The following is a 57,671-nucleotide window of genomic DNA, read 5'->3' as shown; positions in this document are numbered from 1 at the left end:
TTATCAGGATTTCTTTCTAATAATTCGTAATCTCCCTTAAATAATTCTGGGTATTTACTATCTAAAACAACTTTCTGACCTCTGTCTGTATTAAGATAACCAGTAGTGTAAGGACTTCCAGTTGAACGATATACATTAACAATATTATCTGCATCTAATAGATTGTCAATCCACAAATATGGGGTAATAAGTATATTGCCGAATAATTTGAAAGTCTTTTCAACTTTCATATCGATTCGGAACATTCCCGGGCCGTATTTTGAATTAACATATCCCTTGGTGTCACCATAATTTGTCTCACTACCGGAAATATCTTGTACTTCAAGTGGTGTATACGGTCTACCGCTCGCAAATGAGATTAAGAAATTCATTCCTGTACGCTCAAAGAAACCAAGTTTTCCTTCGGGAATAAAAATATCAAGATTTACAGTTCCTGTATGCCGCTGATCAAAATCCAAAGGTGCAATAACTTTTGGAATCGAATTATCAACATTTCTGAAAGTAGCAACATAAGAAGAACTTGTAGAAGAACCTGTTCCTTCTGCAATTTGATAAGTATAGTTGACGGATAAGGCAACAAATTGGATCCTTGCAACATCAAGAGCAATAGTCAGTCCTTTGATAGTACCAAAATCTGTATTAGTTGGCCCGAAGTACGTGCTTTGCTGATCTAATCCTGTATAAAATACAGTAGTTGACCAGTTGATCAATCCTTTGGTATTCTTATAGAAGGCGCTCAGACTCAATGCAGCTAAATTATTTCCGAATATTTGTCTGAATCCGACTTCATATTGAGTAGTAACTTCACTCCCAATCTGACCGGTTCTTACTAATCTGCCGCCTTCACCGCTTTGAATTGCTTCATAATGGCGGGTCCACACAAACATATCGGAAAGATTAGGTGTTTGCACAAATTTTCCATATTGTGCATGGAACACAGTGGAAGTTGTTACTGGGAAACCAATGCCAAGCCGTGGACTGAAAAACATCTCTGGTTTCTTTGGTTCAAAATCAGCTGGATCAATGATTTGATCATTTCCAAACCTGAATGGGCGCTCAGGATCGCGTATAACATCAGTTTTAGAATCGAGATAATCAAAACGTAATCCAAGATTGATGACTATATCTGATAATTCAAATCTATCCTGCAAGTAACCATAGAATACAATCGGTTTTCTTGGGGCAATAAAGCTGTCTGCAAGAGCTTCAGAATCCCCGCCATAGATATCATACCCCCAGTAAAAAGGTATTCTATCAGAATAACGTTTAAATTTTGACGGCGGAGCAGTACCACGAATGTCTCTAGCAATGGCAGTAGGTCCTATTGAATAACGATGGAGTTCAAGAACTTGTAATCCTGCACCTAATTCAAAAAGATGATTTTGATACTGTGTTGTCAAATCAAAGTCAAATTGAAGCGTTTGATTGTAATTTTTGCTGTAGGAATTATTTGTGAATCCTTCATCCAAAAATAGACCTAAAGAATCATTATCAAGCAAGAATCCTTGCAAAAATCCATGAAGTTTCAGATATGGATTATAGAGTGTATCTCCATATTTTGCAAGATCTTGTTTGAAAATGGGATCCATCTGCTCATCCTTGAAAAGTTTATATCCGAAATTTAGATTCCAGAATGTGCTGACACCAATATTCTGACTGATTCGTGCAGCATAAGAGTGATTCTCACGATGATATAATGGATTCCTATGTGAATTATTTTTAATAAAATCGTAAACAAACAATTTACGGTCTTCAATATTAACATTGGCACTCATTCTCAATGTTACGAAACCTAAATCATGGAAAGTTTTTCCGGTTAGTTTCCAGGAACCACGGTCATTGTTTGGTTTTGTCTCCAGAATAGTTGTACCGGTGCTGAATGTCGGATTTTTCATTATTACTTTTGCACCACCTGGAATTTCCATTCCGGCTGTCCAAGGAACTTCTGAACCATCGGGCATAACAACTGTTAATGTGCCGCCGGTTCTGACCGGGGATTTTATTTCAATCGGAACCGCGGGCGGATCTTGATCTAAGAACCAACCTCTTTCCGCTGAAAGGAAAAATGTATGTTTTGAGTTCTTCGGAATGAACGGACCACTCAAATTCAGAGTATATAAATTGTATCCGTAAGGATCTGTGAATGAGCTGCTTATAACATCTCCGAATACGGCATAGCTGCCTGATCCGGATTTAGTTGTAACGTTAATAATACCTGATTGTGCTTGACCATATTTTGCTTCGAATCCACCAATTTGGAACGAAAGCTGTTCGATTGCCGAATTTGAAACTTGGTTATAGTTGGCGCCCCAGTATGCATCGTTTTGGCTAACGCCATCTACGATGTATAGAACTTCGCCGCCTCTGCCGCCTTTAACGTTAATGGTAGCATTACCGTCAACACCGCCGGAGCCTTCAGTCATAACAACACCAGCTTGAAGCGCAGCAATTTTTTGCACGCCTCGAACAGGAAGTCTTGCAATTTCATCTTTATCTACTACTTTGACGGTATTCGTTGCTTTTTGCTCAAAGAAGGTCCTTTGAGATGTAACCGTGATCTCTTTTAATTCGGCAGTTGCTTCTGCGAGATCAACATCTAATTCTTTTGTAATACCGGCAACAACACGAACACCCCGAACTGTTTCAGTTGCATATCCAACGAAACTGATTCGGACATCGTATGTACCAGGAACTATATTGAGAATAAAATATTCCCCTCTAACATTGGTGGCGGCACCAAGTTCCGTCCCAACGAGGAGAATATTCGCACCAGGAAGTGGATCACCAGTACGAGCATCGGTGACCTTACCGGCTAACTTTCCAGTAACAGTTTGTGCAAATGAATTGCTCACCATTAACATGGAAAACGCCAATAATACGTATAGAATTTTTTTCATTTATTTCTCCCTCTCTATTGTTTTACTTATAGGAGTTATCGCCACGTAAATTAATATTTCTATTAAAGAAGTAAAGGGGAGAATATTTCTCTATTCTCCCCAGTACCTGAAAATCAAAATTACTTGTTAAAGTTCTTACTTAACAAGCATCATTTTCTTTGTTGAAGTGAAGTTACCTGCGGTAATTGTGTAGAGGTACATACCTGACGGCATATCCTTGCCACTGAATTGTGCAGTATGCGTTCCAGCATTCTGGACTTCATTAATTAAAGTTGTAACTTCTCTTCCGAGGACGTCGAACACTTTCAACGTTACTAACCCATTCTCAGGAATGGTGTAGCGAATTGTTGTGGATGGGTTGAATGGGTTCGGGAAGTTTTGTTCGAGATCAAAGCTTCCAACTACTCCTGGATTGTCATCAACTGAGGTAATGGTAAATGTATTACCACTGAGATACCAGAGTTCTGCCTCACCTAAGTCATTGGTATCACCAGAACCGAAAATAGTGTACATAGCGTCTGCTCTGAATGTGTTTGTACCGGTTTCTTGGAATCCCCAAGCAGACATTTGAGAATATTTTTCATGAACTGCAGGCGTCATGGTAATGTTGTTGACTGTTTTTGCAGTTCCCCATACACCAGCCATGAAAACATCATACAATGTATCTGTTGCTGTTGGAGTGTCGCAGAATTTAAGAACGCCAATTGTTCCATTCCAGTTTGTTGCAAATTCAATCTCATTAAGAGTTGAAAGTCCGCCTGGTAATGAACGTGAAGTTCTGTTTACTTTGCTGACTAATTCACCTGTAAAGCTTGCTCCATCACCATGAATTACATATACGCCGGTATTGCTTGCTGCACCAGTGTTTACTGTATCGACAAAGGTACCTGCAAAATAGAGATGACCGTTTCCGCCAACGATAGCATCGACTTCATAGTTGAGTGCATGTACTTTACCGCTTAATGCGGTTAAGGTGAATGGATTTACCCATGTCCAGTTTGCATCCCATGTGTCACCATCATTTGTCGTTTTCTTATATCCAAAAGTGTAGAATGCTTGGCCTGGTTTGTGCCCTTCGACCATAATATAACCGATACCATTTTTGTTAATGAATCCCTTGGTACCATTCCAAGTATCATCATTAAAATCTTTGGTATAGGAAAGTGCTGATTTAGTCCAAGTCATTCCCTGGTCGGTTGATTTCCAGAGATATTGGTTGATTGTATCTGCACCGGAAACAACATAGTCAATTAGAGGTAAATTCGCGAACACATGTCCTCTTGTATTAACAAATGTTTCATCACCAGGATAATAAGTACTGTCAATTTTTTGAGTGAACGAACTCTGTCCAACTGTAGGATCGCTTGCAAATTGATACCAGAACCAGCTTGCACTTAGTTCAGCCCAACTACCGACTACTGCCTGTGCACCAGGTGTGATATCTTTTGTTGGATTCGACAGTGAAATATTTGGATGACGACCAACATTCCATGGCGCTAAGTTCATTGGTCCGATTTGTGGAGTCCAGTTTGCACCACCATCGTCGGATGCTTGGTAAACAATTCTACCGCTGCCCGCACCGGTTCTATCAACTCTATGGATAATAGCGATCAAACCGGAGAAAGGATCGGTGATAATCTGGTTAGTATAGGATGCTTGTGTTGTATAAGCATTCCACATTTTGCCAGCTAACACCGCTGTTACTGCATGTGGTAGAACCGGATTTGACCCTGGGAAATTTTTATCCAAGGTTAAGTTTTCGAACACCGGTTTTGGTGCTTTATCGAATACCTGCTGTGTTGCTGATTGAGCAAACACCAGCGAAGTGGTAAATAGAAGCATCAATAAAAAAGTGGAAGTTTTTTTAAGCATTGCGCTCTCCTTCTTTATGTTTGAGGTGTTGTTAATTAATTGTGAAGATATTTTCTTCTTCTTATTTATTTCTATTTATGCAACCCTTCATTTTAATACATAATAATATTTGTAGGTTTTTTTGTCAAGTGTTTTTTGCGATTTTTTGCAAATAAACTCATTTCGAAAAACTCTGTCAAGAGCAATAAAAATGAGAGATTTTCCGACACGACAACAGCCAATGTATGCTGTTAATTACTTAATGCATCTTCAATTTTTGTTACTAAATTTCCTTTTGGCACTGCACCGATTAATGATGAATGTACCTGCCCGCCTTTGAAGATCATCAAAGTTGGAATACTTCTAATCCCATATTCCATTGCAACTTTTTGATTTGCATCAACATCGACTTTAGCAAATTTAAATTTCCCGTCGTATTTTTTTGCAAGTTCTTCAACAACAGGTGCAATTAGTCTACAGGGTCCGCACCAGATTGCCCAGAAGTCAACAAGCACCGGCAAATTCGATTCAAGAACTTCGCTCTTAAAACTGTCATCAGTAACTTCAATAGGTTTCATTAATTAATCTCCAATTTTTCTTAGAATAAATATATTAACTTTCTTTACTTGTACAAAATTAGATGAATCGATATCTGAATAGATTCAGTTAAATTTATTCAGTAATTGGATTCACTTCAAAACTTTAGACGACTCCATTTCTCTTAATTAAATCTCGAGCAATAATTCCTTTTTGGATTTCATTCGTACCTTCGAAAATTTTATTAATCCTCGCATCACGATAAAATCGTTCGATGTGCAATTCACGTGAATACCCCATTCCCCCATGAATTTGTACGGCTAAATCAGAGACTTGACATAGTGCTTCTGAGCAATAGTATTTAACTATCGCAGCTTGACGGGAAATATTTTTCTTTAAATCGTAATCGGTAGCAGTACGATAAACAATTGATTCCATATTATAAATCATGATTGCCATATCTGCTAACATGAATTGAATTGCTTGAAAGTTGCTGATAGATTGATCGAATTGAACTCGCTCTTTTGCATATCTTGTTGAATCTTCTAAAAGCTGTTTTGCAGCTCCAACACAGCACGCACCCAATCCTAAACGACCAGCATCGAGTGTTTTCATTGCGAGCAAAAATCCACGTCCATCTTGCCCAATTAAATTTTCTTTTGGTACACGAACATTATCGAAAGTAATTGCATTGGTTGTGCTTCCTTTGATTCCCATTTTCTTTTCTGCTGGGCCTGCAGAAAACCCCGGCCATTTAGTTTCGACAACAAATGCACTTACCCCACGATCAGTTCGCGCAAAAACAGTTACAATGTCAGCAAGAGAGCCGTTTGTGATCCAAAGTTTTTCACCATTCAAAATCCATTCATTCCCGTCTAAATGAGCACGAGTTTTAACGTTGAATGAATCCGAGCCAGCTTGTGTTTCTGTCAAACAAAATGCGCCGATGTATTCGCCTTGTGCAAGCGGAGCAACATACTTCTTTTTTAGCTCTTCAGTACCACCAAGATAGATGGCATTTGTTCCGATTGATTGATGTGCTCCGATAAACGTTGCGGTTGAGAGACATGCTCGAGAAATCTCTTCCTGCTGGATGCAATAACCAACTTCACCGAATCCACCACCACCGTACTCAGTCGGGAAAGCAGTACCAAGCAGCCCAAGTTCAGCAATTTTTTTAATCAGCTCCTGCGGGATTTTTTCATCTTCATCAATTTTATTTGCGATCGGTTTGATTTCCTTATTTGTGAAATCACGAACCATTTCCCGAAGCATGTTTTGTTCTTCAGTAAATTTCATTTCAAACATTTATTATTATCCTCTCATCAAGATTCAAGTTTTTCTATTTATTTGTCTTCTCGCCAGTATAATTCACAATATATTCCGCACCATCCACACCAATAACATTTCCAGAAATCCAACTACAGTTCGAGTGACAGAGAGAAACAATTGCATGCGCAACGTCTTCCGGCGTAGTTAATCTCCCAAATGGATTTTTTGTTTTTGCTACATCTATCATTTGTTTTGCACCAGGAATTTTATGAAGTGCCGGAGTATCAGTGACACCTGCTAGTATTGCATTTGCTGTGATACCCATCGGAGCAAGTTCTACAGACAATTGCCGTATATGAGCTTCGAGCGCGGCTTTAGCTGCAGAGACTGCGCCATAATTATTGATTACAGTGTGCGAACCAGCACTCGTTAACCCAAAGATCCTCCCCCCTTCTCCTAAGAGATTCCTAAAGACGAGTCCCTGTGTCCAATACACAAGCGAGTTTGCCATAACATCCATTGTCATTTCCATCTGAGCTTGCGAAATCGCATCGGTTGATTGCTTTGCAATGAAAGGTTTCAATGTACCAAATGCGAGAGAGTGAATTAGAACTTTCACTTTTCCTTTTTCTTTCGAGAATCTCTCCTTCATCTCATCAAGAATTTCATTTCTTTTAATTGCATCCGCAGCATTGATATTAAAAAATACAGCTTGATTTCCTGTCCTTTCAATTTTCTTAATTATCTGTTGAACTTTCGGCATAGTTATTTGCCTGTCCAAATGAATGCCGAAAATGTTGTATCCATTCTTTGCCAATTCTATGGCCGCAGCTCCACCAAATCCACTCGATGCACCAAGAATTAGTGCCCAATTCTTTTCCATATGTCTCCTTTTGTTTCGTTCATTATCAGAAAAAGTTTGCTCAACTTAAAAAACCAAAATGGATAAATCAACCAGCAAGATTTTTTCGCTTAATTTTCATAGTTCACTAAACAATTGGAATCTATTTAGAAATAATTAAAATACTTTCAGCCGGAAAGATTTTTGTTAATTCGTTCAGAATTCCATTGCTCATTGAAATTAAATGATTTTTCAAAACAAATCTTTCACTCTTTCCATCTTTTGCAATTGCATTCAAAAACACCGGCAATCCGCCTTTATGTTTTATTAAAAGTTCTTTAAGTTTTGCGAGTGATGATTTAGATGTGTTATCAATTTCAATATCAATCACAACTCCCGAAGAAAGTCGTTTAACCGCCTCATCAACAGGAATCACTTCATTTACTCGAACCTGGATTGAGTCGCCTCTTTTTTCTGCGATACCGCGCAATATAACAGTACTGTATTCTTTAAGAAGGTGTTGATAGAGTTTATACTGTTCGTCAAACAAAATTCCCTCACTCTCCCCCGTCAAGTCCTGTATCTTTATTTTGGCAAGTGTTTTTGTTTCCTTATAAATCCGTGTGGTGATTTCAAGTAGAACTACACAAACTGTTACAGCTCGGTCGCGTTCATCGTAATGCTCAACCTCACCAAGAAAAATATTACTGAAAGATCGAACATATAAATCTTGGTCAGTCAAAGGGTGTCCTGAAATATAAAAACCTAAAACTTCTCTTTCTTTTCTTAATCTTTCTGGACGAGACCATGTCTGCACATTTGGAAGTTTCGGCTCATGATTAGTATCACCGTTAATTGCGGGAGAATCAAAAATTGATGCTTGTCCGATCCGATCTCTTTCTTGTTTTTTTTGTCCATAATTCAATGCAACATCGACCCCATGAAAAAGCTGAGAACGATGTCTATGCAATCGATCAAAAGCTCCAGCAAGAATCAATCCTTCAAGTGCACGTTTATTAACTATGCGCGTATCAGTCCGGCTGCAAAAATCGAAAATGCTCGTAAAAGGTTTTTCAAGCCGAGCTTTCACAATATCTTCCACTGCTGAAACACCGACATTCTTAATTGCAGCCAATCCGAACCGAATCGCACCATCTTCTATTGTGAAGTCAACATGAGATTCATTCACATCCGGCGGGAGAACCTGTATATGCATTTTGCTGCATTCATTTAGAAACGGAGAAATTTCATCCTGCTTTGTTAAGTTAGCGCACATGTTTGCAGCTAAAAACTCAACCGGGTAACGAGCTTTTAAATATGCAGTCTGAAATGCAAGAATTGAATAAGCAACACTATGACTCTTATTGAATCCGTAATCCTTGAATTTTTTTATTTCATTAAAAATCTCTTCAACGATTTTTCTATCAAGTCCATTCTTCACTCCCTCTTCAATAAACTCCATTTCAAGAGCGATCATAAATTTTTCATCTTTCTTACCCATAGCTCGACGCATCAAATCAGCTTTTGCGAGTGAATAACCAACGATTTCATTTGCAATCCGGATTACTTGCTCCTGATATACAATAATTCCGTAAGTCTCCTTTAATATCGGTTCGAGAGATGGATGAATGTATCTGATCTGTTTACGTCCATACTTTCTATCAATAAATTCATCAATGTATTGCATTGGGCCAGGCCGATTCAGTGCATTCATTGCAGATAGTTCTGAAATCGAAGTTGGTTTCAACCGCTTCAAGTATTCTTGTGTATGCTGCTTATCAAACTGAAATACACCGACTGTTTTTCCTTTCCCAAACAGTTCGAAAGTTTTAGGATCGTCAAGAGGAATTTTTTCTATATCAATATCAACATTATAAATTTCTTTGATGAACTTTAATGACTTTTGGATGATCGTTAATGTACGCAGACCAAGAATGTCCATTTTTATCAGACCGACTTCTTCGAGGTCTTTCATATCGTATTGTGTAACGATTGAATTATCATTTGTTTTAAATAGTGGAGAATATTCTTGAATTGGACCAGGAGCAATCACTACTCCTGCAGCATGAACCGATGCATTTCGATTTAAATTTTCAAGTACGGTTGAGTATTCTATCAGTTTTTTAATTTGTTCATCCTTAGGACGCTTTAAAAAACTTAATTCCGGAACTTCTTTTATTGCCTGATTAATCGATAAAACTTTTCCAAATACCGATGGAATGTTTTTAGTTATCTCACGAACCTCCGGAATCGGAAGATTAAGAACACGACCGACATCATTTATAATCTGTCTTGATGACAATCTGTTAAAGGTTATAATCTGCGCGACATTTTCTGCGCCATATTTTTCTCGAACGTACTGAATTATTTCTTCCCGGCCATCGTCAGCAAAATCACAATCTATATCGGGCATTGAGACACGATCAGGATTCAAAAATCTCTCGAAGAGTAATCCATATTCGAGTGGATTAACATTTGTAATATCAAGCGCATAAGAAACTAAACTGCCGGCAGCCGAGCCACGTCCAGGACCGACAGCAATACTTTTGCTTTTTGCCGCACGGATAAAATCCTGCACAATAAGAAAATAACCTGAGTAGCCCATCTGTTTGATTACAGATAGCTCATATTCCAAACGCAGCTTTAAATCATCTGAGATTTTCTCAACTTTATTTTTAAGCCCTTCATAAGACAGTTGAGTGAGATAACTGTCAAGAGAATCTGTTTCTGCATCTTCTGGGATTGGGAATCTCGGAAAAAAGTTTTCACCAAGTTTAAGTTCAAGGTTACATTTTTCAGCAACTTCGAGAGTATTTTCAATTGCATCTGGAAAATCACGGAACAGTAAAGCCATCTCTTCCGAATTTTTGAAATAGATTTGATCTGTTCCATAGCGAAGAGTTTCGTAATCAACTTCGCCGCGCGATTCAGATATTTTCATCAGTACATTGTGAGGAATTGCGTGATTCGGTTTTATATAATGACAGTCGTTCGTCGCGATCAGTTTTGCATCAATTTCTTTCGCAATTTTCGGAACTCCCTGCATGATGTATTCGTCCACATCCATGCTGTGATTTTGTAACTCGAGATAAAAATCATCGCCGAAAATTTCTTTGTATTTAATCGCAATTCTTTTTGCACGATCATAATCGTTGTTAACAAGTGGATGCGCTACAACACCAGCAGCACATGCTGAAAGACAAATCAATCCTTCCGAATATTTTTTAATTATATCGATATCAATTCGCGGACGGAAATAGTATCCCTCTGTGAATCCAAGCGTTGAAAGAATTCCAAGATTTTTAAATCCTTGCGCATTTTTTGCGATGAGGACCAAATGATTATAATGCTTCGCACGTTTCTTTCCACTCGCGGTCATTACTGTCGGGACTGCCGGTCGAGAAAATCTATCGCCCTCGATTGTGACATATGCTTCCATACCGATGATCGGCTTTATTCCGTTCGCTTTCGCTTCCTTATAGAATTCAATCGCACCAAAAAGAACTCCGTGATCTGTCAAAGCAACGGCTCTCATTTTATTATCGACAGTGGCACGGACTAGATCGGAAATTCGGCAGGCACCATCTTGAAGACTGAAATCAGAATGGTTATGAAGATGTACAAACTCTGGCAACTAAAACTCCTTACTTAAACAAATAAAATCATTACGCTGAACTTTGATCGCGCTTGGCAATTCGTTCACGTACAAACAATAAAATTATAGAAGTTGTTGGAACTGCAATCAACATTCCAACAAGTCCCAAGAAATAAGAAAACACAAATAGAGACAAAATCAACATCGCCGGGTGCATTCCAATCTGTGAACCAACAATTTTCGGGTAAAAGATACTACTCTCAAGTAAATTTTCTCCGAAGTAAAGTACTGGGATAAGAAGCAAACTCAACGGAGCTAATCCGCTGAATAGTGCAACAATGAATCCAATTGAAAAACTTATCAGCACTCCAAAATATGGTATGAAACAAAACACTCCGGAAAGGATTCCGAGCACAAACGAATACCGGACACCTATTATAGATAGGAAAGTTGTGATAACAGCAGCATTGATTAAACAGACAATAAGAGCACCTCGCAGATAGCTTCCGACTATTTTGTTGATTTTCGAAGCAAACTCTTCCATTGATTGATGAAATCTTTTTGGAAAAAGATTTTTAAAATTCTCGAGAATGAAATCGAAATCTTTCAAGATGTAGAAAGTCAAGATCGGAATTATAAAAAGATTAACAAGCTGATTGAGCACTGTTCCAATACTTCCGAAGATGTTGAGGAATCCATTTAAAATAGAAGTAAGGATTTGTTCAATCTTAGCAGAAATATTACTTATTATATAAGTTTCGATAGATTCTTTTGGGAATCCAAGTTTTTCAAGAAATACCAATAAATTATTTTGAATCCAAGATTGAAAGTTATTCGCAAATTGCGGTGCTGCTGAAATTAAGTTTGTGATCTGACCAAAGAAAGGAGGTACAACAAATGCGATTACCATTCCAATAAATATAGAGACACCAATCATTATAATTGCAGCACTCAAAGTTCTTGAAATATTTTTTTTCTGAAGCTTATCAAGAACCGGATCGAGAATGTATGCAAGTAAGAATGCAATGATGAACGGTGCGAGTATCTTTCCCAGCTCATCGAACATCCAGATGAAGAACAGAAGCAGCGAAGACCACAGCAGCGAGCTTGCGAATTTGTTTGATCTCAGCGGGAATAAAATTATCAGTAGAATTAAAAAGACAATGATCGGCGAAATGATGCTGCTGACGCTATAGATCAATACACCGAATACAACCAGCGAAGCAATCATCAGAAGCAAAAAATTGAAATCAAATAATTTTTCTTTAATGTCTTTCATTTAACAAACTTGTGTATAATTTTTCTACTCCGTATTCGGCAGTCAGCTTTCAGAACTCCGCACTCTGCACTCCGCATTTCGCATTCTGCACTCCGCATTTCCTCACCTAACTCCCGAGTGGCCAAAACCTCCGCCGCTGCGATGAGTATTGTTCAATTCTTCCGATTCGATGAGTTCCGCTTTTTCAACTTTGGAAATTATCATCTGAGCGATTCTGTCGCCGCGGTTTACAACAAAGTCTTCCTTGCCTAAATTGGATAAAATTATTTTTACTTCGCCGCGGTAATCTGCATCGATTGTTCCAGGCGAATTTAAAATTGTAATAAAATTTTTTGCTGCAAGTCCACTGCGAGGACGAATTTGCGCTTCATAACCGGAAGGAATTTCCATCGCAAAATCAGTCGGGATTAATTTTGTTTCGAATGAACTAAGTGTGACTGATGTGTCCACCGCTGCACGTACATCCATCCCAGATGAGTCGTCGGTAGCATAAGCTGGAAGTGGAACGTCAAGGAATTTTTTCGAAAGTCGTTTTATCTTGATATTAATTTTATCTCTCATCTGCGGGAATTATTGTACTCCAATTTAAACGATTCAAAGAAAAAATCAAACAGGTAATAATTTGCCTCAAACAAAAATTTTTTATTACCTTTGACAAAACGAAAGTATAAAATGAAATATTTGCTCATCACTCTATCAGCTTCAATTTTATTTTTCGGCTGCATCAAGCATAATGTTTCTCTTCTCATAAAAGAAAAGGTAGAAAAAGACATTCAGAATCTTGCTCTTGAATACGAAGGAATCATTGGAGCAGCAGCAAAAAATTTCAATACAGGTGAAACTATTTTTGTCAACGCCGATTCTCTATTCCCAACAGCGAGCGTGATTAAGCTTCCTATCTTGGTTGAGCTTTTCTCTCAAGCAAAAAGCAAAAAAATTGATTTGCAAAAGTTTGTTACAATTTTAGATTCAGTTAAAGTTGGCGGGGCAGGTGTACTTCAAAATTTTGACGGCGATACAAAAATTAAATTGATAGACGCCGCGACTCTAATGATCATACTTTCAGATAATACTGCAACGAATATTGTAATTGATCAACTCGGTAATGACCATGAGGACAAGTTAAACGCTGTAAATAACCGAATGACTTCCCTTGGATTGAACAGCACAAAACTGTTAAACAAAGTATTTTCTTTCGCGACAAAAAAGAAAACGTACGAATCGATAAGATTCGGACTCGGTTATTCTTCACCAAACGAGATGATCAATTTACTTGAAAAAATTTACAAGCGTGAAGTTATAGATTCAACTTACTCTGAGAAAATAATCTCGATTATGAAAAACCAAAACGACGATTCGATGATCAGAAGATTTCTTCCTTCTGGAGAAAATATACAAGTTGCAAATAAAACCGGTGCAGTAGATCAAAGCAGAATTGATGTAGGAATTATTTTTTCTCCAAAAGCAGACATAGGAATCGCAATCTTCGCCGATCAAAGCAAAGACACACAATGGACACATGACAACAAAGCCCAAAATGCTGTCGCTAAAACAGCAAAAATGATTTACAATTATTTCACAAGAGGGGAACTAGAATATTGAAATGAATAACAGGTAATTACAATCTAAATTAGCTAACTGAAGTTACGCAAACCAGTCATTCTGAATCCGTCAACTGACGGATGAAGAATCTAATGCTGCAATTTTCAGATTTTTTTAGATGTTTCGTCCCGATTACTCGGGATTCAACATGACAAAAAGTCCATTCTGCGCAACTTCAGTTAGATAAATAACTTTTTAAAACTTTTAACATCCACCAAGCCGAATAAATAGATCAACAGAACAAAAGAGCAAACAGATAGAATTTTGAGGGGGGTCTCATTTACATCAATCAACTCTCTCACAACTATGTAGCCTCCATAAGACAAGAATAGTGCAAATGCTGTAAGAATAATTTTTTTAAACTCGTAATGTATTCTATAATACTTCTGCGAAATAAAAAATATTAAAATTGTCATCACGAGTAAGCTAAGCAGAGTTGCATAAGCCGCACCGAGCATTCCCCAAATTGGGATCAAAACAAAATTTGCCGTGACGTTAACAACAGCTCCAATTCCGGTAACCAATGGCATGAACTTAGTTTTCTTTTCAATCTGAATTCCGGCAAGAAAGTTGACATAAAGCCCATTAAATAAATACGCCATCAATATTATCGGAACGATGTACAATCCGCCCCAAAAATTTTGTCCGATAATGTATTTTCCAAGAATACTGATTTTAACAAAGTCTTCGATAAACAGACTAAGCACGATGAAAATCAGCGATGCAGCCAGAGTAAAATATGTTAGGACTTTTCCGAACAGAATTTTTGCATCATCACGGTAAGCGTTTTTCAAGTAAAATGGCTGCCAGGCGTATTGAAACATGGAAACAAAGAGCATCATAAAAATTCCCAGTTTGTAGTTAGCCTGATAAACTCCTACAGTTGATGCATCGGTTAATGCTAACATAACAGGCCGATCAATTACGCGAGTGATCATTGATGCAAGTCCAGCTGGTGCAAATGGAATTCCGAATTTAAGCAGTTCCTTAAGTAATTGACGATTCAAACCAAAACTCAAATTCTTAAAAATATCAGGAAGTAATATTATCCAAGTTGCAACTGAAGCAACAAATGCACTCAGAAAAACAGCTTCAATCCCCATTTTAAATTTCACAATAAGAACAACATTCAGAAATAGGTTTATAATAATATTAATGGATTTAATGAGGGCGAATTTAAATGCTTTATTTTGTAATCGTAGTCTCGCAAAAGGGACAAGAGCAATCGCATCAAAGAATAACACACCCATTGTATAATACACAATCGAATTTTGTCCTGGCTCTAAAACAAAGATCGAGCTAATGGGCTGATTTAAGATTAAAAATAAAAGCGAAAAAAATATCGAAGTTATAAAAACAGAATTATACGAAGTGCTGAAAGTCGTTTTTTCATCCAAACCTTCTCCTGAAGTTGCAAACTTAAGATAAGCGGAATCCATTCCATACAAGTAAATGATGTTCAATAGGGCGATGTAGGCAAAAACATTTGTTACAATTCCGTACTCGGCTTGTGTAAATACGTTTGTATAAAAGGGTACGAGAAGAAAATTTAGGAAGCGGCTGAGTATTGTACTAATTCCATAGACCGCTGTTTCTTTGCCAAGTTGTTTTATATCGGATATCAATATTTCGAGTAATTAATTTTTACGGATGTAATTTACAATTAAAATTTCTTTGAACGTTAACTTTTTTCTTAAAATTGATCATAACTAATCTTAATTAATCATGATAATCCGTGTTCCAATAATCACGCCTCAAACCCTCTGTGCAATCCAGCTTTCTTAGCGTACTGAATCACATCACCAAATTCAGAATTCGTAATTCGTCTGTTTAATTCAGGATAGAGAAAGGCATTATACGCAGGTCTGTACTGCTCCATAATGTTCACATACGAATCTTTTGAGATTTCATTTGCGATGAAATCAATAACCAGCTTTGAACCTGATAGTTGATTGGGAAGAACCAAATGCCTTATAAGTAAACCTCTTTGTGCATTTCCACTTCGACTGATTTTCAAATTCCCAACTTGTCGCTGCATTTCTTTTAAAGCTGATTGAACTACATTCCAATAATCTTCAACACCAGAATATTTCAGTGCATTTTCATTTACAGAATATTTTATGTCGGGCATATAAATATCAATTACACCATCAAGGAGTTTTAGTGTCTCAATCGATTCATAACCACCGCAATTATACACGATGGGAATTTCTAATCCTTTTTCAATTGCAATAACCAAGGCAGAGACAAGTTGCGGAGTGAAGTGAGTCGGAGTTACAAGATTAATATTGTGACAACCACGATTCTGAAGAGCTATCATTGATTCAGCCAGTTGTTCAATAGTTATTTCTCTACCTGCACCTAAATGACTAATATCATAATTCTGACAAAACTCACAGCTCAAATTACAATTAGTAAAAAATATTGTTCCTGAGCCGAATATTCCAACAAGCGGAGGCTCCTCGCCGTAGTGCGGACCAACACTTGAAATAATTACTTTATCAGACGAATGACATAATCCTGAATTATCAATCATTCTATCGATACCGCATTGATTTGGACAAATTGTGCATGATTCCAGCAGTCTGTTCAACTGAATTGATCTTTTAGTTAATTCCGAAATTGTAAGTTTCTCTTTATACAGTGGCAGCATCTTTTTAAATTTAGGAAATGGATTAATAAATTTCGTTCTGTTTTACATGTAATTGATAATTGGGGTTCTGATAAAGGGCTGATAAAAAAAGTTATAACTCTAAAGAAATATCCAAAGCTTTTACTGAATGAGTTAACGCACCAATTGAAATATAATCAACGCCCGTTTCGGCGATTGCTCGAACCGACTCGAGATTCACACCGCCGGAAACTTCGAGTTCACATTTTTTGTCAGTCAACTCTACAGCTTTACGCATATCATCGATTATGAAGTTATCGAGCATAATTCTATCTACATTGAGCTGTAATGCTTCAAGGAGTTCCTCTAAGTTTTTTACCTCGACTTCAATTTTGTATTTCATTTTTTTTTCATCTCGATATTTTTTACAAAGCATCACAGCGTTGGTAATTCCTTTGGCTGCAACAATGTGATTGTCTTTTATTAGGAACATATCGAACAAACCGAAACGATGGTTTTTTCCTCCACCGATCTCAACGGCGAGCTTATCAAGATAACGCCAGCCCGGAATTGTTTTTCGTGTATCAAGAATTCTTGCATCTGTTCCTTTGACAATTTCAACAAACTTGTTAGTTAAAGTTGCGACTCCGCTCATTCTCTGTAGAAAATTTAATATTGTCCGTTCGTAAGTTAAAAGTTTCTGAAGATGTCCATCGATGCTTGCGAAATATTCTCCTTTAAATATATTTTCACCATCAGTTCTTTGTGATTGAAATCTTACACTTGGAAGCTGAATATTAACAAGATACTCAATTACTTCAATGCCAGCCAGGACTCCATCTTCTTTACATAAGAATTTTCCCTCTCCGGTAAGATTTGAATCTACACAAGCTTCAGAGGTGACATCTCCTTCGTGAATATCTTCATTCACTGCAAGCTTAATTAAAGGAGCAACGAAATTAGGATCAATCATTTCTGATTAAAATAATTTGTAAGCGTATCAATATATATTTTCGGAGGACGGATAGGTTTCATTGTTTCTTTTCTGACAAAAGCATGCTTCGTAAATCCCTCCGAAAGGAGCTGATTATCAGAATCCCTAAAAACTTTATACTTTAAGTGCAGCTGTGCAGAATGAATTTCTACAAGTGTTGTTTCGATACGAATGAGTACATCATATAAAATTGGAATGATGAAGCTTGCATAGCAATCTGTCAACGGTAGAAGAAAACCCATTTGCTCAAATTCAGCATAAGATAATCCAGCAGTTCGCAGCAAATCGGTTCGTGCGATTTCAAAATACTCGAAATACTTGGCATGGTGAACGATCCCCATTTGATCAGTATCAGCATAACGAGGGCGGAGAAGCGTTTTAGTAGATAGCATTAAGTTCTTGTTTGAAACGTTTTACAAGATCGTCGTATGCAATACTGATATCAAAAAAACTCATTCGTGAATATTTCTCGCGAATAATTTCAAATGGTGAAAATTCAAAATTTGCTTTTGGCACAAAAACAATTGGCATCGATCCTTTGGGCGGCTGCTCGTACCAAATTCCGCCATAATTATTTATAAACGTCTGACCAAGATAAGCACCAAAGGTTGCAACAACTCTATCTCGTGAAGCCATGCTTATATTTTTTCCTTTCCAGCCATCTGCAATAACTTGGTCAAGAAGCCGAACGCCTCCATCTGAGTAATCGAGTTGTTTATCGAATGCAGTCAATACAGACTCAACACATGTTTGAGATTGTTTTAACATTTTTCGGTTTAAAGTGTCGTCGCGATGAACTGGAACGACCGCTCTTGGTTCTGCTTCAGCTTTTTTTGCATCAACGACGTAATAAATAAGCGCACCGGCAACTAATATAATTGTAAATAATAAAATGAAAAACATTACTCCGAATAAACCCCCATGTTTGCGAATTTTTCTATTCGATCAGAAATTAGTTTATCTATTTTTATTTTTTTTAATTTTTTCAATTCAGAAATTAAGATTCGTTTTAAAATCATAGCAGCTTCATCAGGATTACGGTGAGCCCCTCCTTTTGGTTCTGGAACGATCTTATCGATAATTTTCAGATCAAGTAAATCACGCGCAGTTAATTTCAATGCTTCTGCGGCTTGTTCTTTGTATTCCCAACTTCTCCATAAAATACTTGAACATGATTCAGGAGAAATTACAGAGTACCAGCAGTATTCGAGCATTAATACTTTATCACCTATTCCTATTCCAAGCGCCCCGCCGGAAGCTCCTTCTCCAATGATTACGACAATTATGGGAATTTTAAGACAAGACATTTCAAATAAATTTTTCGCAATTGCTTCTGCTTGCCCTCGCTCTTCGGCTTCAATACCAGGATATGCACCAGGCGTATCAAGAAAAGTGATAACTGGCTTATTAAATTTTTCTGCGAGTTTCATCAACCGCAATGCTTTTCTATAGCCTTCTGGATTCATCATTCCAAAGTTTCTGTAGAGATTGCTCTTTGTATCTCGACCTTTCTGCTGTCCAATGAACATTACGGTTTCGCCATCGAGCATCCCAAATCCGCCGACGACAGCTTTATCATCTCTGAATGTTCTATCACCATGCAGTTCAATAAAATTTGTGGACATTTTTTCGATATAATCTATTGTATATGGTCTCTCGGGATGCCGAGCTAATTGAACAATCTGCCAGCGGGAGAGATTTGCATAAATTTGATCTTGAAGGAGATTTATTTTTTCTTCAAGCCCGCCGATTTCTTCGTTGATATCCAAAGTTTCCGAGAGCTTTCGCATTTCGGAAATTTTAGCTTCGAGTTCTATGATTGGTTTTTCAAATTCTAATATTGTCTTTGCCATAACTTACCTAATAAAATTTTGTACCTGCTTAATGATAATTTCAATATCCAACCAAATATTTTGATTCCTTGCATAGTAAATATTCATGTGTTCAATTTCTTCATCAGATAGATTTTTATTTTCGTTTATCTGAACAATACCGGTTAATCCAGGTTTTCCAAGGTAAATACTGCTCTCCTTTTCAGAAAGAGATGCTCCGACAAAGCTGTACTTACCTATAAACACCTGAGGTAAATATAATAATTTATTTTTCTTATTTGAAATTAGTCTGATAAGGATTGCGATAGGATATACAAAAATTATTAAAGGAATGGCGACAAAGAGATCAAAAGCACGCTTCATAAACCGATGAATAGGCTGAGTAATATTGTATTCAATTTCGATTAATGGCAGGTTATCCAGTTCCATAACATCTTTTTTTCCAATGATGAAATCATAATTTTTATCTACAAGATGAAATTGAGTATTTAATCCTTGATTCGAAGCAACAATTTTTAATAAATCTTGATAAGAAAGAAAATCAGTCGCAAAAATAACCTCATTAATTTTTTTTGCACGAATTATTTTTCCGATGGCATCGATACTTCCGATAATTTCGACATCCTTAATTTTTTCCCCAATTCGTTTTCTATCAATATCAATTAAGCCAATAATATCACAATAAAAATTATGCGAGCGTTTTAATTTCCGGATAAGCTCCACAGCAGAATCATTTGTCCCGACAATTAGCGTCCCTGCTTCAAAAAGTGAGCGCCGATTTGTTCTTGGATATTTAAACCATATTTTAATAATTATTCGCCACAAAGGAAGAACAACCGCAAGCATTAGATACAGGATTAGAATAATAGCACGACTGAATGCATAATCCTTAAAGAAATATGTTAAAGTGCTTGTGAAAAGAAAACTTATAAAAATTGCAATCAGCAATTTTGAAACCGGAAGATTCTTTATTTCATAACATTGCAATGAAAATGCAGTCAACAAGAAAATCAACGCAGGAATAATAAAAACAATTGGATATGCATAATTAGGAAATCCGCCAAATCCAGAAAAAACTTTGTACAATTCCTCGCTCAATAATAACACCAAATTGAAAATAATTACTTCAACCAAAACAGCAGTGAAGATCAGTTTTCGTTTTCCAACAAAAGCCGCAAAGCTTCTCAGATTAATTGCTGCTTGTAAGACAATTTCTAAAAGCCAAGAGGTTGAAAAATGTTTACTGACAAATAGACGCATCGCACCGTAAAAAACTTTTACCTCATCAAGATTGCTGCGGCGCGTACTCTCTCCTTTGTAGTGAATTATTTGTGTTGAGTGAACGTAATAAACTTTGTATCCGTTTGCATTAACACGGTAGCACCAATCAAGATCCTCTCCATACATAAAAAATTTTTCATCCAGTCCGCCAATTTTTTCGTAAACATCTTTACGCAAAAACATGAATGAACCGCTGACGGCATCTACTTCATAAGTTTCGTTTTCATTTAGGTATGTCAAATTATATTTTGAAAAAAATTTGAACTTGGGAAAAAGTCTGCTCAATCCAATGACCTTTGTAAATGCAACCCATGGCGTAGGGAAACTTCGCCGGCATGCAAGCTGAAACGTACCATCAGGATTCAGGATTTTGCAACCGGCTAAACCCGCTTCTGGATTTGACTCAAAGAATTTGATCATCTCAATAAATGTATTTTCCTGCACTAACGTATCCGGATTGATCAGGCAAATATACTTTCCAGATGCTTTCAGCAATCCGAGATTGTTTGCTTTGCTAAAACCTAAATTAGTCTTTGACTCAATTAAATTGACTTGCGAAAAATTCTTCTTGATAAATTCGACACTGCCATCATCCGATGCGTTATCAACAACGATTATTTCGTGTGAAATGTTCTGAACTGATTTTTGAATCGAGATCAAACAGTTCTGCAAAAAAGCTTTAACGTTAAAATTAACTATTATAATAGATAGGTCGATCAAACGATACCTTTATAAAAGTTTGAATAAACTTTTTATTCTCAGCTTCCAGACCATCCATGCCGCCTCCCATACAATCTTTCTGCTCATTTTGGAATGTCCTTTAATTCGATCAACAAAGACAATCGGCATTTCAGCTATGTTGAAACCTTTCTTGAATGCTTTGAAATTCATTTCAATCTGAAATGCATAACCATTTGATTTAATTTTTTTCAAATCGATCGATTCAAGTACTTTCCGTCGGAAGCATTTGAATCCTCCCGTAGCATCATAGATGGGCATTCCAGTAATAACTTTTGTATAAAGATTTGCGAATACACTAAGGAACAATCTTCTAAGCGGCCAATTCAGAACTCTGACGCCTTGCACATAACGAGAACCGATTACTAAATCGAAATCTTTAATCTTCTTAAGAAAATTTTTTATTTCCTTTGGATCGTGAGAGTAGTCAGCATCCATTTCGAAAATAAATTCATATCCATTCTTTAATGCGAATTCAAAACCGGCAACATATGCTTTTCCGAGTCCTTCTTTTTTCAAACGATTTATGAGAATTATATTTTCATTCTCTTTCTGAAATTTACGGACGACATCCGCAGTGCCATCAGGAGAATTATCATCCACTACCGCAATATCTACCTCCCCTTTTGTAAGTTTCAATATATCCGGAATTATCTTAGCGATATTTTCGGATTCATTGTAGGTCGGAATAATTACAAGGGCTTCAGACATTAAGAATAAAATTCCTTTATTGTGCTAGTTATATAATCAATTTCTTCTTCCAATAATTCGGGATGCATTGGAAGTGAAATGACTTCTTTAGAAAATTTATCGGTTATTGGCAAATTTACGCCTTTAGCAAAACTGCTAAAGGCAGGCTGCATGTGCAATGGAATTGGATAATAGATCATCGAAGGAATATTTTTTTCTTTAAGATAATTTTGAAGTTCATCCCTTCTTGGTACTCGAAGTGTGCACTGATGAAAGATATGTTTTGAGTAACTCTCAAACGATGGGACAATCACTCCATCAATTCCCGCTAATCTTTCAGAATACTTTTTTGCATTATTGATTCTGTTTTGATTCACTTGATCAATGTATTTTAGTTTAACTCGAAGTATTGCAGCTTGAAGTGCATCCAGTCGACTGTTAACACCAAGAATTTCGTGAACATACCGTTCCTTGGATCCGTGATTAGCAATCATTTTCACTCGCTTATAGATCTCATCTGAATTTGTCGTTACCATTCCTCCATCACCATAGCATCCTAAATTTTTACTCGGGAAAAAACTGATGCATGCGATATCACCGAAACTGCAGATTTTTTTTCCTTTATACTCTGCACCAAATGCTTGAGCAGAATCTTCTATGACAAAAAGATTATGTTCTTTAGCAATCATAAGGATTTCGTCCATTTCGACTGGATTACCATAAAGATGAACCGGAAGGATTGCTTTTGTCCGAGAAGTAATTTTTTCTTTTATTTTTTTTGGATCGATGTTGAAGCTTTTTTCATCGATATCAACATAGACAGGTTTTGCACCGACTAAAGCTATCATCTCTGTTGTAGCAACAAATGTAAATGGTGTAGTGATCACTTCATCACCATTTCCAATATCAAGTGCCATCAATGCGATTTGCAGTGCATCTGTTCCATTTGCGCACGATGCGGTATATTTTACATCGAGATAACCGGCACATTCACATTCAAATTCTGCAACATGTTTTCCACCGATGAATTGTGTTGAACTTATAACATCAGCAATTGCCTCATCAATTTCTGTTTTAATTTTTTGATACTGCCGCTTCAAATCGACCATTTGAATATTCATTTAATAATCCTCTAATCTAAATTTTGAATTCAAAAAATATTACATTTACATATTACAGGTTTTGCTTGTTTGCAGCAAGGTTCTCAATTCTCGTTTTCAATTCTCAATTCTCAATTCTCAAAATGTCCTTTCCCGAAAAGCACAACGAAAATAGTTCTGAAGAGAATTTTAAAATCCATCCTCAGTGAAATATTTTCAATATAATAAAGATCGTACTGTAACTTCTTCTTCACATCTTCAATGTTCTCATCATACTTATGTTTCACTTGAGCCCAGCCGGTAATTCCTGGCCGGACTTTTAATCTTCTCTTATATAAAGGAATTTCCTGGGAAAGTTTTTCAACAAAAAATGGCCGCTCGGGTCTCGGACCGACCAAACTCATATGTCCTTGAAAAATATTTATGAACTGCGGCACTTCATCAAGTCGGACTGTGCGAATAAATCGACCAACTCTCGTAATACGCGGATCATTTTTCTGCGACCAAACCGGACCTGAAAGTTTTTCGGCGTCTTGAAGCATGGACCGGAACTTATAGACTTTAAATTCCTTTCCATCTTTTCCAACTCGGATTTGTTTGTAAAAAACAGGTCCTTTTGAATCAATTTTAATCGAAAGAGATACTAAAATCAAAACTGGTGAGGTAATAATTAAAATAAGTGTAGAAACGAATAAGTCTATTGTTCTTTTAATTTTTTGTTCCCAAACCGGCATTAACTCGGGCATAATTTCGATGAGCGGGAAACCATAGAGCTGGTTTGTTCGCGCCTGTCCGCTAATGATCTCATATAAATCGGGAACGATTTTGATACTAACTCCCTTAATATCACACTTCGCAACGACTTCAAGCATTTGCGCGTGCTCGTGATGATCGAGCGCAATGATTATCTCTTCAATTTTGTTCTGCTCAACGATTTGCTCTAAATTGTCAATTTGTGCAATAACTTTTTTATCCTTATACGCACCGCTTGAGTTATCACTGAGTGTAACGAATCCCGCTACATCAAGACCGAGTGCACGGTAATGTTCTATTTGATCATAGATACTTTTTGCTCTTTCATTGAAGCCGACAATCAGGGTATTCCGCCGTCCAATGCCTTTGATCAATAATTGGCGCTGCAGACTTCGAATGAAAAGCCTTCCTCCGCCAACGAATAGTAAGAATATTCCCCAGTAGAGAAGAATAACAAACCGTTGAGTTGAGCTAACTTGATGCATAGCATCGTCAATGAAGATCAAGAAAAAAAGTATAAGAACGCCAAAAAAGGAAGATTTAAATAGAGTAGTCAATTCATCAAAACGAGAAGCAGCGAACCAAGTCCGATACATTCCAACAAATAGAAAAATCAAGAACCAATAAACATAAACCACAAACATCGGCAGCATAAACTCTGGCTGAAAAACCATTTCAAACCAATTTGCCTCAACCCTGAAATAGAAAAATAAAATCCACGAAATGTTAATTGTAATGAAATCCGTAAGAAGCAGAAATATTTTTTGTTTTGATTTAGACATTTTACACTTTGAATTTTATTAACTCTCTATAAATGAGGTCTATTTTTCCAACCATTACCTTATCACTGAATTCATTGCCAATCATTCTTTTACCATTCCTCCCCATTAGTTTAGACTTTTTCTTATCGTAACAGAGCATTAAGATTTTTTCGGCTAAGCTTGAAATATTTTCCGGCTCAATTAAATATCCATTTAATCCATCTTTTATTACTTCATGTGCCCCATCCAAATCGAATGATATTATCGGTTTTTCAAGCATTATAGCTTGCGGTAATACTCGGGCAAGACCCTCAAGTAAAGAAGTATGAACAAGCACGTCAATGGAAGACAAAACCTCTGGGATTTCATTGGGAGGAATTAATCCAGTAAATATAATTTTATCTTCAAGACCAGAATGTTTAATATACGATTTTAACTCATCCTCCAATTCGCCATTTCCAATTAATAGTAGCTTACAATTATTAATTTTTGGAGTAATCGTTTTAAATGCATCGATGAGATACTTATGTCCTTTTAATTTTGAAAATCGAGAGACTTTTGCAAGTACAAAATCATTCTCTGATAATTTATATTTCGATCTAATTTTTTTGGTATCGTAGAGTTTAGTGTTATAAGCATCTAAATTGAAAGCACTTCGGACGACAGTGAACTTCGAAGCAGGAGCCAAATTACTCTTTAACATCACATCAACGATTGTATGAGTGACAGCAACAATTTTGTCACAAAATAGTGCAGCAAATTTCTCTATTAATTTATAGAAATTTCTAATATAAATATTTTGAAATCTATGAAATGGGAGTCCATGTATTGTATGTAGAACAACTAGAGCTTGTGCCAATCGTGCAGCGATTCGTCCTATTACACCTGCTTTTGAACTATGAGTATGAACAATATCATACTTATTTTTTCTTATAAATTTTGCTAATTGAAAAATTACTACTAAATCATCTATCGGATTTATTGCTCTTTTGAGTCTTGGGAATGTTATTACTGTAATTCCTAACTCCTTAGCAGTTTCATACATACTCCCTTCTGAAGGAATATTTGGACCGGTAGCAATGTGAACTTCATAGCCAAGATTGTTCAATCCTTTAGCCATCGCTACAACAGTTTCGGTTGCACCGCCAATGGAAAATAAGGTAATTAATTCTAGAACTTTAATTTTTGATTTGACTATCTCTTTTTTCATTTATTTCATCTGGATCAATTTGCACATAAGTTTCAATGCAATATACCAATATTCGTAAAGAATTTTGACAATCAATATCTTAAAATTAAATCGCATTTTTTTACAAGTACAGGTAAAAATCACTGGTAGTTTTATACTACAGAGGCATCGCAAATCAGAATATTAGGATAGATTTTATTTTTTAAGGCCGATAAGTTCAACATATTTTACTATGGAAGGTGCTTATATAAGTGGAACGAATTTTTTATATTGAAACACAAATATCAAATTGTAAAGGAGAAGAAAATCCGAAAATCGATAATCTTTTTTGTAATTCTTTTTGTTGTGATAGCTATTTTGGGCTATCTGGTATTTAAACGTACTGACAACCAAACGAATCTCGATAAGGATAATCAAACTACTAAGGATTCAATCTTAGGCAGAACCGACTTATCAAACGTAAGTATAATAATAAAGAAGGATAGTTCTGAATCACATCTTGATGAAATTGAAAAAATTTTAACCTCTCCATTTAAAATTATTAAAAAATCCTCTTGGACTGACCCACGAGGACTATTTCCAATTTTCGCTTTTAACTTTCCTGAACACTCAAAAAACCATACGAATGCATTAAAGGTGATTGAACGCGGCGGAATTAATATACTCATTAATGGTAGCTTTGGGTTGATGCCAGAACCATATGCCTTAAAAACTGCATTTGAAAATATTGGAGATTCAAAACTGAAATGGCTAATAATACTCGCTAATGATTGTAAGAACAATTTCATTTACAACAATTCCAACGATTCAATCAATAGAAATATCAAAACGTTCATTCAAGAATTTTATAATCCAACATATACCTACGGTTGGTATTTATGGGATGAACCAGGTCCAAATGAAGTTGTGTGTCCAAATTCTGATATGACATTTAACGATGATTTTGAAGATATCAACAATATGTCCAAACAAATCCGCGGTGATTCGATTCAAAATTCAATGTTAGACTATGTAAATCTAATGCCAAACTACTGGAGCGGAACACCTAACGTCCGAAGTTATGAAAAGTATATCGATGAATATTTTTCTTCTCAAGAATTTAAACCAAGAGTCTTAAGCGTAGATCATTATCCATTTGTCGGAGAAACTTACGGCGGGTTCAGGAGGAATTATTATTCCAATCTCGAAATCCTAAGAAAGAAATCATTAGAATATAATGTTCCTCTCTGGGTAGTTGTTTTATCAAGCGGTCATACACCTTATAAGAATCCTTCATTTGAAGAGATCAGCTTTCAAGTTTATTCGGCGCTTGCTTATGGTGCTAAAGGAATCGGTTATTACCTGTACTCAAAATCATGGGAGAAAAATGGATACACCTCCTGGATCTTAGAAAATTACGTAGACGATCCAACCGTAGCCGATTCACTTCACGGACCTTTATTCATTCCGGTTCAAAACCTAAATAGTGCGGTTCAAATTCTTGGTAAAATTTTGAACGAGCTCGAATCTGTAGATATAATTCATTCTTCTGATTATCCAAACAAGCAAGCTGACATTACACCTTCTCTTTTCAAACGAAATGCATCTAATTCCTTTCTAAAAGAAATATACAATAACGATAATAGCAATGCTGATTCAAAAATTTTAATTGGAGTATTTAAAAATAAAAATGAGGCAGCTCAAGGCAGTAGGTATCTCATCGTTGTAAATAAAGACGTGTCAGTACACTCTAAAACTGTAATTAAGCTAGATAGGGAATACAAAGTTTATAAGGTTAGTAAAGAAACTGGAGAAAAGAGATTCATAGCAAATACTGATAATATTAGTTCAGTCATATCACCTGGTTCGGGAGAATTATTTTACATTGAATAATTTTTTAATAGAAATGCAATAGTAAAAAAATATTTATATCGCTTTTCAGGTTCTCGAACCTGCTTTTTACTCAATGCAGCTTGTTATCATACTATCTATCTTGAATTTTTTTTCACACAAATTAGTTTTATTTATCAAAGCGAGAGTCCAGAGACGACTATTTTTATCCAACTCAAAATTATTCAATCCTGGCAAGTAATGTCTTTTCTATTTATAATTATAATCAGTACACCACTTCGATATATACAGAATTTCAAGTGGTTTAGCCATGATCCAACTACTTCAGCTTCGCTAAAACGAAGAAAAAAGTTTGACCAAAAGGGAATTTGAATCAGACCATAAAAAAAATCTATGCAATTTCTTTCAGTCTGAGTATATTTATTATTGTGATTAGAACATCAATTTTAAATCTCAACGAGTCTTAATCAGCTTCATGAAGCTAAACATTTTCATTCGACACCATATCAATCCATCAAATTACTATAGAATATATCAGTATCTAAATTATATAAAAGAATTTCATGTTGTAAATGTTATAAGCAGTTTTCCTTCGTTTTACTACAAGTATCTTGGCAAGTGTTCTAAAAATAAATTTCTGAGCATTTTATTAAAAGTTATCACCTACCCTATCGTCCAATTGAAATTATGCCTCAAAATTTCTCTAATGATATTTCATCCTAGGTCTATACTATTTATCCAGCGGGAGATATATCCACGGCGGCTTGGATTTATTCAAAAGAAAATCTTAAGCAGACTTATAAATCGGAACAAAATAATTTGGGATATAGATGATAATATTCTCGCAATAAATGAAACATCAAAAGCTGAATTCAACCTGTTAAGCGAAAAGTCTGCTTCGATAATTGTTTGTCATCAGTTTTTGAAGGACTGCTTGGATAAAAAATATATCAATAAAGTTGTCTTCTTACCTACAAGTGATGTTGAATGTGCTGAATTCGATTTAGAATCAGCAAATCAAAAAAGATTAATTGATTATCCGAAGACAGTAACCCTCGGATGGTTAGGCACATTTAATAATCTCCGGTTCTTAGAAAAAATTTTAATTTATTTAGATAAAAGTGCTGGGGTCTTGCAAAAAGAATTTGGTAAAGAACTCATATTAAGAATAGTCTCAGATACTCGTCTCGAAGCGAGTGCAAATTTCATAAAGATAAATAACATTTTATGGACACGAGAAGTAGCAGTCGATGAATTGAAAAATATTCACATCGGCTTGATGCCATTGGACGATAACGAAATAACAAAAGGAAAATGTGCTTTTAAGGCAGTACAATACATGGGATTTGGAATACCCGTAATCGCTTCAGACGTTGGATTCAATCGGGAAGTAATTGAGGATGATCGTTGTGGTTATTTGATAAAAAACAACAGAACCTGGTCGGAAAAAATTATTCAACTCTCAACAAATGAAAATCGATGGGTGCAATTTTCGAACAGCGCTCGTAGTAAATGGCTAAATGATTTCAATACCGACGATATTGTGAAAAAGATCATTAAGATAATAGGACGATAAAATGAAAATCTCGGTGGTAATGGCTACATACAATGGTGAGAAGTATATTGAGAAGCAGTTAGATTCGTTGATATCGCAAAGCAGACTTCCGGACGAAATCGTAATTCACGATGATCACTCGATTGACAAGACCTATGACATCATTTCAGAGTTTATAACTAAAAAAGCTCGTAATTACCCTATTTCAATCATTCTTAAAAAAAATAGTGAGAATTTGGGATTCGCAAGAAATTTTAAGAATGCAATCGATTCTTCTTCAGGCGATCTCATATTGCTGAGCGACCAGGATGATATTTTTACAACGGAGAAAATAAAATCCATTGAAGATTTCATGAATCATGATGAGCAAATAAAGGTATTGATTTCTGCTTTTAAAATGATTGATGACAAGGATAAATTGATTTCGGGAATACGGCCATTTAAAATTAGCAAACCAGTAACAACGAAAGAATTATTAAAAGGGAATTCTTACCCTGGATGCACAATCGCCTTCAGGTCTGAATTAAAACAATATCTCAATTATTTTAACGACAAAATGTTTGCTCATGACTGGTTTTTGCTTCTACTAGCAAGTGTTCTTAATAAAAATTCCATATACTATTCTAATAACCCTTTAGTGTTTTATAGAATGCACTCGGAAAATACGCTTGGCCTCAATTATAACTACCAAATAAGATATACTTTGATAGAAAGAATGGAGGGGCTTAGAAGAACTAACTGTTTCTTACAAGAGTTAATTAATATCTTCAAATGGAAGAACCTTCCCAACACGAGTAATGATTTATTCTATAATCAAATACACTTAAACGAAATGCGAATCAATTTCTTAGAGGGTAAAATGAGTCTAATAAAACTTCTACCAAAAATATTCCTATATCAAAATGTGAAAATGTTTCTTGGCGATCTTGTTTATAAGATGAAGTTGAGAAAAAAGTGATTAGTACCCGAAGTTGAGCTGAATGATTTTCAATTTTTTTAGACAATAAAACACAGATAAGAAAATCATCAGTTCTGTAAAGATCCACATAATAGGAACAGATAAATAACCAAATAAGCTTATTGCGATTACTAATACAAATATATGACTTATCCCAAATATTAAGACGATTTTTGAAAATGTTTTTTCATGTCCGAAGTTAATCAAACCGTGAATTCCAAGTGTGTAATTACCCCAGCTAATAGTCAATCCAAGCGATAAAATCGAAAAGATTAAAATACTGCTAGCATATTCATCGCCTAAGAGTATCTTAATAATTATGGGAGATGAAAAAAAGATTACCATCGATAAAATTGAAGTTATCAGCATTGCGTATTTGAATAGCTTATTAAACTGCCTAATTGCTTCCTCTCGGTTTTCACTAATAAGCTTTGAGAAATGTGGAAATATCGCCTGATATAGAGGAATACCAAGAAATTGAAATGCTTTAAATATTCTCTCGGCTGCAGAGTAATACCCAACAATCGTATTACTAGTTAAAAATCCTAAAATAACGCTATTACTAGTTGTGTAAAGATTCATAGCAACGTTCGAAATGAAAATTTGCAGTCCGGAAATAAATTGCTGTTTGATTACTTCAAACGAAGGTATCTTGACAATTATTCTGTACGTACTAAAAACGATTATCAACGAAATTATTCCTGAAACCAATAGTCCAATGAAATTTAGAACTGGAAGAACCATGTAGTCGTCCACTTTTCGAATGAAAATAAAAACAGTTACTGTAAAAATGAGTTTCGAGATGAAGTTAACAATAGCGATGAATTTCATCTTTTCGACGCCTTGGAAGAACCATTGGGGAAAGAGTATCCAGCCAATAACAGTTAAAAAGCTAAGGAAGAAAAATAGTTTCTCCTCAATGAACTGTTCAACGAAAGTGATGAGAAAAAGAAAGATCGCAAAGGAGATTAAAAAAAGTACGGCTTTAATGACATAAACAGATATAAAAATTTCTGAAACTTTTTTGTTGTTTTCCCGATGAATAGAAATTTCACGTGTTGCAGATAAATTAAATCCAAAATCTGTTATAAAAATAAAATATAACATAAAAGATTGAGCAAATGCATTCAGACCAAATTTTGCCGGTCCTAAAACACGAACCAGATAAGGAAGTGTAATGAGCGGAAGTATATAATTTGCAACCTGAAGGAATGACAACGAAAAAAAATTCTCTATTATTTTTCTTCTATCCTGCCGTTTAAGCTGATCGGTAATTCGTTTAAGTATCAAATTTTATTACTCTTTTCATGATTACTAAGAGTTTCAGAATTTGAAACTTTTAATATCTCCGCGAACCGAACCATTAAACCGACAGACGTCCAAAAGACTATTGAGAACTGAAATCCTTCAAAATTAGGCTCCATCAACGAATGAACATAAACTCCAACTATTGAACTCAAAAACGACCATAATAAGATTTTATTCGAGTCAACTTTTTCTCTTCTATATGATTTTATAAAATAAACAATAACTCCGATAAGCAGAGTGATGAACATTATAGCACCAGGTACGCCAGTTTCACCTAATAGCCCCAACACGATATTGTGAGCTGAAGCATGATCGAGTATAACGAATTTTGCATGATAACCCAAATTACCGATCCCTACACCTATGATAGGATTATCCAAGAACATCTGCCAGACATCCTTATAAAAATTCAGACGAGTGTGATATGAGAAGCTTTGTTCAACAGTGGCTATCCTTTCAACCAATACATACGTCAAAGGATTCAATAAAAGAATCAGTGCAACTAAAATTATTGTAAACAAAAGTGGAAGAAAAGTTTTAGGTTTTAATATTCTACCTAATAAAAAAATAATCGCTGCTGATAAAGCCAGCATCCCACCCCGAGACAGAGTGAATACAATCGCAGAAAACATAACTATAATAGACAATGCAACAAGAATTTTTTCATTTATAGATTTTAGATATAAGAAATATCCAATGGTTAGAGGAATTAATAGAACATAAAATGTCGCTAAGTAATTTGACTTTCCCCAGGAAGTTGCGAGAAGATTTTTCTTCAAGAAAAGTCCCACAATTCCTCTGGCAAGTCCCCCCAATTCAATTATGATCGAAAATTCAATCGCTGAAAGTATAACCCCAAATAATATCAGCATTCTTATGGTTGTTTTAATATCACTCAGCGACTTTGTGAATCTATAGGTAAATAAGAAAAATACCAGCCCGTAGAAATAACTTTTCCATATTAACAAAGTTCTGAGCTTGTCTACTGCTATAAAAAAGCTAAGCAGCCCCCACGCTAAAAAAATTAGCAAAAGAGTTGAAAAAAAATGCCAATTTTTTTTTTCATTTGATTCAAAAAGAGCTTTGAAAATTAAAATTAAGAATAGAAGCGGAAAAAATATATCAACAAACAAGATCTGAGGAATTTTACCGCTAATTTTCACCTCGCCTACGGATCCTGCAAGAATTGCAAATAACAAAAGATAGAGAGCATACGCCGGATTTTCATAGAGAAACTTCAGTGAAAGCAATAATACAAATCCACCCAAAATAATTAGGGGTGCAGTGTAATCGATTACGATTAAAGAAATTATTAAAAGTAACTCTAGAAGAAATAAAAATTTGAAATCTTTTATAAGAGATAACATTGATTGGTTCGTTTTCAAAATCACAACTTATTATCTGGAACCGCTACTTTTTCCGGAATGCAAACATACGCTGCATCGGAAGAAAAATTTCCTCTCTTAATTTTTTATATCGAGAGTGCTCGTTTTTGATCTCTACAAAGGAATTTTTTATCAGCACGAAACAGATGGATAAGAAAAATGAGATTAAGAATGAAGCCAATACAATAATGCTTCTTTTAGGACTTGATTTTTTTTCTGCCGGGACTGCTACATCCAAAACCAACACTACTGGGATATTCTTCTGTTCTTCAATTTTTGATTGCTCAAATATCGGAAGTAAAAACTCCATTAGCTTTGTCTGAATCTCAAAATCTCTCTTAAGTCTTAGATATTGAATACCGACTTCAGGAATATCGCCAAAAGGCACAAACAAGCTTAAAGATTCTTTGTTTAATTTTTCCCTTCCAAATTTCATTTGATTCAATTTACTATTCATCTCTTTAATTTGCAGTTTCGCCTGCTGAATTTCCGGACTGCTTTCGTCCATAGTTTTTCGCAAGACTTCAAGTTTAATTTCCTCAATCATTATCAAGCTTTTGATTTCTGCCGCAGCTTGTATTGCCGCCTTAGTTTGTTCATCTATTGCATAGACACTATACTTTTCGCTAAACATTTTTAAGCTGTCTTCGATGTTTTTAAGATCAACTTTTAATTGTTCATACCTTTTTTCAATGAATTCTCGATTGTTGCGTGCTTCTGCAACTCCAAGCTCGATACTAATATCGTTTAATACCTGAACAAAGTAGTTTGCCATATCAGCGGCTCTCTTTGGATCCTTATCCGAAACTTTTATTGTGATATTTCCTTCATCTTCCACATTAAACTGAACATTGTCTTCGAATGCACCGATTACATTTTCTATGGGTGCAGATTCACTAAAATCATAAACTTCACGAATATTAAATTTTCTGATAACCTTTTCGAATGATGAACGGCTTTGAAGGATCGCTAAATAATTAAAAGCTTCATCGGACGTGGTTCCCAATCTGCCTAAAGTTCGTGAGATATCTTTTATAGCTGTAGAAAATCCTGCTATGTCACCAAACAATCCAGATTTTTTCTTTGGCGAAAGAATCGATGCTGTAGATGTATACCAATTTGGCATTAAGAGAGAAATAATTACAGCGAGTAATGTTACAATTCCTGTATTCCAAAGAATAATTCTCCTATATTTGACCAGAACAATGATGAAATCTTCAAATCTTTTTTGCTGCTCACTGTTGTTTTCTTTATTCATTAATTTACAATCTTTCGTTCGTTATACTCTAATTTAATATTTATTATTTAAGCTGATTGATTAAAAGATATATTGTAGCTAATGATGCGATGATTCCAAGTCCATCCCGTGCGATTGAAAAGTAATATAAAAATGGGCGTTCTGGTTCGCGCGGTACCCAAATTGCATCGCCTGCTTGAATTTCAGTTTCATCAGGATCAAGCCATTGATAGGTTCTCGCTTTAATTACTTTGACTTCACTTTTATCGGCGTTCTCACTGAATCCACCGGCAAGCGAAACATAGTCATTAAATCCTATATTATCTCTATAAGGCTGGTATCCGGGATTTTTTATCTGACCAAAAACATAGACGTTTTGATTTACTGGTGGAACATGAATAATATCACCATTTTTCAATGTGATATCTAGCTCAGATTTTTTTTCCCTAAACAATTTCACAAAATCAACATTCACAATGCGTCTTTTGAGTTTCAACTCTCTTATCAAGTATAGACTATCCAAAGATTTCGCAGTAGCTGATCGCAAATTTTGAATTAACTCAAAATCTTCATCAATAAACTCTCCTACAGATTCGCTGGCACGGATAATAAGAGCCGAACCGAGATCAGCTTCAGAGGTAAAACCTCCTGCAGCACTGATAACTTGAGAAAGTTTTGTATCGTTCTGTAAAATTGGGAAAGCTCCAGTATTCTTTATTTGTCCGGAAAGGTAAACAATAAAATTATTTGGTTTATCTTCAGATGAAGTTACATAGATCTGATCTCCGCGCTCAAGTTTGAAATCTTTATTTTCAGGGAACTTAAGTACAAGCTCATCTCTTTTCTTAATCGATTGATTAAGTCTATACAAATAAATTTTTTGCTTGTTAGCCATTGTAGTGAAGTTTCCGCCAATGAGAAGCGCTTTTTCAAGGTCATCCCCCTCAACAAATTCATACACATCGCTTTTATTCACCTCACCATAAACAGAAATGAAATCGAAAAACAAATTTTTCAGCGGGACAAAAATTCTATCCCCCTCCCTTAGGTATGGATTATGCTTATCCTCGCCTGTTGCATAAAACATTGGCAAATCAACATTAACGTTAGTCCCATCTTTCCTATGGAGAATAACTTTACGTGTAGAGATCCGTTTATAAATATCTGAGATTTTATTCGGATCAAGCTTTTGTAAGTCTAATGCCAACTCTCTTTCATTCTCCTTTGATGGATTTATCAACAGAGTATTGGCAGCACTTATTGTTGTTAAGTTTGCCATTATAATTGCTTTATCAACACGATCCACTGAAGATACTTTGAATGCAGATTGGTTCGATACAACTCCAGAAACCTGCACTAAAAAATTTCTTGGCGAAGTAAGAGTTACTGAAACTTCTGAAGTCAAATATTTCTGTTTGATTTTTTCGCTGACTTTTTTCTTCACTTCTGCAAGATTAAGGTCAGTTACCTTAACAACACCAACTGTAGGAATGATCAAGCTTCCTTCTGGATTAACATTGATTGAATATGTTATTCCCATTGCTCCCCATATACCGATAGTAAATTCATCACCTGGTCCGATGATATACGTTTCTGGATCGATCGCTCCTTCAAGCGGAGTTGCTGCAGTGCCCGTTTTTGGTAACGACGCTTTCTGTAATAATTCATCCATTGAAGGGATTTTGTTTCTTAGGTCTCTATCCTGTGAAAAAGTACTGTTGTGAAAAAGAAGTGACAGGATTAATAAAATAAAGGAATATCTATTTATGTCTTTCATTGAACTAGATTTAATAATTTCAATTTAAATTCTTTACGAGGATCTCTGCTATTCTCTCTCCGGCTTTTCCATCCCATAGAGGCGGAATGGAGGAATCCGTTTGCTTTTTATTGAGACGAGAGTGAGCTTCATCATAAATTTTGTTGTAATTCGTTCCGATCAGTTTATTTGTACCTAAAGTAGTTGTAATCGGTCTTTCTGTATTGTCTCGTAAAGTCAAACATGGAATTTTTAGATAAGTCGTTTCCTCCTGAATTCCGCCTGAATCTGTAAGCACTAAAGCAGAATTTTTTACGAGATTTACAAAATCAATATAGCCAATTGGGTCGATTAATAAAATATTTTTGTGGATATCGGTCAATCCAGCATGTTCGAGGTTCTTTCGAGTCCTAGGATGAATCGGAAATACAATTTTGTAATTCTCTGCGAGACTTGAGAATTGTGAAAATATTTCTTTTATGTTTGAAGGATCATCAACATTGCTTGGACGATGCAATGTTACTACAATATATTCCCTGCTGGCGAGAGACATTTCAGTGAGAATCTTCGATCTATCAATTTTCGGCAGATAATTTATGAGTGAATCAATCATACAGTTTCCGACAAAGAAAACCTTGCCTTCATCAATTCCTTCATTAGATAAATTCTGTACACCACTTACTTCTGTAATGAAAAGATAATCTGCTATTGAATCCGTGAGTAATCTGTTTATTTCTTCAGGCATTGTTCTATCAAAACTTCTAAGGCCGGCTTCCACATGAGCGACTTTAATTCCGAGTTTCACAGCAACAAGACTGCAGGCAACCGTAGAATTAACATCTCCAACTACGATAACTAAATTTGGTTTCTCTTTTAGAAGGACTTTTTCAAATTCAATCATAATTTTTGCAGTTTGCTCAGCATGCGAGCCTGAGCCGACCCCTAAATAAAAATCCGGTTTTGGAAGTTCGAGCTCTTCAAAAAAAACTTTTGACATGTTAACATCATAATGCTGCCCTGTGTGACAAATCAAATGCTGAACTTGATCATTATATTTTTGAAACGCCCGATGGAGCGGGGCGACCTTCATAAAATTCGGACGCGCACCAACTACACTGATAACTTTTTTCAAACCGAATACCCCTTTTTATTACCTGAACCTAACAGAACAATTTTTTCGCGACCAGATTTTACATTTTTTGTTGCATTGCGTGTATCAATAACTCTTTTCGCATTTTTAACAATCATGTCATAATTGTATGCGGAATGATTTGTCACAATTACTACTAAATCGGCTTTTTTAATTAAGTCTTTTGACAATTTCTTTGATTTTAACTTCAATCCATTGATTTCGATTTCTGGTACAAACGGGTCATTATACATTAAATCAACTTGGTAATCTTTTAGGAGAAGTTCCATTACTTTTATTGCAGGTGAGTGACGCGTGTCATCAACATCTTTTTTAAAAGCTGCACCTAAAAAAAGAATTTTTGCTTTGTTGATGGACTTATTCATCTGACTCATTTCACGAAGGATCATCGACTTAACGTAGAAAGGCATGTTTTCATTTGTTTCAGCTGCGAGCGTAATGAATTTTGTTATGAAGTCGTAGGATCTCGCCTGCCATTCTAAATAATAAGGATCAATTAAAATGCAATGTCCTCCAATTCCAGGACCAGGATAAAAAGGCATAAATCCAAAAGGTTTGGTCGATGCAGATTCGATCACTTCCCACATATTAATTCCACCCATACGATCACAGAGCAGAGCTAATTCGTTCACAAGCGCGATGTTTACACTCCTAAAAATATTTTCTAAGAGTTTTTCCATTTCGGCAACTTTTGGATTCGACACTTCCACAACTTTTGAAATAATTTTTGAATTTGCCAGTGCAGCAAGTTTTGTGCATTTCTTTGTAACGCCGCCGACTACTACTGGAGTATTTTTTGTCGTCCAAACTTGATTACCGGGATCGATTCTCTCCGGTGAAAAAGCTAAGTAAAAGTCCTTTCCAACTTTCAATCCGGTTTTTTCCAAAATTGGCTGCACATACCCTTCAGTTGTATTTGGAAAGGTAGTACTTTTAAGAATTATTAAATGATTGTACCTCAATCCTTTTGCTACTTCTTTAGCAGCATGAACAATGAATGAAATATCCGGTTCTTTGTTCTCTGTGAATGGAGTAGGAACGCAAATATAAATCACATCGCATTCAGGAATTGAGAGAAAGTGATTTTCAGCAGTTAATTTTTTGTTCCTGACTGCTTTATTGAAATCCGCATCTTTAATGTCCTGAATATAATTCTTTCCGTTGTTTATTGACTCAACTTTGGATTGATCGACATCAATGCCGAGCGTCTTAAATCCTTTTACAGCAAATTCAACTGCGAGAGGCAAGCCGACATACCCAAGCCCAACTACTCCGATTACAGCTTTTTTAGTATTTAATTTTTGTTCAAGAGTACTCATAAAAAAAATTACCTTTCAATATACCACTGTTTGTAATAGTTCTGATAATCGCCGGAGATTATTTCCTCCCACCATTTTTTATTGGTCAAATACCATTCAATGGTTTTGCGAATCGCATTTTCAAAATTGTGTTTCGGTTTCCACCCAAGTTCTTTTTCAATTTTCGATGAATCAATTGCATATCTTCTGTCGTGTCCTGGTCTATCTTTAACATAATTGATCAAACTTTCGTCTTTGCCCAATTCTTTCAAAATCAATTTAACGATTTCAATATTCGGTTTTTCTGTATTTGCACCAATGTTGTAGATCTCTCCAACTTTTCCTTTAGTGGCGACGTCATAGATCGCTTCGCAATGATCTTCCACAAAAATCCAATCTCTAACGTTCATTCCGTCCCCATAAACCGGTAGAGGTTTATTATTCAGGGCGTTGATAATCATTAGCGGAATCAGCTTCTCAGGGAATTGAAATAGTCCGTAATTATTTGAACACCGGGTAATTAGAGTTGGAACATTATAAGTGTTATGGTAAGCTCTGACTAACAAATCTGCACTTGCTTTTGATGAACTGTAAGGACTATTTGGTGAGAGTGGAGTTAACTCAGAGAACTTCCCTTCTTTCCCAAGTGAGCCATAAACTTCGTCGGTTGAAATTTGGACAAAGCGGTTCAACTCAAATTTCCGTGCAGCTTCGAGAAGAACATTTGTGCCAATCACATTCGTATTTATGAATTCATAAGAACTTAGAATACTTCTATCGACGTGAGACTCAGCTGCAAAGTTAATCAGCATATCAATATTTTCTTGAGAAATGATATATTCAACAAATTCGGAATTGCAAATATCTCCTTTATAAAATTTGAAATTTGCGTTTTTATCTACATCCTCAAGATTTTTAATGTTTCCGGCATAGGTTAATTTATCAAGAACAATAACTTTAAAGTTGTCTTTTTTTGTAAAAAGGAGTTTAACAAAATTGCTGCCGATAAAACCTGCAGCGCCAGTTACTAATATGTTTTTCAACGATCCTCCATCAGTTAGAGAAAAATCCAATTAAAATTCCACCAGTCAAATAGAAACTACTTCGGATAATGGCGGACGGTACACTATTTACTTTTTCACTTTCATTTATGTACCAATCTCTCGCGAAGTTAAATGCATAACCACATCCAAATCGTAAAGCCGTGAATCGATTTAAGCTATACTCAATATTCATCGTGGGAATGAATGTAAAGTAAGTCGTCGTAAGCAAATTTGAATAATTTTGATTAATTGATATCGTATCACCAAAATTTTTCCAAATGTCATTCCAGTCCGAATTTGGTATTAAATTTTTCAAATGCAATTTTGTTTCGCCGATTCCAATTATTCCGCCAAAACTTATGTTAACCGACGAGAGTGAAGTAGTATATTCAACACTGAGTCCGCCGAACGATTGATGATACTCAATTTTTTGCACGGTTCCTGAACTTATTCTTGAACTGATTGATTGACTTCCGCTCATCCCAATTCCACCAACTCGCAAGTTTGGGATGATCATAATGTAAACATATCCCCCACCGCCGTGAAAGTAAAAGCCATTTCTTGAAAACTTTTGAGAGTCATGTAAATTGACAAATGAATTAAGCTTATCAAAATCTGTCAAATTCCATCCTGCAAAATAACCACCGGCAAAACCGATTCTTCCTTCAAAATTATTTTGAGCCATTACATTTATTGTTAAAAGTATAAAACAACAAAAAAATACAACCCTATTATAAAACATCGACGGCAAATTTACCTAAAGAGTGAGTGAGTTTCAAGGACTACAATATATATTACCGCTAATACATCCAATTAATGCAGTTGATTTATCTATTGAAGGATTAAAAATCTATTTTTCCAACATCGGAAAAAAGCCGAGTATTTCTTCAATTGAGTTAACGATGAAATCTGCCTTCTGCAAATAATCTTTACCAAGAGTTGTTTCGACTGCGATGCATTTCATCCCAGCATTTTTGGCAGATTCAATACCAAGTGGAGCGTTTTCAATCACGACACATTGTTCAGCAGTCACGCCGAGTAATTCCTGGGCTTTTATAAATGGATCTGGATTTGGCTTTGCCTTCAATACGTCCTCGGCAGTTACGATTACATCGAATAGTTTTTGCCGTTCACCATTAATCGATTTTTCCATATTCTTTCTTGCTGAAGCGGTAACCAAAGCAGTCAGAAAACCACGATTTCGTAATTCACTGATTGTCTCAAACACATTTGGATAGTAAGTCAACTGAACTATTGAACGATAATATTCTCTTTTCTCTAAAATAAATTTGTCGTGTTCTTCTTCTGGAATTCTAACGCCTGATTCTTCCATAAGTATCGGAAGTATTTCAAATGAATTTCTTCCTTCATGAAGCAGAACAGTTTGTTTTGAAACCTTTCCTCCTCGGTCACCGAACATTTTATCCCATGCTAAGTAATGATAATGAAGTGAATCAACGATCACTCCATCCATGTCAAACAAAACTGCTTTAATCATAATACAATAATAGTGATTTTAGGAGTGTTAGAAAAAATAGAATTATAAATTTCTATAAAAACTCCCTCCAAATTTTCGCCTGAAGGGAGCTTATGTTTACGGTATTTGGAGAGAACTTAATCCATCATTTTTCTTAGCAGTGCTGATTTTTCGCTGACATCATCTTCTGTATCGGAAGCTTCCTTAAAATTCTTACTGAATGATTCATCTTGAGTTTCCGGGAATTGAAGTTTTGCATTAATATCAGCACGAGCTCGCAGGTAAGAAGGTGTGCTTAATACATCCAACTTATCAGGAGAATAAGTATTAATTAAACCTTCGGTCGATTCAATTGAGGTAATCTGCTTTCTTGGATGAAGTTCAATGATTGGAATGTCTGGTACGAGTTTATTTACTTTGCTGTAGCCGGTGGCAATTACGGTGATCATAACTTCATCATTGAATGATTCATCATGAACAACACCGAATTTTACGTATGCATTTTCACCGACAGCTTCTGTAATCGTCTTCATGGCTGCTTGCACTTCATCCATAGACAAGTTGCCTGAGCCAGTAATATTCACTAAGACGTTTCTTGAACCACGAATATCCAAACCTTCTAAGAGTGGACTAGTGATAGCACGATTTGCAGCTTCAATAGCTTTGTTTTCACCTTTAGCCCTGCCGCATCCCATAAGAGTATCTCCACCTTGACGCATTGCTGTTCTTATGTCGGCAAAATCAACGTTGATAACTCCTTTTTTAATGATTACATCGGAGATACCTTTTGTTGCATCGTAAAGAACTTCATTCGGTTTATCAAAAATATCAAAGCAGGAAGTTTTCTTATCTATTATTGCAAAAAGTCGTTCGTTTGGAATAACGATTAGACTATCTACATGATCCTTTAGTGCCGACAAGCCTTTTTCTGCGTTTTGCATTCTTGGTGCACCTTCCCATTTGAAAGGTTTCGTTACAATTCCTACTACTAGAGATCCAGCACTTCGGGCAATTGATGCAAGAATTGGAGAGCCTCCTGTTCCAGTTCCACCGCCAAGACCAGTGGTTACAAAGACCATATCGCTGTTAGCGAGAGCAGCTGCAACTTTGTCTCGGTCTTCTTCCATTGCTTTTTGTCCAACGGTAACATCACCGCCAGCGCCGAGTCCTTTTGTAATCGTTCTTCCAATTTGAATTTTATGTGGAGCAGGATTTCGTTCAAGAACCTGAGCATCCGTATTTATCGCGATGAAATCTACTCCAGTTAAGCCGCGTCGCATCATACTGTCGATAGCATTACAGCCACCTCCACCGATACCTACAACGCGGATTTTAGCTATGGGACTTTCTTCCCGATCGATTACGATGGAGTATTTTCGCAATCGTGTTTCTTCGTGGTCAAGACGATGTTGTGTCATTGTTCCTCCATTGTGAGTTTGTTGTTATTGTGTTTAATTTTTTATGTTTAATCATTTACATTTCATCGAAAAACTTTTTTATTTTTTGTCCGAACTTTTTTATCACGCTGCCATTGGGCCTGCGAAATGAAACATAGTTGTGAGATTCTTTTAAATTTACTGTATCGATTCCACCCAAGAGCAGTCCGACTGCAGTTGAGTAAACAGGATTTTCCACTTTTTGTGCAAGACCGCCTCCGAGATCGAGCGGCATTCCAATGCGTGAAGGAAGTCCGAATACTTCAATTGCTAGTTCTTCACAACCTCTTATAAGCGAACCTCCGCCAGTTAAAATAATTCCAGCACGAATTTGATCTTTTAATTTCGCCATTTTCAATTCATGATCAATAAGCATGAATAACTCCTTCATTCTTAAATAAATGACTTGAGTTAAAACTCCGACGGAAATACGAATCGGTGCTCGTGGTCCGCCGCTTTGGATGTAAATATCTTGTTCTTTGATTACAGCTTTAGGACTCGCATATCCATATTCAATTTTCAACTTCTCCGCTTGTTCGGTTACAACGTTGAATGCACTTCGAATGTCGCTCGTCACTTGGCTCCCTGCTACACCAATTACTTTTGAATGACGAATTGAACCATTTATATAAACTGCTAAATCAGTTGTGCCTCCACCAATATCAATCATCGCCACACCAAGTTCTTTTTCGTTTTCGTCAAGTACAGCATTTGCGGATGCCAATGGTTGAAGTATCATTTGATTAACTTTTAATCCTGCTCGTTCCACAGATTTTGATAAACTCGTTGTAGCAGTATTTTGTGCTAAGACAATGTGATTCGCAGCTTCTAATCGAGTGCCGCACATGCCGATAGGGCTTTTTATTCCTCCTTGGTCATCTATAAAATATTCCTCTGGAATTACATGAAGAATAAAGTAATCAGATGGTATACGAATCATTTTTACGTCGTTGAATAATCTTTCAAGATCGCTTTCTGTGATCTCACGATCTGGATTATTAATAGTAACATAATTTCGATACCGCATACTGCTGATGTGAATTCCGGCAACGCCAATGTTAACTGCATTAATCTTCAATCCTGCCTGATTTTCAGCAATGCTAACAGCTTGGCGAATTGATTCAGAAGTTTTATTAATATTGGCTACTGTGCCCCTGTGCATTCCTTCGGATTGTGACACGCCAAATCCGAGAATGTCTAACTTATTAAGACTCCCCATTTCGGCAATGACTGCACAGGTTTTTGTCGTTCCGATGTCTAATCCGGCAATAATATTTTTTTTCATATCAAATTAATTCGGTCAATTGATTAATCTGTTTTTCTTTTACTACAATTTGATCTTTGAATCTCAAATCGATGTATTCATATCGAATTGAATTTTGATTCAATATTATTTGTCTCCAAAATTCACTAAGCTGGATCCCCCTTTTGAAATCAAAACTTTTATCGAAGATTATTTTCGCTTGCGGTTTTGATAAATATCCGTAGAATTTATTTTTTTCATCGATTTGTAATTCAGAGATAGAGCTGAAAAGGGCAAAATCGATTGCTCTTAATGAATGTAATGTTTCAAAAACTTTTGTCAGATGAGGAATTGAATTAACTGTATTGAGCTGATTGTTTCTCTCAAGTTCAATCCCTGTTATAATTGGAAGATCATAAATCTTAATAACTGGATTGAAAGGAAGGATTTTCCCATCCGAAGTTAAGCATGATTTTACTTGAGTGCCAAAAATTAATGCAAATGGCTCGACTTCTTTAACTCGAATACTAAAAGTGACGGAGTCAAGAAAACTTCCTTCTGCAGACTTTATATATGGATGTTTTTCGATTCTGTCGAGTACCATTTCGGGTGTAAGCTCTTCAAGTTTTTTTTCTGAATTAATTCTTGCAAAATTCAATATTTCTGAAGTTGGCACGATCTCGTTCTGTTCCAATACAATTTTTTCTATGCGAAACTTAACTTCAAAATTTTGCGCCGTTCTACTTAAGAATAAAATTCCTATGACGAAAAAAATCAAAAACAAAAAGACAGCGATGCGTTTCAATTTATCCTTCCAGTTTTCATTAGTTCAATAAATTTTTCACCATATTGGTAAATATCTCCTGCGCCCATCGTTACAACTATATCACCTGACTTCACTACATTAATGAGAGCATCTGGCAGGTTGTTTTTATCCTTGACATATAAAACATTTTTATGTCCAAACTTCTTTGCTGAATCAGCTAAGAGCTCACCGGTAATTCCTTGAATTGGTTCCTCACGGGCGGGATATATATCAAGACAGATAAATACATCGCAATTAAGAAATGATTTTGCGAAGTCCTCGTAAAAATCTCTTGTCCTCGAGAACAAATGCGGTTGAAAAACTGCTACGATTCTCCTATCCCAACCTGCACGAATTCCTTTGAGCGTAGCCGCGACTTCCGTTGGATGATGCGCATAATCATCAATGATCATTATATCTTGAATTTCAGCTTTAACTTCGAATCTTCTATAAACTCCATTAAATTTTTCAAGAGATTTTTTTATCGTTTCGAAATCAATTCCAAGCTCAATTGCAATCGCTATTGCGCCAAGTGCGTTTTGAATATTATGGATGCCCGGAATAGCTAATTTTATATTACCTATTTTTTTCCCCTTGTATTCAACCTCGAAGCTCGATGTATTTTCGTAATGTTCGATTTCGATCGCGCGGACATCTGCTTGTGAGGTTAAGCCGTAGGTGATAATTTTCTTATTGATCTTAGGAATAATATCCTGCAATCCTTCTTCATCCAAACAAAGAACGACAAATCCGTAGAACGGAACTTTGTTGGCGAATTCAGCAAATGCTGCCTTAATATCATCGATGTCTTTATAAATATCCAAATGCTCGGACTCAAGCGTCGTAACCGCAGCAATTGTTGGAGTTAATTGCAAAAAACTTCTATCAAATTCGTCCGCCTCGACGACAATAAAATCACCGGAGCCAAGCCGCGCATTTGTACCGCCAAGCCCGCTCAATTTTCCACCTACAATTACTGTGGGATCAAATCCTGCTTCGAGCAAAACTAGACCGACCATTGAGGTTGTAGTTGTTTTGCCATGTGTTCCAGCGATTCCAATTCCATATCTCAGCCGCATGAGTTCAGCGAGCATTTCTGCTCTACGGATAACAGGAATTTTTCTCTTAATTGCTTCTGCGACTTCTGGATTATCCACGGAGACTGCTGATGAATAAACAAGAACATCGACATCAACAAGATTTTCCGCACTATGTCCTTCAAAAATTTGGGATCCAAGTTTTTCTAAACGGTCTGTTACTTCACTCAAACTTTTATCCGAACCTGAAACATTAAAATTCATTGCAATTAAAACTTCTGCAATCCCGCTCATTCCAATTCCACCAATACCGACCATATGGACTTTTTTGAAATTCTTAAACATTATCACTATCCTCTGGTTGTTTAGCATAAAGCTTTTCTCTCAGCTGCCTAAATTCCTCCAAAAGCTGATTTTCATCGTCATAATCAAATGGTCTTATATAAAGTGGATACACTCTTTTAAGAGTTCTAATTTTCACTGTTCTAAATGCACCCTGAAAATGAAATCTATGTTCCCTTCTGATAATTATGCTTTTAATTTCGTCAAGATTAAAAACTTTCTTATCGAAACGTGTTTCAATTAAAAAGCCTTTATCAAAGAATCCTATTCGCTTATTTCGGATTAAGTTAAAAGTCGTACCGAGGATTGAGTAACCTATTACAATTATAAATAGATACGAGATTGGATCATGAGTGAAATTTTCGAAGTCTAATCCTGCAAACTGCGCCCGCAATAAAACATAACCCAGCATAGCAATGAAATAGATTACAGTCGACTGGTAATACAAAGTCATGTTATATTTATAAAATGACTTTTCCATTTAATTTATCTTTGACAATTTTATTGCTTCTCTCGCAATTACTTCTGCTGCATTTAGTTTCGAAAGCTGCTTTGCTTTTGATCTCATCTGTTTAAGTTTCGCTTCATCATTTAAGAGAGCCAGAATCTTTTGTAACAATGAATTGGAGGATTCACTATCGAGTAAAATTTCGGCCGCTTTTTCATCCACAAGCGTCATCGCATTATGATACTGATGATTTTCAGTAACATTTGGAGAGGGAATTAGAATTGAAGCTAATCCTTGGTTTGTTATTTCAGCGATCGTAGATGCACCTGAACGACTAACAAAAAGATCGCAAATAGAATAGGCATAGTCCATCCTGTCAATAAAAGGTAAAACTTTTACTCTCTCAGTCTTGAACGATTTGAAATCTTCATAATAATTTGCACCAGTCTGCCATATAACTTGAAACTGCTCAGATAATCCAGTAACAAATTCAGAAATTTTTTGATTTATTGATTTAGCTCCAAGACTCCCGCCGACTATGAGAACAGTTTTTATATTTGAATCCAATCCAAAAAACTTTGCAGCTTCGTTTCGGTCTTGAGTCTGTGAAATATTTCTTGTTGGATTACCCGATATGAAAATTCTTTTCCGTGATTTGAAATATTTTATGCTGCTTTCAAATCCAAGATGAATCTGATTGGCAATCGGAGCTAAGACTTTTGTTGCAATTCCCGGAAAAGAATTTGATTCAGAAAGAATTACTGGACGGTTGAACACTTTAGTAATAAACAAAGGTGCTACTGAAATGTAGCTTCCAGTTCCTACGGCTACATTTGGTTTGAATCTTAGAACAATGATAATTGATTGAAGAAGTGAAACAAATAAACTCCATCCAAAACTGATTGCTGCAAAACCAATTTTCCGTGGCATTCCTTTTATGGAAATCGATTTGTACTCAAATCCTAAATTCGGTATAACTTTCGACTCCATTCTATGCTTTGTACCAACAAATAGAATTCTTGATTTTGGCTGCTGTTTTCTCAGCTCATCAGCAATCGCAACAGCCGGAAAAATATGTCCTCCAGTTCCGCCGCAAGCAAATAAGAATCGATATGTTCGTTCATTATTCATCGCGTTATAACAGTCGCTTCAGTTTGAAAAACTTCTTCATGATGAATTGATGATGAAATATTAAGCAATATTCCGATTGCTGCAGCATTAAATAAAATGGCAGTGCCGCCGTAACTAAGAAACGGTAACGGAATTCCTGTAGTTGGAAGAATACCCACTGTAACGCCAGCATTCACAAAAGCATACAAGCCAATTGAAAAAGTAATTCCGAATGCTAATAGCCTTCCAAATGTTTCAGGTGCGTTAAGTGCGATTTTAAATCCCCTCCAAAGAATAAATAGGAATAAACTCAAAATTATAACTGCACCGATGAAACCATATTCTTCACCGATAATAGCATAAATAAAATCACCGTAAGCTTCAGGAAGCCATAATTCTCTAATTCTGCTGTCGCCGATCCCATTCCCTTCAATCCCACCTGAACCAAAAGCTAATGCTGCTTGTCCAACTTGATAGTTGATTGGCTGGTTACTAAAAATTCCTTCGACAAAATTTTTTAATCTTGTATAGCGATAACTTCCAGTGTCGGCCAGATAAAATATTAGAAATGGAAAAGTCATCCCAACCGTGGCAAATAAATGTTTAACCCTTGCTCCTCCGAGATAGAGTAAAGTAAAACCGATTATGACGCTCAAGGTTGCAGTGCTGAAATTTGGCTGAGCTAAAATCAATGCCACAACTACACCGATCCAAGCGAGACTTGGTAAGTATCCATATTTCAAATCTTTTATGGTTTCGACTTTTTTTACAATTAAACTCGATAAGTGCATTATCAAGGCATACAATGCAAGAATAGAAGGTTGAAATCCAAATCCACCAATGTTTATTTGTCGTGCGGCACCTTTTACAGTTTTTCCAAAACCTGCAGTAATAGCCAGCAGAACAATGCTCATTATTAAAATTTCTTTGCTGTACTTCTGATAGTACTGGTACGGAATCCTTGTGAAAAGGAAAAGAGCTCCAATACCAAAAAATACTTTTCCAAGATGATTGCCAAATAATAGTTCTGGGTCTCCCCATTTGTACGATGAATAAAAACTACTCGCAGAGTAAACAACAATCAAGCTGAACAGCATTAAACCTAACACTGCTAAAAATATAGATATGTCAACTCTACCTTTACTCATTATAAATCGTTCACTATATCTTTAAATCTTCTGCCTCGGTGTTCGTAATCCCTGAACATATCAAAACTCTTGCAAGCAGGTGAAAGAAGAACTATATCATTTTCGTCTGCATAGTCAAATCCTTTATCGACCGCTTCCTCAAGTGTTTTGCATTTTATTACTTTTTTAATTTGATGAAGAGCACTCTCGATCTTTTCTTTTGCTTCGCCGATTGCAAGAATGAATTTTACATTTTGTTTGATCGGCTCAATAATCTCTTGGTAATCGTTTCCTTTCTCTCTCCCTCCAAGAATTAAAATAATCGGCTGATCGATACTCTTTAACGCGTAATAGGTTGAACGGACATTTGTTGCTTTCGAATCGTTTATAAAAGTAATTCCATGAAGCGTTCTTACAAGTTCAAGACGATGCTCAACGCCTTTAAACTCCTGTAATCCTTTTTTTATTCCGTCATTTGGACAACCGAAATACTTTGCCGTTAATGATGCTGCCATTGAATTATAAAGGTTGTGAGATCCTTTAATTAAAATTTCTTTTGCCGAAATCAGCTCTTCACTGCGTCCGTTAAAATTCAAATAGACTTTATCTCCAATGAGAGATGCACCTTTTTCAACATCATTCAAAATTGAGAATGACTGCGCTGGGATTTTGCACTTCGAAGTATTATTCTGTATTACTTCATCATCCTGATTGTAAACAAAAAGATCACTGTTCATTTGATTCTTAGTAATTCTGAATTTCGAATCAATATATTTCTGAAAATCGTTCTCATACCTATCGAGATGGTCGGGAGTGATATTTAGAAGGACCGCAGCATCCGGCCTGAAAGAATTAATATGATCAAGTTGAAAACTGCTGGTCTCGAGAACTATAATTGAATCTTCATCCGCATTATCAGCAATTAACGAGAAAGCATTTCCAATATTCCCCGCTGCTAAAGATTTTTTCCCGCACAAATTAAGAATATAATTAGTCAGTGCAGTGGTTGTTGTCTTTCCATTCGTTCCAGTGATTCCCACAATTTTTGCTTTCGTAAACCAGCTTGCAAATTCAATCTCGCTGTTTATAACGATACCCAAATTATTAGCTTTGGTGAGTACATCAGAATTTGATGGTACGCCTGGGCTTGTTATAAGATAATCGCACTCAAAAACTCTATCACTATGTCCACCAAACTCGAAATGTATTTTATTTTCAGAGAGTTCTTTCTTGAGTTCATCATAATTTTCGGGCTGAGATGTATCGCTTAGAAAAACTTCAGCTCCCTGTCTGCGGGCAAGATACGCAGCGGCGATTCCACTTCGAGCAGAGCCAATAATTGAAACTTTTCTATTTCTAATGTCTATCACTTCTATCGAATTTTAAATGTTGTTAAACTAAGTATGGCAAGTATGATCGCAATAATATAAAACCTGACTACAATTTTTGGCTCAGACCAATTGAGCAACTCAAAGTGATGGTGAAGCGGTGCCATTTTAAAAACTCTTCGACCTTCGCCATACTTTTTCTTTGTGTATTTGAAATAAACTCTTTGAATTATGACTGAAACAGTTTCCGCAAAGAATATCCCGCCGAGAATGGGAAGCAGCAATTCTTTTTTGACTAATACTGTCAATGTGCCAAGCGCTCCGCCAAGTGCTAGCGATCCTGTATCCCCCATAAAAACTTGAGCGGGATAGGAATTGAACCACAGGAAGCCGAGTGTTGCACCTACAGCCGCAGCACAGAAAATCGTGAGCTCACCTGTCCCAGGAATATAAGCGATGTTTAAGTAATCACTGTAAATTGCATTGCCTGTAACATAGCTGAAAAGTGCCAACGTCAGCATAGCAATAGCGATTGTTCCGGATGAAAGTCCATCCAATCCATCAGTTAAATTTACTGCGTTTGATGTTGCCATGATGATAAATATCACAACCGGAATGTAGAAATATGAAAAATCGAAATTCAAATCTTTGAAAAATGGCAGCGTCGTCTCAGTATTTATTCCTGCATATTCTGGTGATAAGAATACTCCTACACCGACAATTAATCCGATAATAAATTGGAGGATCAGTTTGTATCTTTCGATCAACCCCTTACGGTATTTTTTAACGACTTTAAGATAATCATCAAGTAATCCAACACCGAATAACCATAGTGTAGCTACTAAAATTAAACTTATAAAAATGCTAAGAATATCAGCCCAAAGTATAACTGGAATTACGATTGATGAAATCACGATTAATCCGCCCATAGTAGGTGTGCCAGCTTTTGAGTGATGAGTTGCAGGAGCTTCTTCTTTTTTCGATTCGCCTAACTGATTTTTTTTCAACCAGCGAATTATTTTAGGACCAAAATAAAAAGTGAATAATAATGAAGTAACTGCAGCTGCTGCCGATCTAGTAGTGATATATCGAAATGCACCGAGACCTGGTATATCAAAAACTCTATGTAAATAGTCGAATAAATAGTATAGCATTTTATGCCTTAATGCTTTCTAAAATTTCTTCCATTTTCATTTTACGAGAACCTTTTATCAATAGGATTGAATTCTTTATTAAAACTGAATTTATTTTTTCCACGAGTTTCTTCTTACTGTTAAACTTGAACGTTTTTAAATTTAATTCTCTTGCCCGGTGAACTGTGTGTTTAGTGAGATCACCAAAACAAAACAGATAATCAACTTTTGCATCAGCTGCATAATTGGCCAGCTCTCCATGGAATTTCTTCGACTCTTTACCAAGTTCCAACATATCGCCAACAGCGGCAATTTTCCTCTCAAAACCATTCATCAGTTTCAATGTTTCGAATGCAGCTTGCATTGAGCTTGGATTTGCGTTGTACGAATCATTCAAAATCGTGAGTCCATCATTTTTAATTACCTGCATTCTTTTCTCGAATGAAGAGTATGATTCAAGTGCAGCTTTTATTTTTCTAAAAGGAACACCGAATTTGAAACCGAATGCTGCCGCGCATATTGCATTATAGGAAGAGTGTCTCCCGACAGTCTTTAGGTCCACGCTCATTGAATGATTCTTATAAGAAAAAATTACTCGCGGATTACCTATTGAATTCAATCCAATAAATTTTCCTTTCACGTCAGCATTTCCGGTAAAACCGAATGAAAGTTTATTAATCAATTTTCTTGAATTTAGTTTAACTCTCTTATCATCAGAATTAACAATTCCAAAGCCATTGGTTCGAGCTAAATAAACAAAAACTTCTCCTTTGGCTTTTGCTATTCCTTCAATGCCTTCAAAAAATTCTGTATGAGCGTGACCAATGTTAGTAATACATCCGAAGTCCGGTTCGGCAATTTCACATAACCGGGTTAACTCTCCAGAATGATTCATCCCCATTTCAATCACTGCGACTTCATGCCTTTTATTTAGACGGAACAAAGTCAATGGGACGCCGATATGATTGTTAAGATTTCCTTCAGTTTTCAAAACATGAAATTTTTGGGAGAGAACTTTTGCGATCATTTCTTTTGTAGTTGTTTTTCCGTTCGAACCAGTAATTGCAATGGTTTTCACTTTGAACTTCTTCCTATAAATGTTTGCCAGTTCTCCAAGAGAAAGAATAGTGTCATCGACTACAACAAAAAAAGATTTTAAATTTTTAAACTTAGAAAGATGTTCTTTTGAAATTACAACTCCAATGGCTCCCTTCCTCAAAACACTATTTATAAATTCATGTCCATCAAAATTATCTCCCTTTATTGCAAAGAAAAGATCACCCTTTTGCACTTTTCTCGAATCGATCGATACGTTCTTAATCGAATTGAAACTTTCATCATTAAATACGATTGAGCCTTTCAATTTTTTTATGTCCGCCAAAGTGAGATTCATTTCCCGAATCTTTCCTTCAAATATTTTTCTGCACATTCTTTATCATTGAAATGGATCTTCTTCTTGCCAATAATTTGATAGTCTTCGTGTCCTTTACCTGCAATTAAGACTATGTCATTAGTTTCAGCATTCATTATTGCTGATCGAATTGCTTCTTCTCTATCTGAAATAGTTTTTACCTTTGATTTGTTTTTAACTCCAGCCAAGATATCTTCAATTATTTGTTCAGGACCTTCATTTCGTGGATTATCCGAAGTTACAATAAAACTATCGCTATATTTTTCAACTGCTCTAGCCATAAGCGGGCGTTTTGTTTTATCCCGATTTCCACCGGCGCCAAACACTGTGATTACTTTTGAATTTCTTTTCTGATTTTGGATAATCTCATTTATGGATGAAAGGCAATTCTCCAAAGCATCGGATGTATGAGAATAGTCCACGATCACATTTATTGGATAATTGCTTCCAACAACTTGGAATCGCCCAGGTACAACTTCTGCTTTAGCGAGTCCATTAATTATTGACTCCTCATTAATCCCAAGTTTCCAACAGAGTGCAGCACAAGCGGCGGCATTATAAATATTAAATTTACCTACAAGATTCGAACTTATTTTTCTTTTTCGATTGTCAATAACCAAATCGAAACTCGTCGAAGTAAAATCATATGATTCACTGGAAAAAGAAAAATCATAAGAAGGATTCGATCCATACGAAATTTTCTCTGCAAGAGTATTTGTTAAAATTCTTTGTCCATACGGATCGTCAAAGTTTGAAACTGCCATTGCATTCTCGCCCAGGCTATCAAACAATCTTTTCTTGGACTTAAAGTAACTCTCCATATCATGATGAAAATCCAAGTGCTCTTGAGTTAGATTTGTAAAAATCGCACCGCAGAACTCTATACCAAATACTCTATCGAGTACAATCGAATGAGACGATACCTCCATAACACAATATGTACAACCCGCCTCAACCATTTTGTAAAACATTTGATTAAGTTCAAGAGACTCTGGCGTAGTTTTATCACTCACAAAAATTTCATTACCGATATAATTTTTAATCGTGCCAATCAATCCAACTTTGTTGTTTGCTTGTTCGAGTATAGACTTGAGAATATAAGTGACAGTGGTCTTACCGTTTGTACCAGTTACTCCAACGATTTTAATTTTTTTGGAAGGATCTTTATAAAATTTAGAGGAAATTTGAGCGAGAGCTTTTCGGGAATCTTTAACCAAGATCTTCGTAATATTTTGATGAATCAAATAATCGTTAGAAATGGATGAATCATCTTCAATTGCTATAGCGATTGCTCCCTTGCTGATAGCTTCCATTACATATTTATGTCCATCTGTGTTGAATCCCTTGATTGCAACAAATAGAGAACTTTGTTTAACATTTCGTGAATCATACTCGATTGATGAGATATCTTTACGCTCAACTTCGCCAGCGAGCTGAATAACTTTTAATCCTTCTATAACATTTTCAAGTTTCAATCAGATATCCTTCGAGCAAATTAATTTGCAAATTGCGTTTGAAGGGACTTCCGTCCCCCCTTCAAGACTCTGTCGAATTACATATCCGTTACCTTCAATAACAACTCTAATATTTGCGAGCGCCATCTGGTTAATTGCTTCACGCATTGAAAGTCCAATTACACTTGGAACTTGAGCTGCCGATGAAGATTTTTCAGTATCGCCTAAACCAAATGTAACATGTTTTTCTTCCTCATTGAACACTTGCGAAAGAATTACTCTGCCACTTCCCTTAAATTCTATCTCAACATCGAAACTGCGGCAAATCTTTATAGCTTCAGATTTTTCTTTTCCTATTAAACTCGGGAATGACAATTCATCAGATATTTTATGATATACAAGATTCTTTTCAATTAATTTTTCTTCTGCATGAGATTTGAATAACCGCCCGGCTATTCTCTTAAATATTGGAGCTGCAACTGTACCACCGTAATAATTCCCTTTAGGTGAATCGATTACAATTAAACAGAGGTATTGCGGTTGATCTACCGGATAAAATCCAACGAATGAAGAAAAATAAAATTCTTTAGAGTAATAACTTTTTGGTTTACTCTCTATAAGTTTTTGTGCCGTTCCAGTTTTTCCGCCAGCTTCAAGCCCGTCTATTTTTGCAGATTGACCTGTACCGTTTTCTATGGTTTTATATAAAATTTTCCGCAGAGTTTTTGAGGTGGATTCGGAAATAACATTGCGCACAATATTCGAATTAACTTCTTTTATGATCTCTCCATCTTCAGATACAATTTTTTTGACTATATATGGGCTGACAAGTTTTCCGCCGTTAATTGCTGCTGCATACGACATAATCAGTTGTATTGCAGATATTGAGATTGAATATCCATGCGATGCAAAACACGCGGTTAGTTTATCATGTTTTTTAAGTAAACCTAAGTCGCCGCTTGTTTCACCGGGTAGATCAATTGAAGTTCGAGTTCCGAATCCAAAATTTCTGACATATTTAAACATTTCTTCGGCTCCCCATTTCTGAGCGAGCTTGACAAATACAATATTACTTGACTGCTCCATCGCTTCTTCCACAGTAAGAAATGTATGCGGCTTCGTATCTCTGAAAGTTACACCCATTGTTTGATAAGTGCCCTTTTCAGCATAATATACATCTGATGGCTTTGCAACATTTTCTTCAAGTACGCCGGCGAGAGTTACAATTTTAAAAGTAGAACCAAGATCGTATCTGTCTGTAACGGCGCGATTTCTAATTTCAAAATTAGTTGCTTTATAATACTCCGAAGGATTAAATGTCGGATAATTTGACATAGCAAGAATTTCGCCAGTATTTGGATCAATTATTATCCCCATGCCATTGGAGGCATTTGAGTTCAAAACACCTTTTGATAATTCTTCTTCTAACACACGCTGCGTTTCTCTATCTATAGTTAAATGAAGATCGCAACCATTGACAGCCTTCTGACTTTTATGATTCAGAACAGTACTTGCTTTTCCGCGAGCATCACGTTGAATTATTAGACTACCTTGTTTACCTTTCAGGTAATTGTCGTATTGCTTCTCAATTCCATCTAAACCCTCAGAATCTGAGTTCACATAACCAAGAATATGAGAAGCAAGGGAACCAAAAGGATATTTTCTCCTAGTTTTTTCTTCGAGAATCAATCCATTGATGTCGAGCTTTAAAATCTTTTCTGCTTTTTCTGCACTGAGTTCTTTTTCTAAAATTGCAATTCTTCCAGAAGCTGTATTCATCAGCTTCAAATATTCGAATGCATTTGCTCCTGTTACATGGCTGATTTGATTCGCAGTGCTGAAAAACATGGAATCTTTTATCAGATATACATCAGCAGAAAGTTTATAGGTTTTAATACTGTGGGCAAAAGTGTTTCCATTACGATCGTAAATTTCACCCCGCATAGGATACACAGTAAATGGTTTCTCAAGCTGTCTTGTTGCTCGCTCGACCCAAATTCCTCTATCAATTATCTGCAGAAACACTAATCTTGTTACAATGAGTGCGTATAAAATCAAACAAGCTATGAATACGATATGTATTTTATAATTTTTCACTGGCTAGAAGTTTTTAGATTATTGACTTCACTTATTTTCAAAATTATAGTCGGCTCTTTAGGGATTATCATTTGCAGCCTGCTTTGAGCCGTGGGAACAATTTTTTCTCTAACACATAATTTTTCTTCAGTGGCTCTTAAAGTTTTATTTTCTATTAAAAGATTATTCTTCTCATTCAGCTTTTCATTTATTTCGCGAGCAAGATCATCCACTAGAATTATATTCCGCACGTAGAAAATTGCCGATCCACTGAAAACTACCAAGGCGATTATTCCCCACAGCGGTGAAAATTTTCTTTTCGTCATAAAACTTCTACCGCTCTTAGTTTTGCACTACGTGCACGCGAATTAATTCGAATTTCATCTTCTGATGGAAAGACTACTTTTTTGTGCAATTTTTTTATTCGTGCTTTTTTATCGCAGATGCAGACTGGTATTTCTCTTGGGCAGACACAACTGAGTGCTTCGTAGTTAAAAAAATCTTTTACAATTCTGTCTTCGAGTGAATGATATGATACAATTACAATTCTTCCTTTTGACTCTATGACATCAATCACATCCGAAAGAAATGACTTCAAATTGTCTAATTCGGAATTAACAAAAATCCTGAATGCTTGAAAAACTCTTGAGAGTGTCTCATTCACTTTATTAACAGCAACTAAGTTTGAGATCAACTCGACAACCTGTTTTGTTGTTTTTATCGGACTCTGATTCCGTTTTTCTACAATGGCTCTGACTATTTTCTTATAATTTTTTTCTTCGCCGAAATTTTTGACTATTTCTTCCAATTCTTTTTGGCTGAATTCGTTCAATATCTCAGAGGCACTTTGTCCAATGTTTTTGTTGAACCGTAAATCAAACTTGGAATCGATGCGATAGCTGAACCCCGAATCTCGGCTATCAAGCTGAAATGAGGAAACGCCTAAATCCAAAACTGCACCGGAAATCTTCCCGACGCCCAAGTCTCTTAAAACTGTATTTACATTTTTATAACTATCGTTCACGATAATAATTCGCTTTTCATTCTCAAATTTTTTCTTACAAAAATTAATTGCATTGATATCAAGATCAGTTGCAATCACTGTTCCGCTTTGATCAATATTGTCGAGCACGGCTTTTGAATAACCGCCGCCGCCGAGAGTACCATCAAAGTAGACTCCGTCTTTTTTTGTTATCAAGTATGTCAGCGTTTCTTTTAATAATACCGGTCGATGGAAAGAATCATTTTCCATGCATAACGCTTTTAGCAATATCGGCGAATGACTCAGAATACCTTGAATCTAATTCCTCATACAATTTTGGATTCCATAGTTCGATTCTCTCCCATTGACCGACCATTAACACTTCATTTTCAATCTTAGCTTTATCAAGAAATATCTGAGGAATGCTTATTCTAAATTGTCCATCTAATTTTTTTTCTGCAACGCTTTCAAGCATCTTTCGCTTGAAGTAACTTTGGCGGGGATCAAACTCCGATAGTTTCGCAAACACCTGACTAAACTTCAACCATTCATCCTTGGGATAAAGATTGACGTAGCTCTCTACTCCGGGGATAAAAACGAAAGTCCCTTCAGCTTCGGGCTTGAGCTGCTTTCTTAATTCGGCAGGGATACTAAGCCGTTTCTTACTATCTATTGAGTATGTAAATCTTCCCGTAAACATAATTCATTGGTCAATCGTGGGACACTCCCCCACTTTCAACCACTTTTGGGGCAAAAGTAATCCGATCTGATGAAAATGTCAAGAAAAAAATAGATTTTTTTAGTGTCTTAGAATTTTATCCTTTAGCCAATTATAATGAATTTGGGAAAATTTGGGATTTCAGCTTTTGTTAAAAAAGAGTGAATGAATAAATATCTTGATAACGAAGCAAAATACTGT

47 protein-coding genes (1 of these 47 running past the window's edge) are annotated in these 57,671 nt (G+C 36.0%); 4 read left to right on the top strand and 43 right to left on the bottom strand.

All coding sequences use genetic code 11. The features are described 5' to 3' along the window. The 8 genes from FJ213_03315 to FJ213_03280 form a co-directional block, all read right to left on the bottom strand. Positions 1-2,897, bottom strand: the 5' portion of a protein-coding gene (locus FJ213_03315) for a hypothetical protein (GenBank protein ID MBM4175192.1). Its footprint begins 64 nt before the window's first position; the window shows 2,897 of its 2,961 coding nt (coding positions 1-2,897); its start codon is at positions 2,895-2,897; its stop codon lies beyond the left edge, outside the window. Between the two features lie 135 nt (positions 2,898-3,032). Beyond that, positions 3,033-4,769 (bottom strand): T9SS type A sorting domain-containing protein, encoded by a 1,737-nt coding sequence (locus FJ213_03310; GenBank protein ID MBM4175191.1) that lies wholly within the window; start codon positions 4,767-4,769, stop codon positions 3,033-3,035. A 230-nt stretch (positions 4,770-4,999) separates the two neighbouring features. Next, positions 5,000-5,326, bottom strand: coding sequence for a thioredoxin (trxA, locus tag FJ213_03305; protein MBM4175190.1), 327 nt, complete (start codon positions 5,324-5,326; stop codon positions 5,000-5,002). A gap of 124 nt (positions 5,327-5,450) precedes the next feature. Next, complete coding sequence (locus tag FJ213_03300; GenBank protein MBM4175189.1) at positions 5,451-6,593, bottom strand: acyl-CoA dehydrogenase; 1,143 nt, start codon at positions 6,591-6,593, stop codon at positions 5,451-5,453. Between the two features lie 34 nt (positions 6,594-6,627). Further along, positions 6,628-7,440 (bottom strand): SDR family oxidoreductase, encoded by an 813-nt coding sequence (locus FJ213_03295; protein MBM4175188.1) that lies wholly within the window; start codon positions 7,438-7,440, stop codon positions 6,628-6,630. Positions 7,441-7,561: 121 nt separating this feature from the next. Next, positions 7,562-11,032: a DNA polymerase III subunit alpha gene (dnaE, locus tag FJ213_03290; GenBank protein ID MBM4175187.1), complete on the bottom strand. Its 3,471-nt coding sequence runs from the start codon at positions 11,030-11,032 to the stop codon at positions 7,562-7,564. Positions 11,033-11,063: 31 nt separating this feature from the next. Beyond that, positions 11,064-12,272 (bottom strand): AI-2E family transporter, encoded by a 1,209-nt coding sequence (locus FJ213_03285; protein MBM4175186.1) that lies wholly within the window; start codon positions 12,270-12,272, stop codon positions 11,064-11,066. 102 nt (positions 12,273-12,374) lie between these two features. Continuing rightward, positions 12,375-12,833: a dUTP diphosphatase gene (locus tag FJ213_03280; GenBank protein MBM4175185.1), complete on the bottom strand. Its 459-nt coding sequence runs from the start codon at positions 12,831-12,833 to the stop codon at positions 12,375-12,377. Between the two features lie 90 nt (positions 12,834-12,923). Here FJ213_03280 and FJ213_03275 point away from each other — a divergent pair, with 90 nt between their 5' ends. After that, positions 12,924-13,874 (top strand): serine hydrolase, encoded by a 951-nt coding sequence (locus tag FJ213_03275; GenBank protein ID MBM4175184.1) that lies wholly within the window; start codon positions 12,924-12,926, stop codon positions 13,872-13,874. A 179-nt stretch (positions 13,875-14,053) separates the two neighbouring features. Here the strand turns inward: FJ213_03275 and FJ213_03270 are convergent, their stop codons facing one another. From FJ213_03270 to FJ213_03220, 11 genes are all read right to left on the bottom strand, one after another. Next, positions 14,054-15,499, bottom strand: coding sequence for a hypothetical protein (locus FJ213_03270; protein MBM4175183.1), 1,446 nt, complete (start codon positions 15,497-15,499; stop codon positions 14,054-14,056). A 122-nt stretch (positions 15,500-15,621) separates the two neighbouring features. After that, positions 15,622-16,527, bottom strand: a complete 906-nt coding sequence (locus FJ213_03265; protein ID MBM4175182.1) for a radical SAM protein — start codon at positions 16,525-16,527, stop codon at positions 15,622-15,624. A gap of 91 nt (positions 16,528-16,618) precedes the next feature. Then, positions 16,619-17,458, bottom strand: coding sequence for a carboxylating nicotinate-nucleotide diphosphorylase (nadC, locus tag FJ213_03260; GenBank protein MBM4175181.1), 840 nt, complete (start codon positions 17,456-17,458; stop codon positions 16,619-16,621). Then, on the bottom strand, positions 17,455-17,871 hold the full coding sequence (locus FJ213_03255; GenBank protein ID MBM4175180.1) for an acyl-CoA thioesterase: 417 nt from the start codon (positions 17,869-17,871) through the stop codon (positions 17,455-17,457). The genes nadC and FJ213_03255 overlap by 4 nt, the downstream gene beginning before the upstream one ends. Then, a complete protein-coding gene (locus FJ213_03250; GenBank protein MBM4175179.1) occupies positions 17,858-18,382 on the bottom strand; it encodes a hypothetical protein in 525 nt (174 codons plus the stop codon). The genes FJ213_03255 and FJ213_03250 overlap by 14 nt, the downstream gene beginning before the upstream one ends. Then, positions 18,382-19,332 (bottom strand): acetyl-CoA carboxylase carboxyltransferase subunit alpha, encoded by a 951-nt coding sequence (locus tag FJ213_03245; GenBank protein MBM4175178.1) that lies wholly within the window; start codon positions 19,330-19,332, stop codon positions 18,382-18,384. Before FJ213_03245 ends, FJ213_03250 begins: the two co-directional genes overlap by 1 nt. Positions 19,333-19,335: 3 nt before the next feature. Next, positions 19,336-21,312, bottom strand: coding sequence for a glycosyltransferase (locus FJ213_03240; GenBank protein MBM4175177.1), 1,977 nt, complete (start codon positions 21,310-21,312; stop codon positions 19,336-19,338). Positions 21,313-21,321: 9 nt separating this feature from the next. Then, the gene (locus tag FJ213_03235; protein ID MBM4175176.1) at positions 21,322-22,041 is read right to left on the bottom strand and encodes a polyprenol monophosphomannose synthase; all 720 of its coding nucleotides are present in this window, start codon (positions 22,039-22,041) and stop codon (positions 21,322-21,324) included. Beyond that, positions 22,041-23,141: a DegT/DnrJ/EryC1/StrS family aminotransferase gene (locus FJ213_03230; protein MBM4175175.1), complete on the bottom strand. Its 1,101-nt coding sequence runs from the start codon at positions 23,139-23,141 to the stop codon at positions 22,041-22,043. Before FJ213_03230 ends, FJ213_03235 begins: the two co-directional genes overlap by 1 nt. Before the next feature lie 110 nt (positions 23,142-23,251). Next, the gene (locus FJ213_03225; protein MBM4175174.1) at positions 23,252-24,655 is read right to left on the bottom strand and encodes a sugar transferase; all 1,404 of its coding nucleotides are present in this window, start codon (positions 24,653-24,655) and stop codon (positions 23,252-23,254) included. Position 24,656: 1 nt separating this feature from the next. Then, on the bottom strand, positions 24,657-25,844 hold the full coding sequence (locus tag FJ213_03220; GenBank protein ID MBM4175173.1) for a glycosyltransferase family 4 protein: 1,188 nt from the start codon (positions 25,842-25,844) through the stop codon (positions 24,657-24,659). Positions 25,845-26,093: 249 nt separating this feature from the next. On the opposite strand from FJ213_03220, the gene FJ213_03215 reads away from it, so the two are divergent. From FJ213_03215 to FJ213_03205, 3 genes are all read left to right on the top strand, one after another. Further along, a complete protein-coding gene (locus FJ213_03215; protein MBM4175172.1) occupies positions 26,094-27,695 on the top strand; it encodes a hypothetical protein in 1,602 nt (533 codons plus the stop codon). A 433-nt stretch (positions 27,696-28,128) separates the two neighbouring features. After that, entirely contained in the window at positions 28,129-29,229 is a 1,101-nt protein-coding gene (locus tag FJ213_03210) for a glycosyltransferase family 4 protein (GenBank protein ID MBM4175171.1), read from the top strand. A gap of 1 nt (position 29,230) precedes the next feature. Further along, positions 29,231-30,166, top strand: a complete 936-nt coding sequence (locus tag FJ213_03205) for a glycosyltransferase (protein MBM4175170.1) — start codon at positions 29,231-29,233, stop codon at positions 30,164-30,166. Here the strand turns inward: FJ213_03205 and FJ213_03200 are convergent, their stop codons facing one another. The 24 genes from FJ213_03200 to mraZ all read right to left on the bottom strand — a co-directional run bounded on the left by FJ213_03200 (position 30,167) and on the right by mraZ (position 57,455). Further along, positions 30,167-31,456 (bottom strand): flippase, encoded by a 1,290-nt coding sequence (locus FJ213_03200; GenBank protein MBM4175169.1) that lies wholly within the window; start codon positions 31,454-31,456, stop codon positions 30,167-30,169. Continuing rightward, a complete protein-coding gene (locus FJ213_03195; GenBank protein MBM4175168.1) occupies positions 31,453-32,841 on the bottom strand; it encodes a hypothetical protein in 1,389 nt (462 codons plus the stop codon). The genes FJ213_03200 and FJ213_03195 overlap by 4 nt, the downstream gene beginning before the upstream one ends. A gap of 43 nt (positions 32,842-32,884) precedes the next feature. Beyond that, the gene (locus FJ213_03190; GenBank protein ID MBM4175167.1) at positions 32,885-34,117 is read right to left on the bottom strand and encodes a hypothetical protein; all 1,233 of its coding nucleotides are present in this window, start codon (positions 34,115-34,117) and stop codon (positions 32,885-32,887) included. A gap of 43 nt (positions 34,118-34,160) precedes the next feature. Next, positions 34,161-35,873, bottom strand: coding sequence for a hypothetical protein (locus FJ213_03185; protein MBM4175166.1), 1,713 nt, complete (start codon positions 35,871-35,873; stop codon positions 34,161-34,163). Between the two features lie 19 nt (positions 35,874-35,892). Next, complete coding sequence (locus FJ213_03180) at positions 35,893-36,984, bottom strand: UDP-N-acetylglucosamine 2-epimerase (non-hydrolyzing) (GenBank protein MBM4175165.1); 1,092 nt, start codon at positions 36,982-36,984, stop codon at positions 35,893-35,895. Next, positions 36,981-38,321 carry a nucleotide sugar dehydrogenase gene (locus FJ213_03175; GenBank protein MBM4175164.1) on the bottom strand — a complete coding sequence of 447 codons (1,341 nt, stop codon included), beginning with the start codon at positions 38,319-38,321 and terminating at the stop codon, positions 36,981-36,983. Before FJ213_03175 ends, FJ213_03180 begins: the two co-directional genes overlap by 4 nt. Before the next feature lie 8 nt (positions 38,322-38,329). Next, a complete protein-coding gene (gene rfbB, locus FJ213_03170; GenBank protein ID MBM4175163.1) occupies positions 38,330-39,343 on the bottom strand; it encodes a dTDP-glucose 4,6-dehydratase in 1,014 nt (337 codons plus the stop codon). A 10-nt stretch (positions 39,344-39,353) separates the two neighbouring features. After that, complete coding sequence (locus tag FJ213_03165; protein ID MBM4175162.1) at positions 39,354-40,028, bottom strand: hypothetical protein; 675 nt, start codon at positions 40,026-40,028, stop codon at positions 39,354-39,356. 165 nt (positions 40,029-40,193) lie between these two features. Further along, positions 40,194-40,844, bottom strand: coding sequence for an HAD family phosphatase (locus FJ213_03160; GenBank protein MBM4175161.1), 651 nt, complete (start codon positions 40,842-40,844; stop codon positions 40,194-40,196). Positions 40,845-40,957: 113 nt separating this feature from the next. Then, on the bottom strand, positions 40,958-42,238 hold the full coding sequence (gene ftsZ / locus FJ213_03155; protein ID MBM4175160.1) for a cell division protein FtsZ: 1,281 nt from the start codon (positions 42,236-42,238) through the stop codon (positions 40,958-40,960). Between the two features lie 55 nt (positions 42,239-42,293). Then, positions 42,294-43,541, bottom strand: a complete 1,248-nt coding sequence (gene ftsA / locus FJ213_03150; GenBank protein MBM4175159.1) for a cell division protein FtsA — start codon at positions 43,539-43,541, stop codon at positions 42,294-42,296. A 1-nt stretch (position 43,542) separates the two neighbouring features. Further along, entirely contained in the window at positions 43,543-44,304 is a 762-nt protein-coding gene (locus FJ213_03145) for an FtsQ-type POTRA domain-containing protein (GenBank protein MBM4175158.1), read from the bottom strand. Further along, on the bottom strand, positions 44,301-45,686 hold the full coding sequence (locus FJ213_03140; GenBank protein MBM4175157.1) for a UDP-N-acetylmuramate--L-alanine ligase: 1,386 nt from the start codon (positions 45,684-45,686) through the stop codon (positions 44,301-44,303). The genes FJ213_03145 and FJ213_03140 overlap by 4 nt, the downstream gene beginning before the upstream one ends. After that, the gene (locus tag FJ213_03135) at positions 45,679-46,164 is read right to left on the bottom strand and encodes a hypothetical protein (protein MBM4175156.1); all 486 of its coding nucleotides are present in this window, start codon (positions 46,162-46,164) and stop codon (positions 45,679-45,681) included. The genes FJ213_03140 and FJ213_03135 overlap by 8 nt, the downstream gene beginning before the upstream one ends. Continuing rightward, complete coding sequence (murG, locus tag FJ213_03130; GenBank protein MBM4175155.1) at positions 46,165-47,262, bottom strand: undecaprenyldiphospho-muramoylpentapeptide beta-N-acetylglucosaminyltransferase; 1,098 nt, start codon at positions 47,260-47,262, stop codon at positions 46,165-46,167. It abuts the gene before it with no gap. Continuing rightward, complete coding sequence (locus tag FJ213_03125; protein ID MBM4175154.1) at positions 47,259-48,389, bottom strand: cell division protein FtsW; 1,131 nt, start codon at positions 48,387-48,389, stop codon at positions 47,259-47,261. The genes murG and FJ213_03125 overlap by 4 nt, the downstream gene beginning before the upstream one ends. Further along, the gene (locus FJ213_03120; protein MBM4175153.1) at positions 48,389-49,744 is read right to left on the bottom strand and encodes a UDP-N-acetylmuramoyl-L-alanine--D-glutamate ligase; all 1,356 of its coding nucleotides are present in this window, start codon (positions 49,742-49,744) and stop codon (positions 48,389-48,391) included. Before FJ213_03120 ends, FJ213_03125 begins: the two co-directional genes overlap by 1 nt. Then, entirely contained in the window at positions 49,741-50,850 is a 1,110-nt protein-coding gene (locus FJ213_03115) for a phospho-N-acetylmuramoyl-pentapeptide-transferase (GenBank protein ID MBM4175152.1), read from the bottom strand. The genes FJ213_03120 and FJ213_03115 overlap by 4 nt, the downstream gene beginning before the upstream one ends. A 1-nt stretch (position 50,851) precedes the next feature. Then, complete coding sequence (locus FJ213_03110; protein MBM4175151.1) at positions 50,852-52,258, bottom strand: UDP-N-acetylmuramoyl-tripeptide--D-alanyl-D-alanine ligase; 1,407 nt, start codon at positions 52,256-52,258, stop codon at positions 50,852-50,854. Further along, positions 52,219-53,715 carry a UDP-N-acetylmuramoyl-L-alanyl-D-glutamate--2,6-diaminopimelate ligase gene (locus tag FJ213_03105; GenBank protein MBM4175150.1) on the bottom strand — a complete coding sequence of 499 codons (1,497 nt, stop codon included), beginning with the start codon at positions 53,713-53,715 and terminating at the stop codon, positions 52,219-52,221. Before FJ213_03105 ends, FJ213_03110 begins: the two co-directional genes overlap by 40 nt. Continuing rightward, positions 53,716-55,791 (bottom strand): PASTA domain-containing protein, encoded by a 2,076-nt coding sequence (locus FJ213_03100; protein ID MBM4175149.1) that lies wholly within the window; start codon positions 55,789-55,791, stop codon positions 53,716-53,718. It abuts the gene before it with no gap. Then, a complete protein-coding gene (locus FJ213_03095) occupies positions 55,788-56,096 on the bottom strand; it encodes a hypothetical protein (protein MBM4175148.1) in 309 nt (102 codons plus the stop codon). The genes FJ213_03100 and FJ213_03095 overlap by 4 nt, the downstream gene beginning before the upstream one ends. After that, positions 56,093-57,022 carry a 16S rRNA (cytosine(1402)-N(4))-methyltransferase RsmH gene (gene rsmH / locus FJ213_03090; protein ID MBM4175147.1) on the bottom strand — a complete coding sequence of 310 codons (930 nt, stop codon included), beginning with the start codon at positions 57,020-57,022 and terminating at the stop codon, positions 56,093-56,095. The genes FJ213_03095 and rsmH overlap by 4 nt, the downstream gene beginning before the upstream one ends. Then, the gene (gene mraZ, locus FJ213_03085; GenBank protein ID MBM4175146.1) at positions 57,012-57,455 is read right to left on the bottom strand and encodes a division/cell wall cluster transcriptional repressor MraZ; all 444 of its coding nucleotides are present in this window, start codon (positions 57,453-57,455) and stop codon (positions 57,012-57,014) included. Before mraZ ends, rsmH begins: the two co-directional genes overlap by 11 nt. Positions 57,456-57,671 lie beyond the last annotated feature (216 nt).

It is taken from the genome of Ignavibacteria bacterium (assembly GCA_016873845.1).
Taxonomy (GTDB): Bacteria; Bacteroidota; Ignavibacteria; order Ch128b; family Ch128b; genus JAHJVF01.
Note: the sequence above shows the minus strand (reverse complement) of the source record. Positions and strands in the feature narration are given on the sequence as shown.

Excerpts from the sequence above, each read along its gene's own strand:
- FJ213_03310 (MBM4175191.1), bottom strand. The coding sequence starts at position 4,769 with ATGCTTAAAAAAACTTCCACTTTTTTATTGATGCTTCTATTTACCACT.
- trxA (MBM4175190.1), bottom strand. The coding sequence starts at position 5,326 with ATGAAACCTATTGAAGTTACTGATGACAGTTTTAAGAGCGAAGTTCTT.
- FJ213_03300 (MBM4175189.1), bottom strand. The coding sequence starts at position 6,593 with ATGTTTGAAATGAAATTTACTGAAGAACAAAACATGCTTCGGGAAATG.
- FJ213_03295 (MBM4175188.1), bottom strand. The coding sequence starts at position 7,440 with ATGGAAAAGAATTGGGCACTAATTCTTGGTGCATCGAGTGGATTTGGT.
- FJ213_03285 (MBM4175186.1), bottom strand. The coding sequence starts at position 12,272 with ATGAAAGACATTAAAGAAAAATTATTTGATTTCAATTTTTTGCTTCTG.
- FJ213_03280 (MBM4175185.1), bottom strand. The coding sequence starts at position 12,833 with ATGAGAGATAAAATTAATATCAAGATAAAACGACTTTCGAAAAAATTC.
- FJ213_03265 (MBM4175182.1), bottom strand. The coding sequence starts at position 16,527 with ATGCTGCCACTGTATAAAGAGAAACTTACAATTTCGGAATTAACTAAA.
- nadC (MBM4175181.1), bottom strand. The coding sequence starts at position 17,458 with ATGATTGATCCTAATTTCGTTGCTCCTTTAATTAAGCTTGCAGTGAAT.
- FJ213_03255 (MBM4175180.1), bottom strand. The coding sequence starts at position 17,871 with ATGCTATCTACTAAAACGCTTCTCCGCCCTCGTTATGCTGATACTGAT.
- FJ213_03250 (MBM4175179.1), bottom strand. The coding sequence starts at position 18,382 with ATGTTTTTCATTTTATTATTTACAATTATATTAGTTGCCGGTGCGCTT.
- FJ213_03245 (MBM4175178.1), bottom strand. The coding sequence starts at position 19,332 with ATGGCAAAGACAATATTAGAATTTGAAAAACCAATCATAGAACTCGAA.
- FJ213_03235 (MBM4175176.1), bottom strand. The coding sequence starts at position 22,041 with ATGTCTGAAGCCCTTGTAATTATTCCGACCTACAATGAATCCGAAAAT.
- FJ213_03230 (MBM4175175.1), bottom strand. The coding sequence starts at position 23,141 with ATGAATATTCAAATGGTCGATTTGAAGCGGCAGTATCAAAAAATTAAA.
- FJ213_03225 (MBM4175174.1), bottom strand. The coding sequence starts at position 24,655 with ATGTCTAAATCAAAACAAAAAATATTTCTGCTTCTTACGGATTTCATT.
- FJ213_03220 (MBM4175173.1), bottom strand. The coding sequence starts at position 25,844 with ATGAAAAAAGAGATAGTCAAATCAAAAATTAAAGTTCTAGAATTAATT.
- FJ213_03210 (MBM4175171.1), top strand. The coding sequence starts at position 28,129 with ATGAAGCTAAACATTTTCATTCGACACCATATCAATCCATCAAATTAC.
- FJ213_03205 (MBM4175170.1), top strand. The coding sequence starts at position 29,231 with ATGAAAATCTCGGTGGTAATGGCTACATACAATGGTGAGAAGTATATT.
- FJ213_03195 (MBM4175168.1), bottom strand. The coding sequence starts at position 32,841 with ATGTTATCTCTTATAAAAGATTTCAAATTTTTATTTCTTCTAGAGTTA.
- FJ213_03190 (MBM4175167.1), bottom strand. The coding sequence starts at position 34,117 with ATGAATAAAGAAAACAACAGTGAGCAGCAAAAAAGATTTGAAGATTTC.
- FJ213_03185 (MBM4175166.1), bottom strand. The coding sequence starts at position 35,873 with ATGAAAGACATAAATAGATATTCCTTTATTTTATTAATCCTGTCACTT.
- FJ213_03175 (MBM4175164.1), bottom strand. The coding sequence starts at position 38,321 with ATGAGTACTCTTGAACAAAAATTAAATACTAAAAAAGCTGTAATCGGA.
- FJ213_03165 (MBM4175162.1), bottom strand. The coding sequence starts at position 40,028 with ATGGCTCAAAATAATTTTGAAGGAAGAATCGGTTTTGCCGGTGGTTAT.
- ftsZ (MBM4175160.1), bottom strand. The coding sequence starts at position 42,238 with ATGACACAACATCGTCTTGACCACGAAGAAACACGATTGCGAAAATAC.
- ftsA (MBM4175159.1), bottom strand. The coding sequence starts at position 43,541 with ATGAAAAAAAATATTATTGCCGGATTAGACATCGGAACGACAAAAACC.
- FJ213_03140 (MBM4175157.1), bottom strand. The coding sequence starts at position 45,686 with ATGTTTAAGAATTTCAAAAAAGTCCATATGGTCGGTATTGGTGGAATT.
- FJ213_03135 (MBM4175156.1), bottom strand. The coding sequence starts at position 46,164 with ATGGAAAAGTCATTTTATAAATATAACATGACTTTGTATTACCAGTCG.
- murG (MBM4175155.1), bottom strand. The coding sequence starts at position 47,262 with ATGAATAATGAACGAACATATCGATTCTTATTTGCTTGCGGCGGAACT.
- FJ213_03125 (MBM4175154.1), bottom strand. The coding sequence starts at position 48,389 with ATGAGTAAAGGTAGAGTTGACATATCTATATTTTTAGCAGTGTTAGGT.
- FJ213_03115 (MBM4175152.1), bottom strand. The coding sequence starts at position 50,850 with ATGCTATACTATTTATTCGACTATTTACATAGAGTTTTTGATATACCA.
- FJ213_03110 (MBM4175151.1), bottom strand. The coding sequence starts at position 52,258 with ATGTGCAGAAAAATATTTGAAGGAAAGATTCGGGAAATGAATCTCACT.
- FJ213_03095 (MBM4175148.1), bottom strand. The coding sequence starts at position 56,096 with ATGACGAAAAGAAAATTTTCACCGCTGTGGGGAATAATCGCCTTGGTA.
- rsmH (MBM4175147.1), bottom strand. The coding sequence starts at position 57,022 with ATGGAAAATGATTCTTTCCATCGACCGGTATTATTAAAAGAAACGCTG.